This is a genomic window from Candidatus Dormiibacterota bacterium, assembly GCA_035544955.1.
In the GTDB taxonomy this organism is placed as follows: domain Bacteria; phylum Chloroflexota; class Dormibacteria; order CF-121; family CF-121; genus CF-13.
Map to the genome: position 1 here is coordinate 1 of DASZZN010000030.1, position 57,671 is coordinate 57,671.

58 protein-coding genes (1 of these 58 running past the window's edge) are annotated in these 57,671 nt (G+C 62.6%); 44 read left to right on the plus strand and 14 right to left on the minus strand.

The features are described from left to right. The first annotated feature begins 140 nt into the window (after positions 1 to 140). The 27 genes from VHK65_10650 (at position 141) to VHK65_10780 (ending at position 29,157) form a co-directional block, all read left to right on the plus strand. The gene (locus VHK65_10650) at positions 141 to 1,184 is read left to right on the plus strand and encodes an aminoglycoside phosphotransferase family protein (GenBank protein HVS06608.1); all 1,044 of its coding nucleotides are present in this window, start codon (positions 141 to 143) and stop codon (positions 1,182 to 1,184) included. After that, positions 1,181 to 2,635: an oligosaccharide flippase family protein gene (locus VHK65_10655; GenBank protein ID HVS06609.1), complete on the plus strand. Its 1,455-nt coding sequence runs from the start codon at positions 1,181 to 1,183 to the stop codon at positions 2,633 to 2,635. Before VHK65_10650 ends, VHK65_10655 begins: the two co-directional genes overlap by 4 nt. A gap of 260 nt (positions 2,636 to 2,895) precedes the next feature. Beyond that, a complete protein-coding gene (locus VHK65_10660; protein ID HVS06610.1) occupies positions 2,896 to 3,792 on the plus strand; it encodes a glycosyltransferase in 897 nt (298 codons plus the stop codon). Then, positions 3,783 to 4,370 (plus strand): SIS domain-containing protein, encoded by a 588-nt coding sequence (locus tag VHK65_10665; protein ID HVS06611.1) that lies wholly within the window; start codon positions 3,783 to 3,785, stop codon positions 4,368 to 4,370. The genes VHK65_10660 and VHK65_10665 overlap by 10 nt, the downstream gene beginning before the upstream one ends. Continuing rightward, positions 4,363 to 4,926, plus strand: a complete 564-nt coding sequence (locus VHK65_10670; protein HVS06612.1) for an HAD family hydrolase — start codon at positions 4,363 to 4,365, stop codon at positions 4,924 to 4,926. Before VHK65_10665 ends, VHK65_10670 begins: the two co-directional genes overlap by 8 nt. Next, positions 4,920 to 5,966, plus strand: a complete 1,047-nt coding sequence (locus tag VHK65_10675) for a GHMP kinase (GenBank protein HVS06613.1) — start codon at positions 4,920 to 4,922, stop codon at positions 5,964 to 5,966. The genes VHK65_10670 and VHK65_10675 overlap by 7 nt, the downstream gene beginning before the upstream one ends. Further along, complete coding sequence (locus VHK65_10680; GenBank protein ID HVS06614.1) at positions 5,959 to 7,221, plus strand: sugar transferase; 1,263 nt, start codon at positions 5,959 to 5,961, stop codon at positions 7,219 to 7,221. Before VHK65_10675 ends, VHK65_10680 begins: the two co-directional genes overlap by 8 nt. Continuing rightward, on the plus strand, positions 7,214 to 7,837 hold the full coding sequence (locus tag VHK65_10685; protein HVS06615.1) for a sugar transferase: 624 nt from the start codon (positions 7,214 to 7,216) through the stop codon (positions 7,835 to 7,837). Before VHK65_10680 ends, VHK65_10685 begins: the two co-directional genes overlap by 8 nt. Continuing rightward, entirely contained in the window at positions 7,837 to 8,778 is a 942-nt protein-coding gene (locus tag VHK65_10690) for an NAD-dependent epimerase/dehydratase family protein (GenBank protein HVS06616.1), read from the plus strand. The genes VHK65_10685 and VHK65_10690 overlap by 1 nt, the downstream gene beginning before the upstream one ends. Next, the gene (locus VHK65_10695) at positions 8,762 to 9,376 is read left to right on the plus strand and encodes a sugar transferase (protein ID HVS06617.1); all 615 of its coding nucleotides are present in this window, start codon (positions 8,762 to 8,764) and stop codon (positions 9,374 to 9,376) included. Before VHK65_10690 ends, VHK65_10695 begins: the two co-directional genes overlap by 17 nt. Positions 9,377 to 9,510: 134 nt before the next feature. After that, complete coding sequence (locus tag VHK65_10700) at positions 9,511 to 10,530, plus strand: glycosyltransferase (protein HVS06618.1); 1,020 nt, start codon at positions 9,511 to 9,513, stop codon at positions 10,528 to 10,530. Then, on the plus strand, positions 10,527 to 11,327 hold the full coding sequence (locus VHK65_10705; GenBank protein ID HVS06619.1) for a polysaccharide deacetylase family protein: 801 nt from the start codon (positions 10,527 to 10,529) through the stop codon (positions 11,325 to 11,327). The genes VHK65_10700 and VHK65_10705 overlap by 4 nt, the downstream gene beginning before the upstream one ends. Then, entirely contained in the window at positions 11,324 to 12,091 is a 768-nt protein-coding gene (locus VHK65_10710; protein ID HVS06620.1) for a glycosyltransferase family 2 protein, read from the plus strand. Before VHK65_10705 ends, VHK65_10710 begins: the two co-directional genes overlap by 4 nt. Positions 12,092 to 12,143: 52 nt before the next feature. Next, positions 12,144 to 13,199 (plus strand): glycosyltransferase, encoded by a 1,056-nt coding sequence (locus VHK65_10715; GenBank protein HVS06621.1) that lies wholly within the window; start codon positions 12,144 to 12,146, stop codon positions 13,197 to 13,199. After that, entirely contained in the window at positions 13,189 to 14,007 is an 819-nt protein-coding gene (locus VHK65_10720; protein HVS06622.1) for a metallophosphoesterase, read from the plus strand. The genes VHK65_10715 and VHK65_10720 overlap by 11 nt, the downstream gene beginning before the upstream one ends. Positions 14,008 to 14,053: 46 nt before the next feature. Continuing rightward, entirely contained in the window at positions 14,054 to 15,091 is a 1,038-nt protein-coding gene (locus tag VHK65_10725) for an HAD hydrolase family protein (GenBank protein ID HVS06623.1), read from the plus strand. 14 nt (positions 15,092 to 15,105) lie between these two features. Then, the gene (locus tag VHK65_10730; GenBank protein ID HVS06624.1) at positions 15,106 to 16,005 is read left to right on the plus strand and encodes a Wzz/FepE/Etk N-terminal domain-containing protein; all 900 of its coding nucleotides are present in this window, start codon (positions 15,106 to 15,108) and stop codon (positions 16,003 to 16,005) included. After that, positions 16,002 to 16,715, plus strand: a complete 714-nt coding sequence (locus tag VHK65_10735; GenBank protein ID HVS06625.1) for a CpsD/CapB family tyrosine-protein kinase — start codon at positions 16,002 to 16,004, stop codon at positions 16,713 to 16,715. The genes VHK65_10730 and VHK65_10735 overlap by 4 nt, the downstream gene beginning before the upstream one ends. 265 nt (positions 16,716 to 16,980) lie before the next feature. Beyond that, positions 16,981 to 18,108 carry an O-antigen ligase family protein gene (locus VHK65_10740; GenBank protein ID HVS06626.1) on the plus strand — a complete coding sequence of 376 codons (1,128 nt, stop codon included), beginning with the start codon at positions 16,981 to 16,983 and terminating at the stop codon, positions 18,106 to 18,108. Positions 18,109 to 18,179: 71 nt separating this feature from the next. Then, positions 18,180 to 19,835 carry an O-antigen ligase family protein gene (locus VHK65_10745; protein ID HVS06627.1) on the plus strand — a complete coding sequence of 552 codons (1,656 nt, stop codon included), beginning with the start codon at positions 18,180 to 18,182 and terminating at the stop codon, positions 19,833 to 19,835. A gap of 82 nt (positions 19,836 to 19,917) precedes the next feature. Beyond that, positions 19,918 to 21,324, plus strand: a complete 1,407-nt coding sequence (locus VHK65_10750; GenBank protein ID HVS06628.1) for an oligosaccharide flippase family protein — start codon at positions 19,918 to 19,920, stop codon at positions 21,322 to 21,324. Positions 21,325 to 21,339: 15 nt separating this feature from the next. After that, on the plus strand, positions 21,340 to 22,116 hold the full coding sequence (locus VHK65_10755; protein ID HVS06629.1) for a class I SAM-dependent methyltransferase: 777 nt from the start codon (positions 21,340 to 21,342) through the stop codon (positions 22,114 to 22,116). A 31-nt stretch (positions 22,117 to 22,147) separates the two neighbouring features. Next, the gene (locus tag VHK65_10760; GenBank protein HVS06630.1) at positions 22,148 to 23,425 is read left to right on the plus strand and encodes a glycosyltransferase family 4 protein; all 1,278 of its coding nucleotides are present in this window, start codon (positions 22,148 to 22,150) and stop codon (positions 23,423 to 23,425) included. A gap of 69 nt (positions 23,426 to 23,494) precedes the next feature. Next, positions 23,495 to 24,655: a glycosyltransferase family 1 protein gene (locus VHK65_10765; GenBank protein ID HVS06631.1), complete on the plus strand. Its 1,161-nt coding sequence runs from the start codon at positions 23,495 to 23,497 to the stop codon at positions 24,653 to 24,655. A 477-nt stretch (positions 24,656 to 25,132) separates the two neighbouring features. Continuing rightward, complete coding sequence (locus tag VHK65_10770) at positions 25,133 to 25,864, plus strand: class I SAM-dependent methyltransferase (protein ID HVS06632.1); 732 nt, start codon at positions 25,133 to 25,135, stop codon at positions 25,862 to 25,864. A 395-nt stretch (positions 25,865 to 26,259) separates the two neighbouring features. Further along, entirely contained in the window at positions 26,260 to 27,186 is a 927-nt protein-coding gene (locus tag VHK65_10775) for a glycosyltransferase family 4 protein (protein ID HVS06633.1), read from the plus strand. A 1,278-nt stretch (positions 27,187 to 28,464) separates the two neighbouring features. After that, positions 28,465 to 29,157, plus strand: a complete 693-nt coding sequence (locus VHK65_10780; GenBank protein HVS06634.1) for a methyltransferase domain-containing protein — start codon at positions 28,465 to 28,467, stop codon at positions 29,155 to 29,157. Positions 29,158 to 29,372: 215 nt separating this feature from the next. Here VHK65_10780 and VHK65_10785 read toward each other — a convergent pair whose 3' ends face one another. After that, entirely contained in the window at positions 29,373 to 32,147 is a 2,775-nt protein-coding gene (locus tag VHK65_10785) for a S53 family peptidase (protein HVS06635.1), read from the minus strand. A gap of 213 nt (positions 32,148 to 32,360) precedes the next feature. Between VHK65_10785 and galT the strand changes: the two genes are divergently transcribed. After that, positions 32,361 to 33,389 carry a galactose-1-phosphate uridylyltransferase gene (gene galT, locus VHK65_10790; GenBank protein HVS06636.1) on the plus strand — a complete coding sequence of 343 codons (1,029 nt, stop codon included), beginning with the start codon at positions 32,361 to 32,363 and terminating at the stop codon, positions 33,387 to 33,389. Between the two features lie 246 nt (positions 33,390 to 33,635). Here galT and VHK65_10795 read toward each other — a convergent pair whose 3' ends face one another. Beyond that, positions 33,636 to 34,010: an amino acid-binding protein gene (locus VHK65_10795; protein HVS06637.1), complete on the minus strand. Its 375-nt coding sequence runs from the start codon at positions 34,008 to 34,010 to the stop codon at positions 33,636 to 33,638. 208 nt (positions 34,011 to 34,218) lie between these two features. Here VHK65_10795 and rfbC point away from each other — a divergent pair, with 208 nt between their 5' ends. From rfbC to VHK65_10830, 7 genes are all read left to right on the plus strand, one after another. Continuing rightward, positions 34,219 to 34,827: a dTDP-4-dehydrorhamnose 3,5-epimerase gene (gene rfbC, locus VHK65_10800; GenBank protein ID HVS06638.1), complete on the plus strand. Its 609-nt coding sequence runs from the start codon at positions 34,219 to 34,221 to the stop codon at positions 34,825 to 34,827. Further along, on the plus strand, positions 34,824 to 35,846 hold the full coding sequence (gene rfbB / locus VHK65_10805; GenBank protein HVS06639.1) for a dTDP-glucose 4,6-dehydratase: 1,023 nt from the start codon (positions 34,824 to 34,826) through the stop codon (positions 35,844 to 35,846). The genes rfbC and rfbB overlap by 4 nt, the downstream gene beginning before the upstream one ends. A 2-nt stretch (positions 35,847 to 35,848) precedes the next feature. Further along, complete coding sequence (gene rfbD / locus VHK65_10810; GenBank protein ID HVS06640.1) at positions 35,849 to 36,679, plus strand: dTDP-4-dehydrorhamnose reductase; 831 nt, start codon at positions 35,849 to 35,851, stop codon at positions 36,677 to 36,679. A 235-nt stretch (positions 36,680 to 36,914) separates the two neighbouring features. Continuing rightward, complete coding sequence (locus VHK65_10815; GenBank protein HVS06641.1) at positions 36,915 to 37,244, plus strand: hypothetical protein; 330 nt, start codon at positions 36,915 to 36,917, stop codon at positions 37,242 to 37,244. A gap of 268 nt (positions 37,245 to 37,512) precedes the next feature. Then, positions 37,513 to 38,325: a hypothetical protein gene (locus tag VHK65_10820; GenBank protein HVS06642.1), complete on the plus strand. Its 813-nt coding sequence runs from the start codon at positions 37,513 to 37,515 to the stop codon at positions 38,323 to 38,325. Positions 38,326 to 38,456: 131 nt separating this feature from the next. Next, entirely contained in the window at positions 38,457 to 39,728 is a 1,272-nt protein-coding gene (locus tag VHK65_10825; protein HVS06643.1) for a PASTA domain-containing protein, read from the plus strand. A 317-nt stretch (positions 39,729 to 40,045) separates the two neighbouring features. Beyond that, positions 40,046 to 40,951: a hypothetical protein gene (locus tag VHK65_10830; protein HVS06644.1), complete on the plus strand. Its 906-nt coding sequence runs from the start codon at positions 40,046 to 40,048 to the stop codon at positions 40,949 to 40,951. Between the two features lie 63 nt (positions 40,952 to 41,014). Here VHK65_10830 and VHK65_10835 read toward each other — a convergent pair whose 3' ends face one another. The 7 genes from VHK65_10835 to VHK65_10865 all read right to left on the minus strand — a co-directional run bounded on the left by VHK65_10835 (position 41,015) and on the right by VHK65_10865 (position 45,060). Next, positions 41,015 to 42,253 carry a TMEM175 family protein gene (locus tag VHK65_10835; GenBank protein ID HVS06645.1) on the minus strand — a complete coding sequence of 413 codons (1,239 nt, stop codon included), beginning with the start codon at positions 42,251 to 42,253 and terminating at the stop codon, positions 41,015 to 41,017. A gap of 647 nt (positions 42,254 to 42,900) precedes the next feature. Then, on the minus strand, positions 42,901 to 43,356 hold the full coding sequence (locus VHK65_10840) for a hypothetical protein (protein ID HVS06646.1): 456 nt from the start codon (positions 43,354 to 43,356) through the stop codon (positions 42,901 to 42,903). Between the two features lie 12 nt (positions 43,357 to 43,368). After that, positions 43,369 to 43,749, minus strand: coding sequence for a hypothetical protein (locus VHK65_10845; protein ID HVS06647.1), 381 nt, complete (start codon positions 43,747 to 43,749; stop codon positions 43,369 to 43,371). 27 nt (positions 43,750 to 43,776) lie between these two features. Continuing rightward, positions 43,777 to 44,055, minus strand: a complete 279-nt coding sequence (locus VHK65_10850; GenBank protein ID HVS06648.1) for a hypothetical protein — start codon at positions 44,053 to 44,055, stop codon at positions 43,777 to 43,779. An 18-nt stretch (positions 44,056 to 44,073) separates the two neighbouring features. Further along, positions 44,074 to 44,277 carry a hypothetical protein gene (locus VHK65_10855; protein HVS06649.1) on the minus strand — a complete coding sequence of 68 codons (204 nt, stop codon included), beginning with the start codon at positions 44,275 to 44,277 and terminating at the stop codon, positions 44,074 to 44,076. A 3-nt stretch (positions 44,278 to 44,280) separates the two neighbouring features. After that, positions 44,281 to 44,457 (minus strand): hypothetical protein, encoded by a 177-nt coding sequence (locus VHK65_10860; protein HVS06650.1) that lies wholly within the window; start codon positions 44,455 to 44,457, stop codon positions 44,281 to 44,283. A gap of 288 nt (positions 44,458 to 44,745) precedes the next feature. Next, the gene (locus VHK65_10865; GenBank protein ID HVS06651.1) at positions 44,746 to 45,060 is read right to left on the minus strand and encodes a hypothetical protein; all 315 of its coding nucleotides are present in this window, start codon (positions 45,058 to 45,060) and stop codon (positions 44,746 to 44,748) included. 39 nt (positions 45,061 to 45,099) lie between these two features. On the opposite strand from VHK65_10865, the gene VHK65_10870 reads away from it, so the two are divergent. After that, complete coding sequence (locus VHK65_10870) at positions 45,100 to 46,269, plus strand: redoxin domain-containing protein (GenBank protein HVS06652.1); 1,170 nt, start codon at positions 45,100 to 45,102, stop codon at positions 46,267 to 46,269. Here the strand turns inward: VHK65_10870 and VHK65_10875 are convergent. Continuing rightward, positions 46,256 to 46,687 carry a hypothetical protein gene (locus VHK65_10875; GenBank protein ID HVS06653.1) on the minus strand — a complete coding sequence of 144 codons (432 nt, stop codon included), beginning with the start codon at positions 46,685 to 46,687 and terminating at the stop codon, positions 46,256 to 46,258. The two genes, VHK65_10870 and VHK65_10875, sit on opposite strands and share 14 nt — an antisense overlap. Positions 46,688 to 46,737: 50 nt before the next feature. Here VHK65_10875 and VHK65_10880 point away from each other — a divergent pair, with 50 nt between their 5' ends. The 4 genes from VHK65_10880 to VHK65_10895 all read left to right on the plus strand — a co-directional run bounded on the left by VHK65_10880 (position 46,738) and on the right by VHK65_10895 (position 52,136). After that, complete coding sequence (locus tag VHK65_10880) at positions 46,738 to 46,917, plus strand: twin-arginine translocase TatA/TatE family subunit (protein ID HVS06654.1); 180 nt, start codon at positions 46,738 to 46,740, stop codon at positions 46,915 to 46,917. A 128-nt stretch (positions 46,918 to 47,045) separates the two neighbouring features. Next, positions 47,046 to 51,002, plus strand: a complete 3,957-nt coding sequence (locus VHK65_10885; protein HVS06655.1) for a hypothetical protein — start codon at positions 47,046 to 47,048, stop codon at positions 51,000 to 51,002. A 4-nt stretch (positions 51,003 to 51,006) separates the two neighbouring features. Beyond that, positions 51,007 to 51,657 carry a hypothetical protein gene (locus tag VHK65_10890; GenBank protein HVS06656.1) on the plus strand — a complete coding sequence of 217 codons (651 nt, stop codon included), beginning with the start codon at positions 51,007 to 51,009 and terminating at the stop codon, positions 51,655 to 51,657. 17 nt (positions 51,658 to 51,674) lie between these two features. Next, positions 51,675 to 52,136 carry a GyrI-like domain-containing protein gene (locus VHK65_10895; GenBank protein ID HVS06657.1) on the plus strand — a complete coding sequence of 154 codons (462 nt, stop codon included), beginning with the start codon at positions 51,675 to 51,677 and terminating at the stop codon, positions 52,134 to 52,136. Between the two features lie 31 nt (positions 52,137 to 52,167). On the opposite strand, the gene VHK65_10900 is transcribed toward VHK65_10895, so the two are convergent. Then, on the minus strand, positions 52,168 to 52,503 hold the full coding sequence (locus tag VHK65_10900; GenBank protein HVS06658.1) for a hypothetical protein: 336 nt from the start codon (positions 52,501 to 52,503) through the stop codon (positions 52,168 to 52,170). Positions 52,504 to 52,792: 289 nt separating this feature from the next. After that, positions 52,793 to 53,140 carry a nitroreductase/quinone reductase family protein gene (locus VHK65_10905; GenBank protein HVS06659.1) on the minus strand — a complete coding sequence of 116 codons (348 nt, stop codon included), beginning with the start codon at positions 53,138 to 53,140 and terminating at the stop codon, positions 52,793 to 52,795. 35 nt (positions 53,141 to 53,175) lie between these two features. On the opposite strand from VHK65_10905, the gene VHK65_10910 reads away from it, so the two are divergent. The 3 genes from VHK65_10910 to VHK65_10920 are packed head-to-tail and all read left to right on the plus strand — an operon-like array spanning position 53,176 to position 54,901. Further along, entirely contained in the window at positions 53,176 to 54,141 is a 966-nt protein-coding gene (locus VHK65_10910; protein ID HVS06660.1) for a hypothetical protein, read from the plus strand. Continuing rightward, entirely contained in the window at positions 54,138 to 54,461 is a 324-nt protein-coding gene (locus VHK65_10915; protein HVS06661.1) for a hypothetical protein, read from the plus strand. The genes VHK65_10910 and VHK65_10915 overlap by 4 nt, the downstream gene beginning before the upstream one ends. Then, complete coding sequence (locus VHK65_10920; protein ID HVS06662.1) at positions 54,458 to 54,901, plus strand: VOC family protein; 444 nt, start codon at positions 54,458 to 54,460, stop codon at positions 54,899 to 54,901. Before VHK65_10915 ends, VHK65_10920 begins: the two co-directional genes overlap by 4 nt. Before the next feature lie 18 nt (positions 54,902 to 54,919). Here VHK65_10920 and VHK65_10925 read toward each other — a convergent pair whose 3' ends face one another. Then, the gene (locus tag VHK65_10925; GenBank protein HVS06663.1) at positions 54,920 to 56,005 is read right to left on the minus strand and encodes a thioredoxin family protein; all 1,086 of its coding nucleotides are present in this window, start codon (positions 56,003 to 56,005) and stop codon (positions 54,920 to 54,922) included. Between the two features lie 130 nt (positions 56,006 to 56,135). Here VHK65_10925 and VHK65_10930 point away from each other — a divergent pair, with 130 nt between their 5' ends. Further along, positions 56,136 to 56,489: a DUF1801 domain-containing protein gene (locus VHK65_10930; GenBank protein HVS06664.1), complete on the plus strand. Its 354-nt coding sequence runs from the start codon at positions 56,136 to 56,138 to the stop codon at positions 56,487 to 56,489. A 317-nt stretch (positions 56,490 to 56,806) separates the two neighbouring features. Here VHK65_10930 and VHK65_10935 read toward each other — a convergent pair whose 3' ends face one another. Then, a protein-coding gene (locus tag VHK65_10935; protein ID HVS06665.1) for a carboxylate-amine ligase crosses the window boundary here: on the minus strand, positions 56,807 to 57,671 show its 3' portion. Its footprint extends 260 nt past the window's final position; only the last 865 of its 1,125 coding nucleotides appear in the window; the start codon falls outside the window, past its right edge; its stop codon occupies positions 56,807 to 56,809.

The window sequence follows — 57,671 nt, forward strand, 5'->3', positions numbered from 1 at the left end:
TTCTATGGGAGCAACCAGGAACGTCAGCGGCAGCTGCCCCGCTGGGTGCGCTTCTACAATCGCTACCGACCCCACACCGCGCTCGGCGGCCAGGCTCCCACCTCAGTTCTTGTCAACAAGGCTGATGGGAACTACACCTAGTGCGCGTGCTCAACCTCGCGGCGATCATCGACGAGATCTGCAACAGCGAGGCTGCGATCGGTGGCCCGGTCCAACGGACTGCCTTCATCGGGCAGAGTCATGCCGACGTCTATCGCGTCACCGCAGGCGGGCGGACCTTCATCGCTCACGCCAGCCGGCAGGGGATCGAATACCTGATGCGCCTCCGGGCCAATCTCGACAGGGTCGCCGTCCTGGAGGACGACCGGATCCCGCGGGAGGTGGCCTGGCGGACGTCGAACGGTGCCTGGGCAGTGCTCATGTATCCGGAAATCGCCGGCGAGGAGCTGCACGCGTCAAATGCGACCGACGAGGCCCTGGAATCGCTGGGCGATCTACTGCGGCGGCTGCACTCGGTCGAGGACCCTGGACACCAGCCCAGCGACCTTGCCGGGCGAGTCAATGAGCCGTCGGCCTTTGCGGCCTTTGGTGAGATGCTGATCCACCGGCTGTCCGATTTGCCCATCCGAACTGACCGCGTGCGCCATCACCTGGATGTGATGTCGGCATACCTGCGAGAACACGCCTCGGAATTCCAGGTCCCGACGCGCCTCATCCACGGCGACCTCCACCGCTCCAACATTGTGTCGACGGGCACGTCCGTCGGGTTGCTCGACTGGGGTGACCTCACGGCGGGCGATTATGCGTTCGATCTCGCCGCGCTGAAATTCATCCTCGATGCGGTTGCGCCCCGGAAGAGCACTCAGTTCATCCGTGCCCGAGCCCGCGATTACGCCCAGCGGTTCCACGATGGCTCGCTCGAAATCCGGATGCGTTTCTTCCTGGCGCTGGCCGGCCTGGTGCGGGCCTTCAATTGTGCCGACGACAGCGCAGCCCTTCGGCCCAGCCGGGCGTGGCGGGTGCGTGCCTGCTACCTCCATTCGGAGACCCAATGGCGCTCGCCGCTGATGATCGACGGGCCCAGCGCAGGGGCACCAGTCGCTCGCACCGAGGACTTCGCCGTCGACATGCGACAGCCGATTCGCGGCCTCTTCTACCTGCTGGCGCCCAAGAGAGTCTCGTGAGAGCGCCCAGCCTGACACGGAGCAGCGCCCTGAATTTCGCCGACGGTGCCGTGACGCTCGCAGGCGCACTCGTTGTGTCCATCATCCTGGCCCGAAGGCTCGGCAGTGATGGTTTCGGTGTGTATGCCATGACGATGTCAGTCGTGATGTTTACGCTGCTCTTTGCTCGGCTGGGCATCTCGGCGACGGTCCGGCGATATGTCGCTGAGCTGGACGGCAAGAGTGATCTTGCAACGGCGGGGATCATCCTCGGACGCGCCCTGCGTTTGGGACTTCTCAGTGGAATTCTCGCGACCGCGGCGCTGGCCCTGATCTCCCCTCCGCTCGCCACCTTCTTCCATCGCCCGGAGTTGCGAGTTGATTTGCTCATTGGCGCGGCTATGTTGCTACCGATGGTGGCGGTCGGAATCCTGCGAGCGGTGATCACCGGCCTGCAGCGTTACGGAAACCTGGTCCGCTTGAACCTGGTGACGTCGCCGGTGTGGGTGGCCGGCTGTTCCATCGCCCTCTGGCGAGGTGCCGGAGTTCCGGGTGTTCTCGTCGTCAGCCTGGGCATCGAAATCATCAACCTGGCCGCGCTCACTGCCTGGAGCATGCGCTACGTCGGCATCCGGTGGCGCGCGTCCTTGCCGGCCGACCTCCGCTCGCGCGTACAGCGGTACAACCTCGCACTCGGTGTTCTGATCCTGCTGAACGCCGTGGTCTGGGAACGATCAGAAATCCTGTTCCTTGGGCGATTTCAGGGAGCGGCCCAGGTTTCCTTTTACGCGATCCCCTTCGCCCTCACGGAGCGAGTCGTCGACTTGCTCCCCGGAGCGATCCTCGGGGTTCTTCTTCCTGGCCTGAGTTATGCGCGCGGCGCAGCTGATTCGGGCCGGTTTACCGCGGTCCTGAGTGATGCCCTGCGAAACCTCGCGATGCTCACCCTGCCGATCTGCCTCTTCGGCATTCCACTGGCGCCGGTTGTGATCAAGCTGCTGTACGGGTCGCAGTTCGATGGCGCCGTCATCGTTCTCCAGATCCTGCTCGTTTCCGTCGTCTTTGGTGTCCTCGGTCAAGCATCGCGGTCCGCTCTACTCGGACTCGAACGCCAGGGCTGGCTGCTCAAGACCGGGTCCATTGCCGCCGTTGTCAGCATCGGCCTGGACCTCGTTCTGATTCCACGTGGGGGCGCGGTTGGCGCGGCGATCGCGAACACCATCGTCCAGGCCGCCTGGGCGCTGTCCATTTTTGCCCCACTGTGGAGTAGGGTGGCATCGGCGACCAAGCGGGCGGTTCTGAAGGCCGCTCTAGTAGCGATCGCGCTCGCCGGTCTGCTCGGACTGGTCATGTCGGTCGGGCTCACGGCGACTATCGCGGTTGGCGCGGGACTGCTGGTACTTGCGGCGTACGCATTCACCCTGGTGCGCCTTCGGCTCGTCCCCTTTCGGCCGGAGGTCGCCAGCACCTGAATCTCGCGTTCGTTGGTTTCCTGCCGCCGGACTCAGCGAATGCAGAGGAACGGACGTTCTTCGGATTGCTGTCAACCCGCTTTGACCGGGCGGTCTTCTTTCAGGGGATCGGGGTCAAAGGGTTAACTCTCCGACACCTTCGGTCGCTTCCGTCCAGGCTGTCGAAGAGAAATCTGCCGGCCCGCTCGAGTCGGGTTCGTCGCGGCATCCTGCCGATGCTTCCCATCCGTCGAGGGGCCGCAGCCAGGATCAGCGCGTGGATGATCAGGCGACGACTCATCGCCCTCACGAGAGGACGCTTCGACGAATGGGTGTTCTGGGTCCGTTTCCCCTCTCCTGAGTTGGTCCAGGCGATTCGCGGCCTCGCCGTTGGCCGCATCGTGTACGAGCCGGTCGATCACTACGCGGCTGAGCCGCTGTTCTCTCCGGCCGATCGCCGGCGACTGGAACGGGCCGAGCAGGAGCTAGTGCGACGGGCGATGGTCGTGACCACCAGCGCCGGATTGGCCAGACAGTTCACGATGGCGCCAGGCGGCGCTCACTGGCTGCCGATCGGAACGGACGCCAGCTTGAAAGCGAGACCCTCTCGAGCGCTGAATGACATCCCGCGCCCACGGCTTGGCGTCATCGGGTCTCTTGATTGGCTGGCTGACGAGGAGCTGCTCACGGAGGTGGCCACCAGGCGCCCAGCCTGGCAGCTGGTTCTGGCCGGCCCGCGCGATGGCAACTGGGGACGACGGCTGCAACAGCTGCCAAACGTGCACTGGCTCGGCATCCTGCGGCCCGACGAGGCCAGGGGCGTGATTGCGGGCTGCGACGTCGCCCTCAATCCGTGCGTCCTCAATGAGTGGACGGAGGCGGCGCTGCCCGTGAAGGTCTTCGACTACCTCGCGGAGGGAAGGCCGGTCGTGAGCACGCCAATGGCCGAACTCGACATCTTCAAAGACCTGATCGAGCTGGCGCCGGCCAGCCAGTTCATTCCAGCGATCGAAGAGGCGCTCGCAACGGACAGTCCCGAGGCCGCGGCGCGACGGAGACAAGCTTCTCAGCGATTCACCTCACAGGATCGGGCACGGCGCGCCTTTGAGCTCGTGACGCAGACGACCGCATTTCACACAACCACGCAGGAGAGGGGAGGGGTAAGCCTATGCAGCTGATCGAACGGTCGAGCATCACCGCGGCGCTGGAAGACCATATCACCGAAGTGCGCGCGGTTCTCGCCCGGATACCGATCGCGGAGATGGAACGGGTCGTTGCCATCATCCTGGACGCCTACCGGCGCAACAAGCACGTGTACATCGTGGGGAACGGTGGGAGCGCCGCGACCGCGACCCACTTTGCCTGCGACCTGTCGAAAGCGACGATTGTTGAGGGCCGCGCTCGACTGCGCGTCACGTCGCTCACCGACAATGTCGCGCTGCTCACAGCATGGGCAAACGACACGAGCTACGAGAACGTTTTCGCCGAGCAACTCTACAACCTTCTGAACACCGGTGACGTCGTCATCGCCATCAGTGCCAGCGGCAACTCACCCAACGTGCTGGCGGCGATCGATGCGGCGCGCGCCCGGGGCGCGACGACGGTCGGCCTGGTCGGCTTTGCCGGCGGATCTCTGAAAGACGCTGCCGACGCGGCCATCCACGTGGAAAGCAACAGCTACGGCGTGGTTGAAGACTGCCACCTGGTGCTCGAGCATGCGATCACTGAGTCGACCCGAGCGGCACTGATTGAGTAAGCAAAACGGTGCGATCACCGTTTTCCTGGACCGCGACGGCGTCATCAACCGCCGCCGGCCGGATCATGTCAAGTCCTGGGAGGAATTTGAGTTCCTTCCGCGATCCCTGGAGGCGCTGGCTCGGCTGCACCGCATGCAGGCGCGTGTCATCGTCATCACCAACCAGGCGGTCGTGGGTCGCGGCTTGATCGCCAACGAGGAGCTGATACGCATTCATAGCCGAATGAGCGAGGAAGTCGCGAACTCGGGCGGGCGCATCGAGCGAATCTACGCCTGCCCGCATACGCCCGAGACTGGTTGCGCTTGCCGCAAGCCCGGGACTGGGCTCTTGACGCGGGCCAGCGCTGAGCTCGGCATCGCGCTGCATCACTCGTTTATGGTTGGCGACTCCGAGTCGGACGTGCTCGCTGGCAGAGCCGTCGGATCTCAGCCAGTTCTGATTCGGGACGATGGCCTGGATGGAGCTCAACCCGGTTTACCGGTCGTTCGCGATCTGACCGAAGCGGTGCAAGTGATCGCTGAAGCGATGACCAAGGCTGACGTGCGGCCGTGCTGATCGCTCGGGCGCCGCTGCGCATCAGCCTGGCCGGCGGCGGTACCGACCTGGAAGCCTACTACGGGAAGTACGGTGGCGCCGTCGTCAGCGTGACCATCGACAAGTACTTCTACGTCTTCGTTTCCCCCAGCGATAGCAATCACATCCAGGTAGCTTCCTCGGACTACCAGACGTTCTACCGTCAGCGCCTGGACGAGTCCCCGCTCTGGGACGGCGACCTGCGCCTGCCGAAGGTGATCATCGATCACTTCGGGATCCAAACCGGCCTTTCGGTCTTTCTGGCTTCGCAGGTGCCGCCTGGGACGGGCCTTGGTTCATCCAGCACCGTGGCCGTGGCGCTCGTCAAAGCGATGTCGGTGCTGCGCGGTTTGCGAATGAGCCGGCAGCAGGTGGCAGAGCTCGCTTGTCAGATCGAAATCGAAAAGCTCGGCATGCCGATCGGAAAGCAGGACCAGTTTGCGGCCTCCTTCGGGGGCCTCAACTTCATCGAATTCGGGACGGAGGGCGTCACGGTCGAGGCGCTCGAGATGGCACAGGAAACCCTCGGGGCGCTCGAACGTCGGATGATGCTCTTCTTCACCGGCCGGTCCAGGAACTCGGCCCAAATCCTGGGCGAGCAGAAGCGCAGCAGCGAGCGGAACCGAGCGGTTGTGATCGAGGCGTTGCATCAAATCAAGACGGGCGCGCTCGACCTGCGAAAGCAGCTCGGGATGGGAAACATCTCTGCCGTTGGCGAGTGCCTGCACCGATCATGGCTTGCCAAGCGACAACTGGCCCGGGGGATCAGCGACCCATGGATCGACCGCTGGTATGAGGCCGCGCGCGCGGCGGGGGCCAGCGGCGGAAAGATCGCCGGTGCGGGCGGTGGCGGTTTCCTGCTGCTCTATTGCGAGCCGGACCGCCAGGACCATGTGACCGAGACGCTCGAGGCGAACGGGCTGACGCGGATGGATTTTCGGTTCGAGAGTGGGGGCGCGATGGTGATCATGAACAACCTGGTCGGGCTATATGACGGGAGCCGGACGCCGGTTCATGCCTAAATCCCGGGCCTGGCGTTTCCTCGTCAGCACGCTGGTGGTCGTGGACCTCGCATGCGTCCTGCTGGGCTTAAAACTGGCCGCCTGGCTGGCCTCGCAGCCGGCGTTCGGAGGCCGGGGAACGCCGGATTGGAGCTTCATCCTGCTGATATTGCCGATCTTCAGCCTCATCTTCGTGGCGCAGGGCCTCTACGATCCGCAAAACCTGTTGGGTGGAACCCGCGAATATGCGGCCGTCTTTCGTGCCTGCACTTACGGCCTGCTGGCGATCGTGCTGGTCAGCTTCGTGACTCGGTGGATCGTGTCTCGGGAATGGATCGTGCTCTCGTGGGCATTTTCAGCTGCGCTCTTAGGCAGCGGGCGGTTTCTGATCAGACGAGCCGCCTACCAGCTTCAGCGCAGGGGCCATTTCACGGCGAAGACGATCATCGTAGGTGCAAACGCGCACAGCCTGGCCGTGGCCACGCAGCTGAGCCAGAATGGGAGTGGCGTCCGAATCGTTGGCTTCCTGGATGATTACGTTCCGGCTGGCTCCGTCCTCGGCAACGGCCACCGGGTGCTCGGTGGGTCATCTGCCCTGATGCAGGTCGCGGCGCGTACGCATGCCGATGAGGCGATCGTGGTTCCCCAGGCCTTACCCTGGGAAACCCTCCAGACAGTGCTGACAGACGCCGCCGCGGCGCCCAACGGACTGCGGGTGCACCTGCCGGCTGGCTTTTACGACCTGCTGACGACGAGGGTCGGGCTGTCCGAGAGGAATCACGTGCCCCTGCTGACGGTCAAGAAGGCTCGCCTGACGCCGCTCGAGGCGATCTTCAAATCGAGTCTCGACTACGGTCTGTCAATCCTGATGCTCGTGCTCCTCTCGCCAGTAATGGCACTCGCAGCGGGCTGGCTACGACTCAACGGCCGGAGCGTTATCGATCGACGCCGTGTCGTCGGGCAATATGGGCGCCCGTTCGCGTTGTTCAGCTTCCACCCGGGTGGTCCCGCCAGTTCCATATTCATCCGAAAGCTGCCCGGGTTAGTCAACGTATTGCGCGGGGAACTCAGTATCGTCGGGCCCCGTCCGATGGAGGGCAAGGATGATCGCGCTCAAACGAGGCTTCTAAGTATCCGGCCAGGGCTGACCGGTTCGTGGCGCCAGGTCAGTGACGCAGACGCCCAGGCCGTCCTCGACCTCTACTACATCCGGAGCTACAGCATCTGGCTCGACCTTCAAGTGCTCTTTCAGCGGGTAAAGGCGCGTTTTGGCTGAGATCCTGAAGGCCACGAGTTATTCGTCTCTCAAGCGGGCGCTGGACCTTGTCGTCGCCGGTGTCTTGCTGGTGCTCGTGAGCCCGATTCTTGCCGGCAGCCTGCTTGCTGTTCAGATCGGCTCGGGCCGGCCTGTCATCTACCGACGACGGGTCATCGGTCAGAGCGGCCAGACGTTTGATGCCTTCAAAATTCGCACCATGATGCCGAATGCTGAGGAGGTGCTGGAACGGGATTCGAGCCTGCGGCTGGCGTTTGCGGCCACCAACAAGTTGGTGGTCGATCCCCGGGTAACGACGGTCGGGCGCTGGTTGCGACGGCTGAGCATTGATGAACTTCCCCAACTGGTGAATGTGCTGAGAGGCGAGATGAGCCTCGTCGGCCCGCGCATGATCACGCCAGGCGAGCTCCCGGAGTGGGGCGACACAGCCGCCCTCCTGCTGTCCGTGCGGCCGGGACTTACGGGCCTCTGGCAGGTGAGCGGCCGCCAGAAGCTGAGCAAGGCCGATCGCATTCGCCTGGATCGCGATTATGTCCAGCGGATGTCGTTGAGTCTGGACCTGGCCATCCTGGCGCGAACGGTGCCGGCCGTTTTGTCCAGCCGGGGCGCCTACTGATGCGAGCCCTCGTTACCGGAGGCGCCGGATTCGTCGGATCCCACGTGGTCGAGGCGCTGCTGAACGCCGGTCACGAGGTGATGGTCGTTGACAACCTGGCCACCGGAGCGCGTGGCAATCTGCCGCCCGAGGTTGAGTTCGTCCTGGTCGACATCACCAACCGAGCTGAGCTCCTACATGCCTTTGAGCAATTCCAGCCCGAGGTGGTCCTCCACCAGGCAGCGCAGACGCTGGTGGCGGCCTCAGCCTCGGATCCGATCCGAGACAGCCAGATCAATGTCGTCGGCACGCTCAACGTTCTCGACGCCGCGGGACTCACGGGTGTGCGCAAGATCGTTTTCGCGTCCTCAGGTGGGACCGTGTACGGGAATCCGGAACGTCAACCGGTTGCCGAAACGGAGCCGCTGCGCCCGATCAGCCCGTACGGCGTGTCCAAGGTGGCCGGCGAGCACTACATTCGCGTGATCTGCGAGCAGCGTGGCATGACCTATACGAACCTCCGCTATGGCAACGTCTTCGGCCCACGCGACATTCCGGCGAGCCAGCATGTCATCACGGCGTTCCTGTACGCCATCCAGCGGGGGTCTCGCCCGGTGATCGAGTGGGACGGCGAACAATCGAAGGACTACGTCTATGCGGCGGACGTTACCCGGGCCAATCTCTGCGCCCTCGAGCACGGAGACAATGAGAGCTTCAACATCGGAAGCGGCGCAGAGATTTCCGTCAACAACATCTTCACGATGGTCTGTGAACTGGCTGGAATCGAGGTCGAAGCGAACCGTGCTCCAAAGCGAGCCGGCGATGTGCGGCGATTCATCCTGGACTGCACCAAGGCGGAGCAGCTACTCGGCTGGCGGCCGACCACCTCATTTCGCGACGGCTTGCAAGCCACCGTCGATTACTACCTGGGAGCAAAGGCCCTCTATCCAGCAGCGACTTAAGCGGGCGCTCGATCTGGCGCTTGGTTCAGTTCTTCTCGTTGTCCTGAGCCCGCTGCTCCTGCTGGTGGCGGCGGGCGTTCGCCTCGACTCGCGGGGCCCGATTCTCTTCGTCCCAGCTCGCGTGGGGCGCTACGGCCGGATCTTCCGCATGTACAAGTTTCGGACCATGTGCGTCGATGCCGAGGCCCGTCTGCCGCAACTTGCTCACCTCAACGTTGGTGGCGACCATCTGATTCGTATCAACAATGATCCGCGAGTCACCCGCCTTGGGTCCTTCCTCAGGCGGACCAGCCTCGACGAACTTCCTCAACTCGTCAACGTGGTGAAGGGGGAGATGAGCCTCGTCGGGCCGCGCCCGCAGTCATCCGATGAAGTCGCGCTCTATTCGGACGGCCAGCGGCAAAGACTGACCGTGCCGCCAGGCATGACGGGTCTCTGGCAGGTCACCGCCCGAGACGACCCGAGGTTCGACGAATGGATCCGCCTTGACCTGGAGTACGTACGAGACTGGAGTCTTGGCCTTGACCTCAAGATCCTGCTGAAAACGCCGGCCGTCATGGTGCGCACGGTTGGCCGCAGCACTGGAGACCTCAACTGAGCAAGCCGCGAGTCGTTGCCTTTGTCGACCATGCGGCGGTCCTCGGTGGCGGCGAAATCGCCCTTCTGAACCTGATCGGGCGCCTGGACCGAGATCAGTGGCAGCCTCTCGTCATTCTGGGCGAGGAAGGTCCGCTGGTCGAGCGGCTCCGGGCTTTCGGGGTCGAGGTCGAGGTGTTCTCCCTCGCTCCCACGGTGGCGCGCGTGCGCCAGGACGCGCTCAGCGCCCGCTCGATGGTCCGCCCGACGCGAATCCTAACCTCGATCGGGTACGTCTTCCGGCTCGCCAGTCGACTCAGAAAGAGCCGGGCCGCGCTGCTTCATGCAAACTCGCTGCGGGCGTGCATCCTCGGTGGGCTGGCCGGCCGGTTGGCGGGGGTCCCGGTTGTCTGGCAAATCCACTCCGTTATCTCGGAGCCAATGATGACGCCGGCAGCGGTCCGCTTAATGCGCTGGCTCGCCCGCTGGCTACCACACCGCATCATCTGCAATTCGGTCGCGACCGCCGCTTGCTTTAGCGGGTTGGGCGATCGGGTCCGGATTATCGCCTGCGGGTTAGACACCGGCCTCTACGCGAGGAACGGCAGAGCGCCAGGAGCGTCCCGGGTTGGAATGATCGCCCGCTTTTCGCCTCTGAAGGGCCAGCACGTCTTCGTTGAGGCGGCCAAGCAGGTCAGTGTCGGCCATCCTGACGCGGAATTCGTTCTCGCCGGGGTGCCGCTCTTCGGGGAAGAAGCCTACGCCGACCGGGTTCGAGGTGACGCAGAGGCTTGCGTCAACCCGGATCGGTTCCAGTTCCTGGGCTTCGTCGATGATGTGCCCTCGCTCCTCCGTGAGTTGGACATCGTGGTGCAGCCGTCGGTGTATCCGGAGGGGTTCGGCCAGTCGGTGCTCGAGGCCATGATGGCGGGCAAACCGGTGATCGCGTCGGCAACCGGCGGCTTGTGCGAGCTCGTCCAGGACGGCGCCACGGGACGGCTGGTTCCACCGGACGATCCGGCAGCCCTCGGTCACGCCATCCACGATCTCTTGGCGGATCCGGCTGCCGCCAGCGCCATGGGTCAGCGCGCTCGCCGACGCGCCTTCGAGCTCTACGACATCCGTGGCACCGTACAGGCCACCGAGCGCGTGTATGCGGAGGTCGCCAGGGCATGAAGGGTCAACCTGCCGTCCTCCTCTATCACGCGATTGTGACCGCGCCAGTGGACGCCGACCCCGTCGAACGGGATCTTATGGTTGCCCCCGAAGAATTTGAGTGGCAGATGCGAGACCTCGCCGGCCGGGGATACCGCAGCCTGACCCTCGACCAGTATTGGGCTGTTCTGCACGGTGAGGCCGAGGCTGAACGTGCGCTTCTCCTCACCTTTGACGATGCCTACGCCGACGTCGACCACGTCGTCACGCCGATATTGCGCCGGCTTGGCTTCTCAGCCGTGATGTTCGCGCCGTACGACCATCTCGGTAGCCGGAACACGTGGGACGCGGATCACAAGAACCTCGCAAGACTGTCGATCGCATCCGGGGATCAGCTCCGGATCATGGCCAGTGGGCCGTGGGAAATCGCCAGCCATGGCCTGCGTCACGTCGATCTAACGTCTGAGGAACCAGACCAGTGCCTGGCGCAACTGGCCGCATCGCGAGAGCGCCTTTCGGAGGTAGTGGGGAAGCCCGTCCGCGATCTCGCCTATCCGTACGGAATGCAGAACGGCCACGTCAGAAGGGCCACACGGGCAGTTGGCTACCGGATGGCGTTCACGGATCGTCGCACTTCACTGGCAGATCGGTTCGCCCTCGACCGCCGGCCAATTCGAGGGACCGATTCGCGAGCGGTCTTTCGGCTGAAGACGTCCGGCAGCGCCGGATTGCTGTATGGGATCGCCGACCTGGCTCCCGGCTGGGCCCGATCCGCTGCCCGGCGCCTAACGGTCACAGCCACGGCAGGGAGATCGTGACGGCGGTATCCGTCGTGGTCATCACCAAAAACGAGGAACGCAACATCGAGCGTTGCCTCGAGAGCGCACGCTGGGCGGCCGAAACCGTGGTAGTCGATGCCTACAGCTCGGACCGGACCGCAGAGCTGGCCAGGCGATTGGGCGCTCGGGTCTTCGAGCGCGACTGGCCCGGTTATGGCGCTCAAAAGAACTTTGGTATCGCCCAGGCAAACGAGCCGTGGATCCTCAGCCTTGATGCGGACGAAGAAGTCACGCCGGCGCTCGCTCGAGAGATTGAGGAGAAGCTCTCCCCGGAGCCGATGGAATCTGCCTTTCGAGTTCTTCGGCCGACCTTCTTCATGGGGCGCCCTCTCGTGCATTACGGTCGAGCGCCGCGCGACCCGGGTCTCGTGCGGTTATTTCGGAAAGACCGCGGTCAATTTGATAGCCGCATCGTGCACGAAGGCGTTCAGGTCAATGGCCAGGTGGGAACACTTGCAGCTCCAATCCTGCATTACTGCTATCCGGACCTCCGCACCTACTGGCGCAAGATCCACTACTATGCCCACCTCGAGGCGAAGGACCGCCTGACGCAGGGCCAGGTCAGAGGTAACCGCGTGGCGCGAGCCGCCGGGAAGTTGCTGTGGATGCTGTTCTGGCGCCGGGGGCTGCTTGATGGACCAAGCGCCTGGATCTGGATTGCCGGCCAGGCGTACCAGGAATGGCTCGTGACGGCTGAGACCGCTCGGCTGCGCCACAAGGAGTCTCTGCACGCCGCTACCTGAGCGGGTCGCGCTGGTTCACGACCGGCTCGATCAGAACGGGGGCGCTGAGCGCATGCTCTGGACCCTCCACGAAATGTTCCCCACGGCGCCGATCTACACGGCGATGTGGAATCGCCGATTGGTTCCCCGGTTCGACTCGTGCGACGTTCGCACCTCCTGGATGCAGCGCCTGCCACGGATCGAGCGGGCGCCACGTGCCTACGCCGCGCTGTACCCACTAGCCTTCGCCTCGATGAAGGTGACCGGCTTTGACCTGGTGATCAGCCTGACGACCTCCTTCGCGAAAGGCGTTCGAACTGACGGCGCCCTGCACGTCTGCTATTGCAACAGCCCGTCAAACTTCGTATGGCGTTCAGACGCGTACTTCCGGCGCGGGCTGACACGATCTCTCTCCGCTCCCCTCCGTACCTGGCTACGAGCATGGGACCGCGGTGCCGCCCGGCAACCTGGTCTGTGGGTCACCAATGGCCAGCCCGTTTCCGATCGAATCCGGCTCACCTATGGAAAAGACGCCGCCATCGTGCCTCCGGGTATTGATGCGAAGTGGTTTGTTGAGCACAAAAGCGATGACTTCTACCTCGCGGTTGGCAGACTGGTCCCGCATAAGCGCATCGAGCTGGCCATCCAGGCGTGCCGCCAACTATCAGTACCGCTCTGGGTGGCTGGTGACGGGCGCGCCGCTGATGACCTGCGTCGCCTCGCCGGACCGGACGTCCATTTCACCGGGCGAGTCTCGGATGAAGAGCTCCGCGACCTCTACTCCAGGGCTCGGGTCGTCCTCGTTCCGGCCGAAGAGGACTTCGGCCTCGTGCCGCTCGAGGCCCAGGCTGCGGGTACGCCCGTTATCGCGTACGACGCCGGAGGCGCCCGGGAGACCGTCATCGATGGGGAAACAGGGCTGCGCTTCGCTCGCCAAACCGTTGAGGCGCTCGCCGATGCGATTCGAGACAGCCAGAGCCGGAGCTGGGATAGGGAACGCATCCGAGCCAATGCCTCCCGCTTCAGCGACGGGCGCTTCCGCCAGGAGCTGAGCGACGTCATCGCCAGGCACTACCAGCCGATGGATCGCGCAACTGTCCCTACGGGACGAGAGAGACGTGCCGTCTAGGCGTCAGTTCCTCATCGGTTGCGTGGGCGTAGCCGCTGTCGCCACACCGGCGGCCTGGTATGGAGCCGTCTACGAGCCAGGGGACATCGAAGTGGTTCAGCGAACCGCGCAGATCCGCAAGCTGCCCTCGCGGCTCGACGGCCTTACCGCCGTGCAGATCTCCGACCTGCACCTTCACGCGGCGACTGACAAGCACCAGCACATGATCGACTTGATCCAGTCCATAAAACCGGATGTGGTGTTCTTCACCGGTGACCTCGTCGACGATCGATCGGCGATTGGCGACGGACTGGACATCTTCCGTCAGCTGCGGCCGCCTGGCGGGATCTGGGCGGTTCCTGGCAACTGGGACCATACCGCCGATGCCGTCGACGCCTTGCGGACGGAGTTGGCCGCCGCGAACGTGCGTTTCCTGGTCAACGAGAGCGCGGAGCTCGAGACTGGACTGTGGATCGTCGGCGTCGACGACCCGGCCACTTCGATGGATGATGTGTCGACGGCGTTGCAGGGCGTGCCCGCCGGTGCTCCACGAGTGTTACTCGCGCACGCTCCAGACATCGCCGACAGCATCGTCGATGCCCCGACTTCCGACCTCATCCTCGTCGGGCACACCCATGGTGGCCAGGTCAACCTTCCGCTCTTCAGCGGCGCCTGGTTACACCAGGGCGCAGGTGCCGAATACGTGCGCGGGCTTTACCAGGTCCACGGCTCGCCGATGTACGTCAACCGGGGCATCGGCACGACGGCTGTCCCAATACGGATCGGCTCCCGGCCGGAAATCACGCACTTCACCTTCCATGCGGCCTGAGGCAACGGTGATTAACGGACCGAACGAACTGAGTTGGAATGCGGCGATGCTTGATCTCAAGGCGGCCCGCACGGAGCTTAGTTACGCCCGAGCCGGCATCGTTCGACAGCGCTTCTACACGAAGTGGCTCGACGCCCGGAACCGATGCACCGCGTTGCTGCACACCTGGTGGGCCGAAAGCCTCGACCTCCAGCCCGTGCGTGAGCCGCGAATGATCTTTTCCCTCGACGTCGATGGCGTGCTGGAGGATGAACGGGCAGGCTTTTCCTGTACGGGAGCAGCCGGGGCGGCCGCGCTGAAGCTTCTGGAATTGGGGCGCATAGCGGTGTTACTTAACACCGCGCGCAGCCTGTCCGAGGTTCGTGAGCGAGTAGCGCATTTCAAACTGCTGGGGGGAATTAGCGGCTTTGGCGCGGCGGTCTGGGACGGCGTTTTCGCCCAGGACTCTTCACTGCTGAGCGCGCAGGGCGCCGCCCAGTTCGCCGAGCTACGGAGAATCCTGAGAGCCGATCCAGAAATCGTGCAGGATGGCCACTACGAACACTCGGTTCGAGTGAGCCGGATCGTTAACGGTGAACCGAATCCGATTGCCGGGCCCGCAGCAAGGAGCCTGCTCGATCGGCATGGGTTAAGCGATCTAGCATTCTGGGTCGCCCCCGACCATACCGACTTCGTCGATCGTTCGGTCGACAAGGGGAGGGGACTCGAGCGATTGCTCGACCAGTTACGTCTTGGGTCCACTCCCATTGCGGCGATGGGCGACGCAGCCTGCGACGTCCCGATGCTGCGTCTGGCAAGCTACACCTTTGTCCCGGCAGGGACGCTACCGTCGTACCTGCCGCCTCGCCGCCAGCGCATGTTGCGAAGCCGGCTGCTTGGCGAGCACGCACTCTGGGAGGCTGCCTGCCAGCTCGTGCCAGACAGCGTTCTTCATCGTCAGGTCATCACAGCGGTTTCCCAGATCAGCTACCCGGAATGGTTCCCCTCGACGGTTTCCCAGGGCCTTCGCTCGAGCGGCGGGATGCTCCCCCGGCTCAAGACGGCGCTGGTCGCTCGACTGACTAACAAGGAAGCGGAACACTAAGGAGGAGTTAGCCCATGGAACTACGTGAGTACTGGCGCATCTTCAAGCGGCGGGCCTGGATCCCGATGCTGCTGGTCGTGGTCACCGTCTTGACCGCCGGCGGGCTTGCCCTGCTCTCGAAACCCGAGTACAAAGCGACGGCCACGGTGACGGCTAAGTCCCAGGGGACGAGCAGCACTTCTCAAGTCTTGAGTTTTCCGGAGGTCGCAACCTCCAACACGGTCGCTCTGGCCGTCATCAAAAAGCTCAACCTCAACGAGACCGTCGACCACCTGACTCAGCGAGTCAAAGTCAGTTCTGGCCGCAGTGACCTCTACACCATCTCCATCACTGACCCAGACGGTCAACAAGCGGCCGGCATTGCAAACGCCGTTAGCCAGGAGGCGGCTGCGCAGTACCCCACGCTCAATGCCTCCGTTGGGAGCACCGTATTCGACCAGGACGTCCAGGCGGCTCGTATCGACTTCCAGAAGCGGTACGAAGACACGGTTAAAGCCCTGGTGACATTCCAGCGGCAGCACCCGAATGCCGCGCAGTCCGGGGACGTGAACCTTGTCGCGCAGGCCAGCAGCCTGGCGCTGCAGGAGCAGGCGGCAGCGACGGCCTACACCGACTTCGAGACGCAGACGACGAATAGCAGCGTGAGTCAGCTTTCGCAGGCGACGAGCTTTGGGGCGGCCGTAGTCGACCAGGCGGTCGCTAAGCCCGATACGAGCGCCCGTTACCTGAAGGTTGCTTATGCGGCGGCCCTGGCCCTCGTTATCGGCATCGGGCTGATCTTCCTGCTCGAGTACATGGACAACGCGGTTCGGGAGCCAGAGGCGGTCGAGGAGCTCATCGGATCCCCCGTTGTAGGGATCATCCCACGGGCAACCAGCCGCACGTTGCGGCCGGCAAGAGGAGGTGCAGCATGACCGAAAACGGCGAGCTCGTCCTGACCGAAGAAACGCTGAACACCCACTTTGCTGAGGCTTACCGCGCCTTGCGAGCCAACATCAGCTTCAGCAGCATCGATCGCCCTGTCAAGACGATTCTCGTAACGAGTGCATCTCCTCGGGAGGGAAAGACAACCACCGCAATCAACCTGGGGATCATCCTGGCCCAGGCGGGACCCCGGGTCTTGATTGTCGATGCTGACTTTCGCCGGCCATCGCTCCATCACATGTTTGGCTTCTCGCCCAATGGGAAGGGAGTGTTGCCCGGTCTATCGAATGTAATCGTCGGCAATTCCAAGCTGGCCGAGGTCCTTTTGCCGACGGGTTTTGATCGGGTGTCCTTCGTGCCATCGGGAATCGTCCCGCCCAACCCCAGCGAGTTACTGGGCTCACAGCGAATGCTGGCGGTGATGAGCGAGCTGGCCGAACACGCCGATTTTGTGGTGATGGATACCCCGCCGTGCCTTCTCTATGCCGACGCCGTCGTCCTCTCACCACTGGCCGATGGAGTTCTCTACGTCGTTCGCTCAGGACCGCAGGATAAAGCGGCACAGCGGCGGGTGCACAAGCAACTGCAGCAGGCAAAAGCCCGAATCCTCGGAGTGGTCTTCAACGATGCCGAAGTCGAGGAAACGGCTGGCAGCTACCACTATTACTATGCGGACGGCAATAAGCAGCGCCGAAAGTAGGGCGCTCCCTGCTGGGCTTCGGATTCGCCGCCGAAGTCAGCCCGTATGGCTGGGGGCGGTTGGGCTGGCAGCGGGTGGGCTGGTCCTTGGGACCATCCTTGCTGGTGCGCCTTCGGGTGCCATTCTTGGCACCGTTGCCGTATTGCTGGCAACCGGCGCCGCCATTTACCGCCCGGCTCTCGGCCTGGCGGTCCTAGCGTTCACCTATCCGTACGACCTGACGACGTACGCCGGGCCTGTCAAGCTCACCAGCTCTGCAGCGCTCTTGGGAGTTCTTGTCCTGGTCTTGGTCGGCCGCCAGCTCCTGAGCAATCCACCTTCTATCGTCCACACCCAGCTGGACATACCGGTCTTACTCTTTGCAGCCGCAAGCGTCGTATCGCTCGCAGGACTAACCGGAAATCTCAGCGTTCAGGTCGTTGCCCTACTGAAGGCATTCGGCGGATTCGCGATCTTCTTCATTGCCACTCAGACCGTACGCAGTCTGAGCGATGCCCTACTTGTGATTGGAAGCATCATTGCGACAGGGCTCGTTCAGGCGGTGCAGACATTGGTGCCGTTTGTGACTGAAGGTCAGGCCACCTCCGTGGACACACGCGCGACCGGAACCCTGATCGATGCCAATTTGTTCGCGGGCTACCTGGTGCTCGTGATCCCTCTTGTTCTGGCCCTAGGCTTGGCGTTTCACCACCGATGGGCGACACTGCCGACCATAGCGGCGACATTAGCGCTGACTGCGGCCCTGGCCGTTACGCTGTCTCGCAGCGGGTGGCTTGGACTGATCGTTGGCGCCCTGGTCCTGTGGCTTCTTCTTCGAGAACGGCGCTGGCGCATCGCCTCCGTCGCTGCTGCCGTAACCGCCGGCGTCCTCGCCGTCGGGTTGGCCGGGCCGATCGCTGCCCGGCTTGGGCCGTCTGATTCGGGACCGATGCAGATGCTCGCTGATCGTAGCCAGGTGTGGAGTGCGGCGATAAGGATCGCTATCGACCACCCAGTATTTGGCGTCGGCATCGACAACTTTCAGGACTTCTATCCGATTTACAGCGGTCGTGATGACGGGCTGAACCACGCACACAATCTCTTCCTCAACATGGCCGCCGAGCGAGGGATGCTCGGATTGCTCGCTTTTGGCGTCGTGCTTCTGTGGCTCCTTAAGTGTCTGGCCAGCGCCTTCACGGGCGCGAACACGCTCGCTATGCGTGCGATGGTCGCCGGCTTAGCGGCCAGTTTCGCGGCGTACATGGTCCACTCACTTTTCGACGTTTCCTACTACGACTACAAGGTGCTCTTGCTCTTCTGGCTGCTTGTTGGGCTTGTCGCAGCCATGTCGAGCAAGAGAGTCGCCGTAAATCGCTCTATCCGGATCGGGACTACCGGTTCCTTGGATTCTTAAGCTGGTTAACCTGCCGCGTCAACAGCTGCTTGAACTTTACGGTTGCGACGACGCCTTTAGGTTTGCTTGAAATGAGGCAACGGGCGGCCCACGCAGACGCTTCATTCAGGCTACCCGTAAAGCCGATTGGCTGGCACTTGGAAAGCCGTCAGCGACATGCCACCGGCATCACCGTCGTCGTTGCTGTCGGCGTTCTGCTGGGGACGGTGGCCATGGGTGGTGCCCAGGGATTGCTTATTTGGATCGGTCTAATGGCAGCTGGATTCATCTTTGCTTTTCCGCGTGCTGCCGTGCTGTTACTCCTGATCATGATGCCTCTTGATGTGCACGTGCCAAGCGGGTTTGTGCTCGACGCTGCACTCGATCCAGCGCGCCTCTTGGTGGTCGCGTCCGTTTTGATGCGGGCCAGGTGGCGCCGCGAGGTTCGAATCTCCAAGGGCGTAACCCTCCTTGCGGTCGCTTACGTACTTGCGGTGTGCGCATCACTCATTTACGCGCAAATCACACCGGCGCTTGGTGTCCCCTATGAGTCAGTGCGATACCTGTACAAGCTGGTCACTTATGTGGCCTTCGGGTATGTCGCGGTTATTGTCATAAGGGAATCGGGTCTTTTGAGACTGGCCTTTTGGGCGCTTTTGTTTGGCCTGATCGCAACCGACGTCTACGCCATCTACCAAATGGCCATCGGTGATTTCGGGATCATATTCCGGTTGGAGTATCCGCTCAGCATCAATCAACCCTGGATTGGGCGACCGACCGGGCTTCTGTCGCATCCAAACAATCTAGCGGGCTACATCAATCTGCTTCTGCCGATTGTCGCGGCAGTGGGAATATATGTAAGGGAATTCAGGGTGCGCGCAGCCGCCATAGGAGCCATTTGTTTGTCGGTTGCTGCTCTCTTCCTGACCCAGAGTCGGGGCGCGTGGGTTGCAGCTCTACTGATATTGAGCGTGCTTGTTTTTCGCGTGGCATCGAAGGGGCTGCGCGTCCCCCTCGGGATCTTGATGGCCCTGTCTGCCTTCGCGCTAGCCTTTGTTGTCCCAGCCACCTCGGCGAGAATTCAAGATGCCAGCGTGTCTCTGAACAGTCGGCTCGAAATTTGGAACGTTTTCAAGACGATGTTTTTATCGTCCCCTGTATTCGGTGTTGGCTTTGGTAGTTACGGCGTCCGTTTCTCCGCTGCGTCGTCACTCTTCTTCGACCCTAATGGTCCTCCAATACACGCCCACGACCTTTACTTACAAACGTTGGCCGAAACCGGCGTAATGGGCTGCCTTGCTTTGTTAGCTTTGCTAATTGCTGCGACGAGAGGGTCATGGGCACTGCAGCGCATAGCAAGAAATCGGGGGCTTCCTTTGGTCGCTGGGTTCTATCTCGGACTCAGCCTGTCTATTGTTGGGCTGCTGATTCACGGGCTAGTGGATGTGCTACCGGAATCGAGTCCACAGTTTGCCGCGCTGATGTGGATTCTGGTTCTACTTTCGGCCGGCACCCAAATCAGGCCAGAACGGGTAGCGATATCCTTCGCCGACGCGGACGTCCGAGAGCCTACCGAGGAAGGCAAGGCGGTCGGTGTCCTAACGCCCGGCTGGCTTCCAGGGTTCGACCGCAAGGGCAATCAAATGAAGTGCTCGTTGTGGCGTCGTGTCACATCGGCTCAGTTCCGCGACGAACGCCCCGGTTTCTGGGAGTCCTCGACTCGAGCGGCGTTGGTCGTCAGATGTTAGCCGAGGGATTCGCTTTCTGACCCCGCTAGAAATAAGCGGGCGAGATATTGGAGCACTTCAGCAGCTTGCCCTAGCTGGCATCGTGCGCCTCGCCGGTCGCGAAATCATCGTTAAGTTGTTGCAACTCGTAGGAAGCATCGTGTTGGCTAGGGTCCTTGCGCCTTCCACCTTTGGAATCTTCGCGATTGCCTACTTCGCAATCAATCTCTTTGCGGTATTCAGTGAGCTTGGACTAGGAGCTGCACTGATTCGCAAGCCAGGAGACTTGGGCCGGCACGAGCTCGAGGCCGTCTTTACCTGCCAGTTGGCTTTCATTTTGGGGCTAAGCTCCATTTTGTTCTTGGTGGCTCCGGTATTCGTGCTTGTTTACAAAGTCCCTAACGCCGTTTGGGTGGTTCGGGCCCTCTCCATAGCGCTGTTTCTAACCTCCCTGCGTACCGTTCCTGTCGTGATTGCGGAGCGACGGTTAGCTTACGGCCCGATCGCAGTGTCCGACTTGTCACGACATCTGACCTTCTGGGTGGTCGCTGTGCTCCTGGCCTTGGCTGGTTTCGGCGTGTGGAGCCTGGTCGCTGCCGTAATTGTCTCGTCGGGGGTAGGGACAGCCGTTCTGTACGCTAGGACGGGCTGGCGCCCAGCACTACGCTTCGAGTGGCGCCCAATACAGGAGAGCGTCCGCTTTGGCCTCACTTATCAGGGGCAATCAGCTACGCACTTTGCCAAGGACACTATCATCCCGGCGCTTGGAGGCTTACTTTACGGCAGCGTTGCCGTCGGTTACTTAACTTGGGCCGAGCAATATGCCTTCGTGCCCTTGTTATTGACCGGCCTCGTTGCTCGCGTGAGCTACCCTGCTCTAGCCCGCTTGCAAAATGATGCTCGGGCGTTTGCATCGATGCTGGAGTCCACACTTCGATGGACATGTCTTCTTTCCTTCCCCCTATTTGCCGTTATGGTGGGGCTTGCACCTCAGGTCATCGAGCTTGTCTACGGGTCCAAGTGGCTTCCAGCTCTACCATCCGCCTACTTGCTCTTTCTGAATATGGCGCTCGGAGTAGGAACTGGTGTACTAATGCCAGCGCTCTACTCTATGGGCAGAGCCTCCACGGGACTTCGAATATCTGTAGGCTGGATGGCCGCGACTTGGCTATTCGCATTGGTATTTGCTAGTCTCGGTGTAGGCTTCGCTGCACTGGCAGCGGCGTACGCTCTTGGGACGGTTTTGGCTTTGGCTGCAATCGTTCTCGCAGTACGCCGCCTCGGAGAGATTGACATTGTCGGAGCAACGCTACTGCCGGTCTCAGGTGCTGGGGTTATCGCAATCATGCTGCATCTTCTGGCTCCGTTGCTTGTGAACGACGTTGCATCTTTGGTTGTCCTCGGGGCCGTCGCAGCCATTCTTGGCTTTGGCATTAACCTGTGGGGGAAACGATTCGTTGCGTTTGCAGCCATTAAGTCTCTTCGAACGAGCAGCCTTGGCCGGCTATAGGGCTATGCCTTAGGAATGGCGCTATCCCTCATCATGCGGGCGACACGGGCTGCCTTTCAGTACGTGCCGATGCGCGGGACGACCCTGGTTCAGACAAAGGCCTTCGTTCGGAGCGTTCTTGAGCATATTGAAGCCTACCCAATATCAAGCGGGAACAAAGTCACTCACTTGCCCGAGCGCCTGCTTTCCGACATATTCCCTGGAATCGATGGGCAGACTGCACAGTTGGGTCATCGGTTTGAGCAGTGGGCGCTTCCCTACGGAGAGGCGTACGTACTGGCCGTTGTCGCTGCATATCTCCGGCCAAGGACCGTCTTTGAGTTTGGAACCTTCACCGGTGCCAGCACGTTATTGATGGCACAACATGCCGGCCCTGATGCCTGTTTGTTCACGCTCGATTTGCCGCCTGAGGATAGACGGTTCTGGTTACCAGGTACAGAGTCTCTGTCTAGGGAGGCGCAGAGGAAGCGGATAGGTGAGCGCTTCAGGGATACGCCGTACCAACGGCAGGTAACTCAACTCCATGGGGATAGCGCCACATTCGACTTCTCTCCATATCGTGGGCGAATCGATCTCGTTTTCGTGGACGCGGTGCACACATATGAATACGTAAAGAACGACACTCTAAAGGCGCTGGAGATGCTGTCGTCGCGAGGCACAATCATCTGGGACGACTGCTCGGCCGCTATTCCGGACGTACCGCGAGCCCTCGAAGTGTTCGGCGAGGCGATTCCAATCTATCGAGTCGCGGAAACGCGGCTTGCGGTTCACACGAGGCAGTCCCGTGATTGACCCGGTCCCCCATGCCAAAGCCTCCCGGAATGTGACCGCGTTCAAGTTGTTGTTCGTCACGAACGTATACCCTCCGATACGGCTTGGCGGCTATGAAGAGGTCTGCTTCGATTTCGCCCAGCTTCTTACACAGCGCGGACATAAGGTGACTGTTCTGTCGAGCACGTTCAGGGTACCGGAAGGAGGACTCGGCGGAGATACGGCCCTAAGGATGCTGCGAGTAAAGTCGAACTTCCGGTTGTCGAAGAAGAGGCGAAACGTCTTTGTCCTACTCGACAACCTCTTCACCGAATGGCACAACGCTCGAATTGTGCGAGAGGTTATCGCCCGTGAGGGCCCTACCTTCGTTGTTGTTTGGAACGGGGGATTCCTTGGGCGACATTGGCTAACGGTTGCCGAACGGTCCGCTTCAGTCGTTTACTACCTCCACGACACTTGGCTGGAACCAGCAATGAGGCCGATATTCCGTCCAGTTAGGCCCAAGGAGATGTCGCTTGCCAAATGGCTTTACGACACAGGACTTCGTCTTGTCTGCGCCCCCTGGAGTGGTTTCCTTGCGGACCGTACCATCTTCATCAGCCGAAGCCTTCAAGGCGAATACTCCCAGAGGGGGGTAAATGTTGGGAGAACCCCGGTACTTCATAACGGCATTTCGGATGAGCTATTCCCATTCAGAGCCCAGCACATTGTGGCGCGTACTGCCGGAGAGCCGTTTAGGATTATCTATGTAGGACGGATCGCTGCGTACAAAGGCGTGACGACCCTTGTGCGGGCATTGCAGAAGCTACGTGCCCTTCCTGGACTGGCCCAAGCTAGGCTTACCTTAGTAGGAGCCTTACAAGACGAAGCCTATGAGAGAGCGCTGCAGGAGCTTACCAGCCAACTTGGGCTCAACGGAGCTGTGGAATTGTCAGGCCAGTTGCCGAGGTCTGCGCTCTCGGAGGCCTATGCGCAGCACGATGTCTTCGCTTTCCCTTCGGAATGGAATGAGCCGTTTGCTCTAACTCTTTTGGAAGCTATGGCGACCGGAATACCCATTGTTGCAACTCTCCGCGGGGGCGCGGCGGAAATTTTGCGTGATGGCCACAATGCAGTTACATGCCGAGCCGGCGATGCCACGGATCTTTCGCAAAAACTCAGCTGGCTGTTGACTCATCCCACCGCAGCGGCAGCGATTGGGGAACGTGCCAGTCAACAGATTAGGCAGGACCACACGATTCAAGCTCAGGTTTCGTCATTCGAGTCATATCTGCAACGCCAGCGGGTTCGGCAAGCGGAGTTTGCTGCCATTTCCTTGGCGGCACACTGAACACTATCGGCGAGACGTCCTGACCGCCAATACTATTCGGGCCGTCCGGAAGGGCCCGGGTTAGCCGTCGTGCGACTGGCCATCGATGCACGACTTGCGGCGTGGAAGGAGCGTACCGGCACGGCACGGTACACCAGCAATTTACTGAGGGCGCTAGCTGAAGTAGATAAGGCGAACACATACTCACTGATCCTGACTCGCTCACGACACGGAATGCGCCAATTTAGTTTTCCTAATGCACCGAACTTCGAGTCGCGGTGGCTTCCTTGGGAGGATCGTCTCCATTCGGCACTGTGGCTCGCAGCGAGTTGGCCCTACATAGAATCACTTCTAGGCTCTGTAGACGTCCTTCACTTAACAAACGTGTCCTACGTCGCGAGCCGGCAAGCGGCACTTGTGATCACTGTGCATGACGTCACCTTCATAAGTAGCCCAGAGAACTATTCTCGCAAGGACCGTTGGTTCCATCGGACTGCCCTAAACAAAGCCCTTCAGCTGGATCCTCTGGTGATTGCCGATTCTGAATACACGGCGAACTCCCTGCACTGCGAAGTGGGGGTTGATACGAAGAGAATCCGAGCTATCCATTTGGCTCCGGATCCCATATTTGCGCCGGATGCGACGAGTGAGGACATGACGATCAGCCGCAAGTACAAGCTAGAGACGCCCTTCTTCCTATTTGTAAGCACCATCGAACCCCGCAAGAACTTATCGCGGCTGTTGACGGCGTTCCTAACTGCTCGCCGTCGAGGCCTTATTTGGCAACGCCTAATCGTTACGGGCCGTATTGGCTGGCTAGCCGACCCAACGCTGCGAGAGCTCAGGCGTGCTCAAACCACCGGAGAAGTGGAGCTTGTTGGGTTCGTCGACGACAGCGTACTGGCTTGTTTCATGCGTCAGGCCGACGCTCTCGTCTACCCATCGCTTGAGGAGGGGTTTGGCCTCCCGGTACTCGAGGCCATGACATCCGGTACACCGGTGGTCACCTCTAATGCGGGAGCATTGCCAGAGGTCGCGGGGGAAGCAGCTATGCTCGTGGACCCACTTGATCCTTATGACATTTGCCGAGCTTTAGTGCTCTTAGGGACCGATCCGAAAAGACGTGAAGACCTAAGAGGATTAGGGCTGCAGCGGGCCCGGTCCTTTACCTGGCGCAAGACTGCCGAACAGACTCTGGCCGTTTACGAGGAGGCGACAGTTGCGGGCCGTGGGCGACGCCATGGGCAGTAGGATCGCTCGGCTGGCAACAGTTAGCGCTCCGCCTAGGGTGTAGTTTCGACCAGCATTGTTGACAAGAACCTGGCCACCCAACAGGGGTGTGGGGTCTGCGGGGATTGTAGAAGCGAAGCCAGCGGGGGAGCAGGCGCTGCCGGATCGCATCGCCGGAATAGAAGCGGGCGTACGCCCATTCCTGAGCAGGGTTAACCGACCAGAGCGTTCTACAGCGCAGTCAAATGCATTCGCCATTGCAGTAGACATGGACGCGACCGCCCACCTTGTGCTTGCCTCAGGTGTTGCGACCACAGAACTCGCAGAACAGCCAGGGACGGCTGGCGTAGTCCCGGTCAGACGTAGTCCCCAGCAAGGGCGTGCTGGTAAAAGCCCATCGCTGGCGATTCCATTGACGCGTCATCACATCCATCTCAATCAGAGCGCGACGTCGAGATCAGCGCGGGCCCGTTGCAGACTTGATGGCCGGGGAAGGTAGTGGCAAAGCCAACTGGAACGGAGATTTGGGATCGCTGGGCGAAGACCGATCCGCTGTGGGCGATCCTGAGCTGGGACGGCAAGCAGGATGCCTGGAAGTGGGAAGACTTCATGGCGACTGGCCGAGATGATGTCGCGCGTTTCCTGAAGTTCATTCACGACTTAGGCTTGCCGCTGCGCCCTGAGCGCGCGCTGGACTTCGGATGTGGCGTCGGCCGCCTCAGTCGCGCACTCGCCGAAACCTTTGCTCACGTTGAAGGCGTGGATGCGAGCACGGATCTGATTCGGCTTGCCATCGCGCATAACGACCGTCCGGGCCGCATCGCCTTCCGAGTCAATGACCTGACCCTTCCCTTTCCCAACGAGTACTTCGATCTCGTGTTTTCGTGGCTCGTCCTTCAGCACATTCCGCCAGGCGAGCAGCTGCGGTATCTGGCCGAATTCGCACGGGTCGTCCGGCCGGGTGGGCTCTTGGCCTTTCAGTTCTACGGTTTCCCGGTTAGGTTCCGCGGTCGAGTCGGCGCTGCACTCCCACGCCCGCTTATGGCCCTCTATCGAACGCTCCGGTATCAAGCGCGGCGAACCGACGTCTACAGCTTGCACCCAGACCGGGTACGTACCCATCTCGCCAAGTTCGACGTTTCGATTGCGGGGGAACGGCGAGAACACGATCATCGTGGGGCTTATGCCAGCTACTACTTTGTCGCTCAGAAACTTCTCCATGACCCCTAACCCACCGTCACTCGCCGTACCATTTCCAGGTCGGCGCCCCGGAGCCGTAGGTTGGCGTAAAGGTTGAGTTCGCCGGGATGCGCACCGTCCCCGTCTGGCTGGCCGGGATCACCATTAGGGCGCCGTCACCGCATCCACCTAGTCAGCGCCCCGACGCCGTTTGTGATATGGGCCACCACCTCGACTCCGGCGTTGTTCGTGACCGGGACCGTCGTGGCCGGGAAACCGGGCGTCGGGACGGCGCCGACCGGGCTGAAGCCGTTAACGGCACGGGCATAGCTTCCCGCTGCGATCGAAACCTTGAGGCATAGCGATACGTGCGCGTAGCAGTTTTGGCTAGGGAAGGCGAGACCTACACGGGTCCCGGAACCTATCGTGACGTTGTCGTGGCCGCGATGGGAAAGAAACACGACATCAAGTTAGTTGGTTACCGCGAAGCCTTTGAGGGGTCCTGGGATGTGGTGCACCTTCTCGATATCCATTGGGGCGATCCGGCGCTCCTCTCTCGACTCAAGAAGCCACTTATCATCGACGTGCACGACTATTACTGGACTAGGTCTTTTCTATATCCGGCACCAGACTTGCCGCTCAGATGGCTGAATGGCATCCATTTGCGGGAACGTTATGGCCGGCTAATCCGCCGGGCTGACCTCCTGATCACGCACAGCGACTACGTTAGCGCGCGGCTCGATCACGCCCACGTTCTGAATGTGGGCATGGGCATAGACGTTACCCGGTTCAACACCAAGACAGATCACGCAAGCCGCCAGGCGATTGTCCTTTTTGCTGGAAGCAATTACTTTCGTAAAGGTCTTGTCACGCTATGGCGCGCCTTGCCGCTGGTACGCCGCCATTGCCCTGCGGTACATGTCCTCATTGCTGGCTACGAGCGTCCGCACACTCTGTTCCTAGCCCGCCGACTGTTGAGCAAATCCCCTGCAACAATCTTGGGTCCGATATCGGCGACTGACCTGGCGCTGCTCTATACGCGAGCGAAGGTGCTCGTTCTCCCTTCCGAGATTGAAGCGTGCGGTATTGCGCCGCTGGAGGCGTTAGCCGCCGGAACGCCCCCCGTGTGCTCAACAGCCGGCGGAATCCCGGAAATGATCGAGCATGACGTAACCGGCCTATTGTGCGCCCCTGGCGACTATCGAGCGCTGTCGCGGCACATAGTCAGCTGCCTGACCGACAGCGATTTGGCCAATCGACTGATCGAGAATGGACGGAAAGCACTGAGTGGCAGGCTGTCACTAGGAAACATGGTCGACAAGATAGAGGCCGCGTATGTCGCTGCGCAAAAGGTGGCACAATCCAGGGCTTGAGTGATTTGGGCGGTTTGTGGTGAGAGTTCTCTGTATTACGAACCACCCGATCGAAGACGCGAGTTGCAGATACCGCATCTTCGAATACCTGCCACATCTAAGGAGACTCGGGTTTGACGTCGAGGTGCATCCGTTTACCGACCCGGGTCTGTACGCCCGCATACACCAGACTGGCCATCCGTTCTCGAAGCTTGCCCGATTCGGGTGGTGTACTTTTCGTCGTCTCGCGCGCCTGCCGCATATTCGAAATGCAGACGTCACCCTACTGCATAGAGAGGCATTCCCGTTCGGCCCACCCTTGCTGGAGGCCTTTATTACTCGGTACTCGCGGGCATCCATATTTAGCTTTGACGACGCGCTTTATGCCCCTTATCCTTACGCGACCGGGGCGCGGCGCCGTCTTCTATATCGCCTTAAGTACGGCCGCAACCTAGCCCGAGTCCTTAGTTCTAGTTCGGCGGTTATAGCAGGCAATGAAATCTTGGCACAATACGCTAGGCGGCATAACCAGCGCGTCCACGTAATTCCGACAGCCATCGATACCGACCGCTACACTCTCCGGAGCTCTCGCGACGGCAATTCCGGCGTCACCATCGGCTGGATTGGCAGTCCCTCCACTAGTGTTTATCTCAAGGGGATCGAGGGAGCGCTAATCGACGTAGCGAGCCGAAGCAAGGCAAGAGTTCGATTCACGTTCATAGGTGATCCCTCCCTAAAGATGGATCTGCCGAACTTGGAGGTCAGGCCATGGAGGCTGAACACCGAATTGTCGGACCTTCAAAGTTTCGATATAGGATTGATGCCAATCGATGACAGCGAATGGAGCAGAGGAAAATGCGCATTTAAGGCTGTCCAGTACATGGCAGTAGGGACGCCCGTGATCGCGTCCCCGGTTGGAGCCGCTTGTGAAGTGGTTCGGGACGGTCAAACCGGATTTTTGGCATCGGATACCGCAGAGTGGAAAGAATCAATGCGGACCCTCATTGATGATGAAGGCTTGCGGCGCCATATGGGCCTCAACGGGAGGGCCGTCGTAGTCCACAACTTTTCTATAGAAAGCACCCTGCCTGACCTTATTGATGTCCTTTACCAGGCGCGTGACGCCTCGAGAACAGCCTCCTCCCGACCATAAGGCCTGCTATCGGTGCCACCTAATTCCAGAACTGAGATGTCGACATGACTCGCTGCTCAAGGTAGCGACTGGCATGGTCAGCCGGGAAACGCCTGGTTTCAAGACATCCTCGTGGTCCTCATTTTTCAAGGTCGTTGGATATCCACTTGGGAGAAGAACGCATGGCACCAAAACTGCAACGTAGGCTGACCGACGACCGGGTTTATGAGTCGCTTGCGAACCGAATGCGAAGGAAGCGTTTCGAGATGTTTCGGGCGCTCCTGAACTCCGTGCCTCGGCCATTGAGGATCCTCGATGTCGGTGGCACCGAAAGCTTCTGGCGAAACATGGACTTCCCAGCTGAACCGGGAATTACGATCACTCTCATCAATGTGCAGGAAACTCCTGTGGGAAGATCAAACTTTGAAAGCGTGAAAGGGGACGCGCGGGACCTCCCGTTTCGGGAGAAAGAGTTTGATGTCGTCTTTTCCAACGCCGTTATAGAGCATGTCGGCACATACGAAGATCAGTCCCGCATGGCAAGTGAGGTGCGGCGTGTAGGAAGGAGATACTTTGTTCAGACCCCTAACCGCTATTTCCCCTTAGAAGTCCACTTTCAGTTTCCATTCTTTCAATTCCTAGCCTTCGAGCAGAAGATCTGGCTACTTTCTCACTTTAGGCTGGGGCAGTACGAGCGGATTCAAGACCGAGACGATGCGCGGCGTCTAGTGAGCGAAACCCGTCTGCTCAACAAACAAGAGATGATAGCCCTTTTCCCTGAAGCAAGAATCGTAATGGAAAAATTCATGGGGCTAAACAAGTCGATAATGGCCCTCGCAGGTTGGAGTCATTCGGGCTAGACGACCGCCCTCGTGCTGCGGGGTTCCCCTAGCCAGTGGAAGAGACGGGCTGGGCCGCCGCCGTCTGTACCTGATGCCACCGGGCTTGTCGGTCCCGGCCAGCCCTTGTTGGACATCTTCCATTGATGGCTAGGTTGCCGTAGGGATGGTCATTGACAAGCGACTAAACGGCGTCTCTTGCGGCAACCACCGCTGCGGCCCCCCCAGCAGAATGGCTAAGTCACGCTGACTTTGACGTCCGCGAATTGACTAAACCAGAACTGATACTCCTTCACCATCTGATACTCGAGCACGAGGTTTCCGGTCGGGTTGCTGGGGCCGGTCACCGCGATGCTCAAGCTAACGCTAGCGCCTGGGCCTACATCGGCGGGAAGAGTGAACCGCTGATTCGTGTACCAAGTGCTGTCAGTGCCGCTGACCCCGTACCCGCCACCAGAATTGGCGAAATGGACGCCCAGGCGGACCAGGTTGGTACCGGTGGACGGCCAGGTCTCGGTGCCGGTGTTCGTCACGGTGACGCTGTAGGTCTGGGTCTGATTAGGCGCCCACCTGGTGGGCGTGTTGCTCACGCTATAGCCGACTGCCCAGGAAGGGGTCACCTTGACATCGGCAAACTGGCCGAACCAGAACTGGTACTCCTTCACCATCTGGTACTCGAGGGTCACGTTGCCCGTCATGCTGGGGGCCGTCACCGAGATAGTGAGCGTGACGTTCGCTCGCGGGGCCAAATCGGCGGGCAGAGTGAAGCGTTGATCGGTGGACCAGCCACCGGTGCCGGTCCCGGTGCCGCTCACGCCATAGCCCCCACCGGGGTTCGTAAAGTGCACGCCGAGATGCACGAGGTTCGTGCCGGTGGCGGGCCAGGTCTGGGTTCCGGTGTTGGTGACAGTGACGTTGTAGGTCTGCGTCTGGTAAGGTGCCCAACTGGCCGGCGTGTTGGCGACACTGTAGGTGGCGGACCAGGCGGCGGTGACGCTGACATCGGCGAACTGGTCGAACCAGAACTGATACTCCTTGACCATCTGGTATTCGAGCACCAGGTTGCCGGCGATGTTGGGAGCCGTCACAGAGATGGTTAAGGGCAGGCTCCCGCCGGCCGCCAGATTGGCCGGCAGCGCGAAACGCTGATCGGTGGACCAACCGTTGTTGGTGCCTGTCCCGTTGACCCCATAACCACCACCGCTGCTGGCGAAGTGCACCCCGAGGTGGACCAGATTGGTACCGGTGGCCGGCCAGGTCTGGGTGCCCGTGTTGGTGACCGTGATGCTATAGGTCTGCGTCTGGTACGCCGCCCAACCGGTTGGCGTGTTGGCGACGCCGTAGGTGGCGCTCCAAGCTGGACCTGCAAGATCCCGCGCCAGATTATTGGCATCGTATGTACCCCAGCCGGTTGCATAGTCCCAGGTGGCCGTCGCCGCGTAATAAAGGTTGTCGCCGGTCGTGACGTCGTGGTATGGCGCGTAGGGCTGGGCGTTCGAGCCTGTGCTGTACAGCGTCGGGTTGGCGTAGCCGAGGTTTGGTTTCGCGTTGGCTGCCGCGTACTGGTTATAGACAGCGGTGAAGGCGGCCCAGGATGGGGCAGCGGCGCTCGTGCCGCCGACAACCGTCCAGCCGGTGCCGCCGTAGGTAACGTAAACGGAGTAGCCGGTGTTGGAATCGGCGTCGGAGGATATGTCGGGCACCTGGCGCTTGCCGTTGCTGTAGCTATTGGAAACGCCTGGGCCGGTTTGCCAGCTCGGCCTGGCGAAGTAGGTCGACAAGCCGCCGCCGCTGCCAAGGGGCGGAGAGTAGTTCGGGTTCGACCAGGCTGATTCCGTCTTGTAGGTTCCGTCGGCGTTGAGCGTGAGGGTCGTGCCACCGGTCCCGGTCACGTACGGATCGTTCGCGGGGCTATCGACCGAGAGGAAACTGCCCCCGCAGTCATAGGCGCCATAGTCTCCGGAGGCGGCAAAGAAGCTTTGGCCCTGCGCCGCAGCTTGTTGAAAGATATTGTCGAGCGTGCTCATCTCGGAATGGGTCGTTTGCTGCTCGCAGATGCCCCAGCTGGTCGAGTTGGACTTCGTCGTGTTGCTGGTCACCATCGCGTTATAGGTGTCGTTGACCCCCGGGTCGCTGTTCGGGCCTTCCCAAACGGTGATCGGCGCCGCCGGCGCTAAGGCATGCATCACCTCGATGTCGAGCTCGACCTCGACCTCGCCGTTGCCGAGCGGGCCGGAGCCGCCATCGACCCTGACCACTGAAGGGGCAGGACTGCCGAGTCCGTAGTCGGTGTCGTAGGTCGTGATGTTGCTCTGCCGGAAGCCGTCGAGCTCGAAGAGACCCAGTGGTTGACCGCTGCCGTTGTAGCCGGCCGAGGCGAGTGGGGTGACGTCGTACGCCTTCTTCAGGTCGTTCGGCGTGTATCCGCCAGCCGGTCCGCCGCCAGGCGGCGCCCGCGGTGCCGGCCCCAGCCGTTGCAGCGGATAGTGGTTGTTGAGCCCGGCAATTCCAACGACGTAGGACGCCAAGGTCGTGGGCAGCACTGGTTGGGTGTCATTGCCGTAGAAGTCGCGGTTCTGCGCGCCGTCGTGCCAGTTCGAGATCGTCACGCCAAAGGCGGCCTGAACGGTGGCCAACGAACCCGTGGCATCAACCAGCGTTCGATTGCTGCTAGTTGCGGTCACGGCCAGTCCGTGTGAATGCAGGTAGTCGACGACTTGCTGGACCTGCGCCTGAGTCGGCCCATAGGCGGCGGCGAACTGGTCGGGGCTCAGATAGTGGCCGTAGTTGGGCGACTTCCGGTCGCTGACCCCGGCGATAAAGCTCTGGAGGGCGGCCTGGTTGCGAAGCGCCAGGCTGACCCCGATTGTCAGCTTCCGGGTTGGGTCGGCGGGGCCAAGGCGAACCGAGCGATCAAGCCCCGGAGCGCGATCGGGCTTTGAGATGGGGGAGGTCGTTGGGGTGGCGGCCTGGACGGGTGCCGCGGTGAAGCCCAGCAGCGAAACGGCCATCACTGCGCCAAAAAGCCGAGATCGAATCAAATCCCTCACCGTCTCCCAGCCCCCTCCCCCGAGGGGGAGAGCGGGCACCCTTCCCTGCCGGTAACTCTGAGTAGTTTCGGGTCCGCGCCGGCAGAAGTCAATTAGGCTGGTCGCATCATATATATGGTTCTGGTTGCGGAAGATCCCTAGAACCCGGAATGAGGCATCCTGTCTGGTGGCCCGATGCCGAAGCTAGTCCGCACCGAGATCCGCCATCAGGATGGTCGGACGGTGTACCTGTACGGTCAGCACTCGGCCGCACCTCCCGGCTACCGGTCTTCTGACCGTCCGAACGGCTCCTATGAACGACGCTGGAACCCGCTCCGGGCGGAGTGGGTATTGGTAGCCGACTCACGTCAGAGCCGGACGTTCCTGCCGGAGCCCTCGGCGTGTCCACTGTGCCCGTCTTCGGAAACGCGGTTCTCCGAGATTCCAGCCAGCGGTTTCGAGCTGGCCGTCTTCGAAAACCGGTTTCCCGCCATGCCGACAGGCGAGGGTGCCTGCGAGGTCGTCGTGTACACCGATCAGCACGACGCGTCGTTCAGTTCGCTCTCAGATCAGCAGCTGTTGGCGCTGGTGAATGTCTGGGCCGATCGGTACGAGCAGCTCGGCTCCAGGCGCGACGTCCGATACGTTTACATCTTCGAAAATCGTGGCGAAGCAGTCGGCGTAACGCTGCACCACCCCCATGGACAGATCTACGGCTACCCATTCATTCCTCCGGTGGCTGAGGCCGAGCTGCGTAGTGCCCGACTGCATTCTCGACGTCACGGTGAGTGCCTCCATTGCGCGCTTCTACGAGACGAGCGGAAGGCGAAGGAACGAATCCTCTTCGCAGGCGACGGTTTCGCCGCTTACGTCCCGAGCTACGCGCGCTGGCCGTACGAGGCGCATGTTGTCCCGATCAAACACGCGGGAGCGGTCGCTGACCTCTCGCAGCCGAGGCGGTTGGCCTTCGGCAAAGCCCTTCAACGGGTGACGCGAGGATACGATCGCCTCTTCGAGGTACCCATGCCATACATGATGGCGATGCACCAACGGCCGACGGATGGAGGGGCGCATCCAGAGGCGCACCTTCACGTGGAGTTCTATCCTCTCCTTCGAGCGCGAGACCGATTGAAATATTTCGCCGGCGGAGAAGCCGGCGCTGGAACCTTTGTGAGTGACGGCTTGCCGGAGGAGAAGGCAGCGGAGTTGCGAAGGGTGGTTTAACGGACGGGCGATTTCCGGCAGCCGGTGCCAGCCGTGGCGCCGGTTTTTTTGTGCCTACGGCGCTCTGGACCGAACCGACATCGAATTCGGGCTTTGCTGGGACCTCGCACGCGTCGGTTCGCGGACGCGTGCAAGGCGCGCTCTCACCAAGGGCTCGCCTGGCGGAGTCCTGCCCTTTCGTGCAAACAAGACGCTGCTCGGCGTTGCATGCCTCGGCCTGCCCTGGCGGCGCCGTAGGACCCACTTCTAGTTCTTCGAAGACTCCAGCGCGGCGCGCGCTCGGGTGATGTCGTCGACCCCGATGACCACGCGGGTATCGGTGGCGAGGTAGATGAAGCGCAGGTTCACGGACGCGTCGGCCAGGCGCTGCATGATCATCGATAGCTCGCCGGGCCGGTCGGTCATCGGCACCACCAGCACCTCGAGCTCGCCGTCCATGATGTAGCCGCCGGCGCGCAGGGCCGACCGGGCAGCGCTGGGATCGCGAGCCAGGATATGGACGACGCCCTCGATCTCGGCGATGCCCTCGATGTTGACGCCGGCGCTGCTCAGCGTCTGGGCGACCCTGGCAAGCTCGCCCGGGCGATCAGCGGTTAGCCGTAGCGTCAGGTCGCGGCCCATCGGGAGCCAATTGTAAAGCCCCCACCCTGCCCTCCCCCGAAGGGGGAGGGAAATTCAGGCTACGCGCGCGGGTTGCTCCCGTTTGGCGACCAACCCGGTGCGAGCCGCCTACTGTGAGCATGCCAAATCCAAATTGCGATAACCTAGGCGACCGTTTTGAGCTAACAACACCCAGAGGGGGGCGATTCCGTAAGCTCTCGAAGTCAGAATGAGTGTCCGTCCTACGGCGCTTCACGGTCTCGTGGAGATCGAATCAGAGGTCCATCGGGATGACCGTGGCTTCTTCCTGGAGAGCTACAACCGGCACCGGTACAAGGAGCTGGGCATCGACGAGGAGTTCGTCCAGGACAACCACTCCCACTCGAAGAAAGGGGTTCTTCGCGGGCTCCATTACCAGGACATGTCGGCTCCAATGGGCAAGCTGGTGCGCTGCACGAGGGGTGCCATCCTGGACGTCGCGGTTGACTTACGGGTCGGCTCCCCGACGTTTGCCGCGTGGTATGCGGTTGAGCTGAGCGACACGAACTGGCGCCAACTCTTTGTTCCCGTCGGGTTCGGCCACGGCTTCCTGGCCCTGTCTGACCTCGCCGACGTCGAGTACAAGTGCACCGGTTATTACGCCAGGGCCGCCGAAGGCGTGATCGCCTGGAACGATCCACAGATCGGGATCGAGTGGCCGGAGAAACGCCCACTGTTGTCCAGCCGTGATGCCAAGGGCATGACGCTCGAGGAGTACGTGCGCAATCCGGCCTTCACTTACGCCCCCACCCCGACCCTCCCCCGCAAGCGGGGGAGGGACAATTCAGGAGCGAAATGAAGCACCTGCTCGTCACGGGGGGAGCCGGCTTCATCGGTTCGGCCTTTGTTCGGCAGCGATTGCGCGCCGAGCCAGAACTTCGAATCACGGTGCTGGACAAGTTGACATATGCCGGCAGCCGAGAAAACCTCGCGGAGGTTGAGGCGAATCCCCGCTTCCAGTTTGTTCACGGCGACATATGCGACGGCATCGCGGTCGAGCCACTCGCCAAGGAGGCGGACGCGATCGTCAACTTCGCCGCCGAGTCGCATGTGGACCGTTCGCTTCTAGAGGCGGGCGAATTCGTGCAGACGGATGTCCGTGGCACGCTGGTCCTCCTCGAAGCCGCGCGCCGACATGGGCATCAGCGCTTCCTCCAGGTCAGCACCGACGAGGTGTACGGCCACGTCGGCGACGGGCGTAGCCGGGAGGGGGACGCTCTTGTCCCGCGAAGCCCGTATTCGGCAACGAAAGCGGGCGCCGAGATGCTGGTGCACGCGTACCATGCCAGCTTTGGCCTGCCCACGCTGATCACGCGAGGCTCGAATACGTACGGACCGTTTCAATTTCCCGAAAAGATCATTCCCCTCTTCATCACCAATGCGCTCGCGGACCTGCCACTCCCAATCTATGGAGACGGCTCCGCCGTCCGCGACTACCTCTACGTCGACGACCACGTGAGCGCCATCGCCGCCGTTCTGGCGAATGGGGAGCCGGGCAGCGCCTACAACGTCGGTGCCGGCGCCGAAATCTCCGGCGTGGCGGTGGCCGACGCCGTGCTCGAGTACTGTTCCAAGCCGGCGTCGTTGAAGCATTTCGTGAAGGACCGGCCGGGCCACGACTACCGCTACGCCCTCGATGTCACGCGGATCCGGCCACTCGGATGGCACGCCGCGGTCCCGTTTCGCGAAGGGTTGCGACGAACGGTGGACTGGTACCGGGACAACGAATCGTGGTGGAAACGCCGGAAGGCGAAGGAGTTCTGGGAGTTCTACCAGCGTAATTACCGGGGTCTGCCCAGTCGCGCCATCCCCCAGTAGGGATGCGGGTTCTCATCACCGGGGCCGGCGGGCAGCTCGGCCACGACCTCCAGGCAGTGCTCGACGACGAGGAAGTCGATGCTCGCGACCATCGGGCGCTGGACATCAGCAACGAGGCGGCCGTCCTGGCGGTGGTCAGGGAGATCCGTCCTCACTGGATCATCAACGCCGCGGCTTTCAACGACGTGGACGGCGCCGAGATCGCCGAGGATGAGGCCTTCGCCGTCAATGCCCGGGGCCCGGCTAACCTCGCCGGCGCAGCGGCGGCCGTCGACGCCAGTCTCATCCACATCAGCACGGACTACGTCTTCGACGGCACGAAGGGCCGGGCGTATACGGAAGACGACCAGCCGAATCCACTCAGCGTGTACGGCCGCTCGAAGTACCAGGGGGAGCGGTCGGTGCTGGAATCGACGGCATCGGTCTGCGTGCTGCGAACCGCCTGGTTATACGGAGTCCACGGCAAGAACTTCGTGAAGGCGATCCTGGAGCGCGCGAAAGAGGGGAGGCCGTTGGACGTGGTTGCGGACCAGGTGGGGAGTCCGACCACCACGCGTGACCTCGCCGAGGCGATCAACCGGCTGATCCGGACGCCCGCCCGCGGGCTGTTCCACGTCGCCAACGCCGGCGCTTGCAGTCGCTACGAGTTCGCGAAGGCGATCGTGCGCGGAGCCGTCGAGGTGCGTCCGATCACCAGTGCGCAGGCCGCCCGGCGGGCGCTCAGGCCAGCGAACTCTGCGCTGACGAGCCTGCGCTGGGAGGCGACGGGTTTGCCGCCATTGCGCACGTGGGAAGCCGCGCTAAGCGATTTCCTTGACAGCCACTTCGCCTGACGCGGCTGGTGCGGCTACGCCGCCTTCCGGCTGATCCGTCGGCGGCTCTTCGGCTGCACCCAGAGCACATCGGCGAGGCCGGCCAGACGGTCGGTGCGAGATGAACGAGCTCTCTCTCTCGACGTTCGAACTCGCGGATGATTTCAAGTAGCTGCTTGCCCACAGTCGCCATGGAAACGCGGTAAGGGCTGAAGCGATCGCGGGCGCCAGGTTTCAGGCTCGCCTGGAAGGTGAAGTGCCAGCGGCCACGGACGATACGCGGCATCGCGTGCTTGTGGACCTCGTTGGAGGGCACGAGGAAAACCGGATCCCGGAAGGTCATCGTCTTCCTGTCGAAGAAGCCGAAGAAGTAGTAGAAGCGGGCGTCCGTGATGAGGCGGCCGACCCGGACGGTGAAGGGAATCTGCAGGACCTGACTTTTCCGATGGGTCCAAAGGCGCCACGTCGTCTTGATCTGGAGGGCAACCGCCGCGAAATGCCGGCGGCGGTGGGTCTCCATGTCGCGATGTTCGTCGTCACTGGCCGGATAATCGCACTCGATCTCGCCGTTGGTCGTCAGCATTAAGATCTTGGCGGCTTCGGTCTGGCCGATCAACCCACGTTGGACCTCGCTTAGCGGCACACAGGTTCAACCGGGCATTGGGCCGAAAGTTTGCACACGACAAGGCCCGGGGGTCGCAAGGAAGGGGAAGGGAGTTCCGTATACGGGAGATAGATGGCACTTGACGGTCGCCAGATCTTCGTCTGGGAAGCCAGCGTCGATCGCATAACCGAGCTAATCAAGCGCAGCATATAGATGTATGGGATTGCCTAGGCGGCTGGCTCTAGCCGGCGTGCTGATCGCAGTTCAAGCCATGACGGGCAGCCTGTCGGCTGCGGCCGCCACCCCGGACACCTCGATCGAAATGACGGTCGTGACGAGCACAGGGGAGCCCGTGGTCGGCGTAATGCTGAGGGCGACCGACGAGACCGAAGCCCTGGTCCTGTCCGGCGTTCGATCGCGGGGTTGCGGCCCGGGTGAGACCACGCCGACCGATAGCGCCGGCCACTGCACCTTCTCGAACCTGACAATCGGCCACCTCTACAGCATCTGGCTGGAGGGATCTGCGACCGGCAGTGGCGACGTGCGGGCGCCAGCTTACTATCAGCCCATCGTCCTGAAAGTGATCGGGCCGAAGGTCGCCCCGCCAATGGCGCATGGCGGCGGCAGCGGTTCCATCGGTGGGCCTGTGCTCACCAGCTCCGGCGAGTATGTTCCGGGAGTCGGCGTGTGCGCCACCTATGACAGCCGCACTGGGAGCAGCGTGTGCGACATCGCCGACACCCTGGGACGCTACACCCTGTCGGGAGTCTGCTGCGACGTCAAGCTGACTGGCTTTCTGACGGTGACTGGCCCCTACGTCAATGGGAGTGTCAGAAACGTACCCAGCGGTAGCCCTGCAAAGATCGTGGTGGAAGTCGGACAGATTCCGATTTTGCCGACGCCGACGCCCTTTGTGCCGCCGCCAAGTTCTGCGCCGCCGCCAGCCTGGCAGCTGGTGACGCAGGGGTTGCCTCAGGTCGGTCACGATCTGCTGCTTGGGCTGCTCGTTGTGATCCTGCTGGCGGTGCTTGGCGGCGCGGTCATCTTCGCCCGACGCCGATAGCTTTTTCCCTCCCCCACCCCACGGGGGAGGGCAGGGTGGGGGCTTGACTCAACCGGGTTTCGAGGCCAGACTTGGCCGGAAGAAAACCGGGGGCCAGTTTGTGCGGCCGCCAAAAGGGGAGGGGAGTCGCGGTGATCGAGTGCGCGAAATGCGGGCACCGCAACGCGGACGGAACCGAGTTCTGCCAGAACTGCGGCACCTTCCTGGGATACGAGGGCAAGAAGCTGGAGTCCCTGCCGGGCAGCGTCCTGGTCACGGTCTCGCCGACCATCGTCACGGTCGCTCCGGGATCCCAGGCGGCGGCCGAGGTCCGGGTCCGCAACAAGAGCAACATCGTCGACCAGTACCAGATCCAGGTGACGGGCGAGCCGGCCGCCTGGACGGTTGCCGAGCCGAGCACGCTCTCGCTGTTTCCTGACAAAGAGGGAGTCGCCATCGTGCGGTTCCGGCCACCCCGATCCACGGACGTCTCCGCCGGACGCAAGCCGTTCGCCATCAAGGTGCAGTCGAAGGCGTCGCCGGAGATCTCGGGCCGGCAGGAAGGTGTGATCGATGTTGCGGCCATCCAGGAAGCGGGGCTCTCGATCACGCCGCACACCGCCCGCGGTGGCGAGTCGGCGAGCTATCGCCTTCTGCTTCAGAACAAGGGGAACGCGCCGCTCCAGGTGACGCTCGACGCCTCAGATCCGGACGAGTTGCTCACCTTCGAGTTCGACCGCCCGGCACTGACACTTGGCAGGGGAGAGGCGGTCAACGTCCAGCTCGTGGTCGGGCCGCGCGCAACCTTCTATGACGGACCCCCGCAGCCGCACGGCTTCAAGGTCCAGCTGAGTTCCGACGGTGTGGCGCCGGTATCCGCCGACGCCACCCTGCTGCAGGAGGCGATACCGCGGCCGGTTCGGAAGAAGTTCCCGCTGGTCCCCGTGCTGGTCGGCGTACTGGCGCTCGGCCTTCTCACCGGCATGGTCATTGAGCGGGATCCGTTGATGAAGCTCGTCGGGATCAAGAGCTCCGACACGGTTACGCCGAACACGGGAGGGAGCCTGAAGTTCTCGCCAACCGTCAGCCCGAGCGTGACGGTCGGTGCCCCGCCCATCGTGGTCGTGACAGGGCAAATCCCGAACGTCACCTGCACGAGCGCGATCGCCGCCCAGCAGGCGATCGAGCAAGCTGGGTTCAAGTTCGTGGGGAGCTTCGTGCCTAATACGAGCTACCCGAACGGCACGGTATTCAAGACATCGCCCCCGGCCGGGGTGGCGCCGCTAGGATCCGAGGTAACGGCGTTGGTGGCCACGGGTCCAGCCCCGAGTGGCCGCAGGGTTATCAATCCCTGCTTGCTCATCCTCCAGACGATCAACCCGGGCATCTTGCAGCTTCAGATCAGCCCGACCCCGACGCCCTAGCCAAACAGTTCCCTCCCTCGCGTGCGGGCGGGGCGCTATGCGGTTACCAAGCCGCCTCGACTGTTCGGGCAAACCCGGCTGCCCAAATTGCTGCCCTCTTAGCGACCCCTTTTGCTGGGACGTAGTGTCATCGTGATGAGTTAGCAAAGAACCCAAAGATGAAGCTACAAGATAGGGGGAAGCTCGAACGACGTCCTTCCCGGAAAACCCCCGGGCCTCAGAATAACGGTAGCCGCGCTTACGTTGAGTTGCTGCGGAATGGGAAAGCAACCAGGCAGGACATTCTGCACCTTCAGCGTGAGGCAGGCAATGAAGCCGTGACTGCAGTTATCGAAAAGGCTCCCCATGTCCCGAAGCGGGAGGAAATCGAACGTCTCGGCAAACGGAAGGCAGGCGAGCCAACATACAAGAAGCCTAAGAACGAGTCCTATCTCGAGGCCCAGGTCTACGTCACGCAGTGGTTTACCGAGGAGGCATGGGTTGAAGGTCTCCTCGCGCGCATGGCCGACGATGGATTCAAGCTCTTCCATGACTATTCGGACAAAGATTTCAACAAGGACGACGCGATCGTGCTCGAACTCTTCGAGGTCGCGCTGGTCGCGGTTCCGGCTGCCGGTGCGTTACTCACGGCGTTCAAAGAGTTGAGCCGTGCAGAGAAAGTGACGAAATTGGCGGAAAAGGTGAAACGGCTGACGGAGGTTGCCATTGACCCGGTCGAGAAGGTCAAGGCAACCGGTAAAGCTGTCGGTGAAGTCGGTGGCAGCCACGAATCAGAAGAAGAGAAGGCGAAGGTTGAGTTCGAGATCGAAACGATTAAAGCGCTCAGCGAGCTCAACATCAAGTTCGTCGATAATAGGCTCGCTTCAATGAATCAATTGACGGCCGGGCTCGAGGCCTTGAGGGATTCCTCTCCTTCGATCAATCTTCTGGATGAGGTGACGGGCATTCTCGGGCCAAAACCGAAGGATGCGGCACTGGAAAAGGCGATGGAACAGGCCAGAGACAAGTTTGAACTGAGTCTCTACCGCCAGTTCTACGTGGTGTCCGGGCGCGCCTACAAGCTTCACTGGAACCATCCTTACCAAGGACCGGTAGAAACGATTAAAGGCGTGCCCGAGAAGGTCATGAAGCGAATAAGCGAACTTACTTCAATTCCCGGTCGCGAATGGTTCTGGCGCGGTCTGCGAGTCGAGTGGGATTACCACGTCAGCAGCGGAACCTAATGGGTCGCGTTCCGCGCCGCTAGAAACGGCGAGGGCGCCATTAAACGCAATCCACGTTCCGTATCAACTCGGTTCGGCGGCAAGCACAAAACGATTGGTGCCGTCGGCGAGTTCGAGGTCATAGCGGTCTACCGCCCCAACGTAGTCGGGCGGCTGGATCAGTTTCTCATCAGTCGCCTCGATGCTCTTCCCGTCCACCTGCACGTTTCGAAACCCGCCGTGCGCGATGACCCGGACGGCGACACCGCTTGGACGTCGCACCGAGACTTCGCTCGCGCCGCCTCGGATTCGGATTGGCACTGTACCCGACGGGCGCGGCAGGGCCAGATCAACCTTGATGGCGCCGCCCTCCAACGTAACCATGGTCAGCTGGAGGGCCCTGAGATCGGCGTCCAGCCTGAAGGTGCCGCCTTGAACCTCGAATTGCCACGCGATCGACGGGTTGAGCGCGATATGTGCGGACCGGAGCCGCCATGTGACTGGACCGAAGCCGCGGGATTCGAGATCTACGTCGTTCCCGATTACACGGACGTTGGGCTTCGTGCCGGTGAAGCCTGCCAGGAAGAGCTCGGGCATCGCAGTCCCGGCCTTGAGTGTCACCCACGTGGCGCCGCGAGGGAACCGCAGGCGGCCTCCCGCCGAACCTTTGAGCGGCGCCGAGCTGACAGTCCGCGGAACTGCCGCGGTGTAGATGCTGACAAGCGCCAGCAGCGTTACGCCGGTGACATATGCAGCCACAAGGTTGAGGGGTGCGAGCACCATCACCAGGGCCACTACGACGATGGGCAAGAGAAGCCCCTGGCTGAAGAACCCGGTCCCCATTCCAGGCGGCAGCGGTTGGACCTGTTGGGCACGGCTCGCGTACATGTACAGCGCCGAGAAAGCGATCGCGATCAGGGCCAGATTGAACGCGTATACCTCGGCTCCGATCACGGTGTTGTGGTACCGGCCCACAACGCCTGACGAAAAGGGCAGCAGGCAGACCAGGAAAAGGACGACCAGGTTCAGCCAGAGCAGCCACACATCGGCGCTGACCACCTGTCTGAAGAGCTGGTGGTGCCGAATCCAATAGAAACCGACGAGGAAGAAGCTAAGCGCGAACGTCAGGAGGGGCGGGGCGGTCTGGAGAAGAGCGGCGGGCAGTCGTGACAGGGCATCGTTCTGCGTGATCGTCGGCACCGGCACGGTGAACACAAGCAGCGTAATGGCGACAGCGAAGACCCCATCGCTGAAAGCCATGAGCCGGCTGATGTCATAGTCGTGTTCGCTGCGGCCATCGATCGACTGCTCGTCGTCCTCCACTGATGTCCTTCGCTCGCACCACTGATGCCGGGATTCTGACCCGGCAATCGTCGTTGCGCTAGCGTCGCGGTCCTATCGACCCCCGCTAGGTTGCCGACATCATAGAGTGTGCTGGCGCGCGCGATACAGGGGGGTTGGAGTCCTCGGCCTCGACGGTGCCTGACCACTCGAGGATTTCACGGGCGTCGACTGACTGACCGTCGGTTGCCCAAAAGGGCAGACTTGGTCAACTTTGTTGACTCCGTGTGGCGGCGTGGCTAACGTCCTGACTCAAGAGTCTTCTGCTTCTCCCTTGGAAAGGAGACCGTCTTGGGCTGGTCGGAACGCTGGTTCGAGAGCATGTCGCGAACCCTGGCGACACCCCGTTCGCGTCGAAGCGTGTTGGCCGGGCTCGCCGTCAGCTCGGTCGCCTCTCTGGTGCCGGTCTCCGCCGAGGCAACGGGCGACCCGGGGGACAAGGGGAATCATGGTCAGTGCAAGAAGGAAGACGAGGACGCCTGCTGCGTCGACACCAAACGGGATCCGGCCAACTGTGGGCACTGCGGCCATGCCTGCTCAGCCGGCCAGATCTGCAGCAGTGGGAAATGCGCCTGTGTAGCCGGCCAGGCGCTCTGCGGGACCCAGTGCATCAGCGTCATGAGCGACAATCAAAACTGCGGCGGCTGCGGCCACGTTTGTCCCGCTGGCACCGGGTGTCTCCAGGGGAATTGTGTGGTCAGCTGCCCGGTCGGAGAGACCAACTGCAACGGGCTGTGTTCTAACAACCAGAACGACCCGCTGAACTGCGGTGCCTGTGGCAGGGCCTGCTCGGCCGGCTTCATGTGCTCAGCGGGGACCTGCGTCCTCAGCTGTCCCGCCGGTGAAACGACCTGCGGCAACTCGTGTGTCGATCTCACTCGGGACAGCAGCAATTGCGGGGCCTGCGGGACCGCTTGCCCCACGGGGTATGCCTGCGTCAGCGGCGCCTGCCAGATCGCCTGCGTTGCCGGCGAAACCGCCTGTACCAGCGCGAGTGGAACCCACAAGTGCACTGACCTGTCCAGCGACAACGCGAACTGCGGGGCGTGCAACCACGCCTGCGGCGCCGGCACGGCCTGCGTCAATGGCGCGTGTTCCTACACGTGCCCACCCGGGTCGACGCTCTGCGGCACGCTCTGCGTCGAGACGGCGACAGACAATGCCAACTGCGGCAGCTGCGGCCAGGCATGTCCGACGGGGACGGCCTGCGCGGGCGGCCAGTGTGTGGCGGGTTGCCCATCCGGGTCGCCGCTCTGCGGCGGAACCTGCGCCGATACTCTGACGGATAACGCCAACTGCGGCGGCTGCGGAAAGACCTGCCCGGCTGGCACTGCCTGCTCCGGCGGAGCCTGCGTGACCACCTGCGGGGCCGGCGAGACCAACTGCAGCGGCCACTGCGTCGATACCACGAGCGACCCGAACAACTGCGGAAGCTGTGGCCATGCGTGTGCGACCAACCAGTTCTGCCGCGGCGGCACGTGTCTATCGGGAACCTGTCCCGAGGGTCAGACGACCTGCAACGGGACGTGCGTCAACACCCAAATCGACGCCGCCAACTGTGGTAGCTGCGGCCATGCTTGCCCCAGTGGCCAGACCTGCGTGAACGGGGCCTGCGCCTGCCCGAGCGGCCAGCTGATGTGCGCCGGAACCTGCGTCAACAGCCAGACGGATAACGCCAACTGCGGCGCCTGCGGCCACGCCTGCACGGGTGGCCAGCAGTGCGTCGCTGGGACCTGCCAGCTCACTTGCTCGCCGGCCTGCGCCAGTGGCCAGACCTGTTGCAACGGGACGTGCGTCGACGTTCAAACCAGCCACGACAACTGCAGTGCTTGTGGCAAAGCCTGCGGACCCAATGAGATCTGCCAGGGCGGTGCCTGCAGTTGCGTCAATAACGCGGCCTGCCAGATTTGTTTCGCCGGCTCCTGCTCCCCGACCGGCACATCGGTCTGCTGCCCGGTAGGCGGGACGTGCGTCCCCGGGATCGCGGGGTTCCCGGACTCCTGCACCTGCTATCCGGCCAATGCCGTCTGCCCGGTTAACGGAAAGCCGACGTGCGTCGACACGACCAGCGATGTCAACAACTGCGGTAGCTGCGGCCACGCCTGTTCGAGCGGCCAGGTCTGCCAGGGTAGCGCGTGCATCGGCTGCCCGACCGGCCAGACGGCCTGCAATGGGACCTGCCTCAACGCGCAAACCGACGTGAACAACTGCGGCGCCTGCGGTCACGCCTGTGCGAGCGGCCAGGACTGCGTCGCCGGGACCTGCCAGTTCACCTGTTCGCCGGCGTGCGCCAGTGGCCAGAGCTGCTGCAACGGGACGTGCCGCGACCTTCAATCCAACCACGACAATTGCGGCAGCTGCGGCCACGCCTGCGGCCAGTACGAGGTCTGCCAGAACGGGACGTGTGCCTGCGGCAATACCCAGACCTGCGACTTCTGCGCCGAATTCACTTGTGGCTTTGGCTGTCAGCCCGTTCAAGGGCTGCAACAGATGTGTTGCCCCGTCGGAGCGACCTGCAGCATCAGGACAGACCAGGGTTCGGGCAAGATCTGCTTCCAGGGATGCATTTGCCCGAGCACCGCGCCGACGGTCTGCAGTACCGGCAACGGCTTCCCGACGTGCGTCAATCTCCAGACGAACAACAACAACTGCGGGAGTTGCGGCACAGTCTGCGGGACTGGCCAGTCGTGCACCCAGGGTGTGTGTTGCCCGAACGGCTTTGCGGCTTGCGGCACCACCTGCGTCAACTTCCAGTCGGATCCGAGTAACTGCGGCGGATGCGGGATCATCTGCGTGTCGCCGCAGCAATGCGTCGGAGGGACGTGCCTGTGACGGTCGCCCTTGTCGTTGGACTGATTCTGGCCTGGGCGACCGTCGCCTTCATCGGCTGGCTGCTTTACCTTACGGTGCGGCAGCAGGGCCGTGTCCTGATCGCCCACGAGGAGATCCGGACCCGCCTGGCCAACGCCGAAGCGGCGGTGCAACGGCTTGCCGACCGGCCGGTTCCCGTCCCTGTGCCTGCCATCGCGCCTCAGCCGGCTGCTGCCGCGCCGCCTCCGACCCTCGTCCTGGGTACTCCTGCGCCCGACTTCCGGCTGCCCGATCTGAAAGGCCGCTTCCGCACGCTCGCCGACTATCACGGCATGCCCTCGGTGCTCGTCTTCTTCAATCCCGACTGCGGCTTCTGCACGCAGCTGGCGCCCAAGCTTGGCGAGCTTTCGGAGTCTGCGCCTCAGCTGGTCGTGATGAGCCGCGGCGACAAGCAGGTCAACAAACAGCTGGCGCGTACGCACCACTGGAAGGGCGACGTCCTGCTCGAGCCGAACTGGGACGTTGCCTCGAGCTACCGAACCAATGCGACGCCAACCGGCTATCTCATCGATGCCGAGGGGCGCATTGCCAGCACGCTGGCCGTTGGCGTCGATGGCGTCATGACGCTGACGAGGATGCTGAACGGCGGCGGCAATGGCAAGACTCATGAGCCCGCCGCCGACTTAACCGCGGAAGGGCTCAGCCAGAAGCAGGATGCCGCGGTCGAGAAGGCAAAGGCGGCGGGCCTGTCGATTACCGACAGCAAGTTGCAGCGAGACGGCCTGCCGGCAGGGACAGAGGCGCCGAACTTCACGCTTCCCGATCTTGCCGGCCGCAAGCGGACGCTCGCCGACTTCCGCGGCAAGCGCACGTTACTCGTGTTCTCCGACCCGGACTGTGGTCCCTGTCAGACGCTCGCGCCCTCGCTTGCGCAGCTCCATGAGGCGCACCAAGGCAATAACCTCGTCGTGCTGATGGTGAGCAAAGGCGACCTCGAGGCAAACCGGCAAAAAGCGAGGGAGCACGGCTTCAACTTCCCAGTCGTGCTGCAGCGCAACTGGGAGGTTTCGAAGGACTACGCCATGTTCGCGACGCCGGTCGGCTACCTGATCGACGAGCGCGGCGTGATCGCCCGGGACGTGGCGGTCGGTGGCGATGCCATTTTGCGCCTGGTCAGCGCGGGGTAGCGGGAGCCGAGGCGAGGAGGCGAACCCGCAGGTTCAGGCTTTTCAGATGGGTCCCGTCGCCAAGGATTTCGATGCTGTACCGAGCCGCACGCGGCAGCGGCAAGTGTGGGATGGCGAAGGTGACCAGCAGAGGGATGTCCCAACCCAGGGGCAAATCCTCCGGGGTGCCTGGCTGGAAATGCCCGTGCAGCCGAAGCAGCTCACCGCCGTCCTCGTCCAGGACGCGAACTTCGACCGCATGCTGGCGGTCGGCTTCCGTACGGTGAAACAGCAGGCGGATCGCGACCGCCCCATGAAGGGCGGCCGGCAGCTGAGGCGCCGTCACCGTATCGAATCCGCCGCCAAGGACAAACGCCAGGCCATCACGGATTTGGACGGCTTCCGCCATCATCGCCCAATCGAGCTGCATCGCAGCCATAGTTATATACGACCGAAGATCAAGGCGCCGGAGCGCTAAGGAGGGAAGAGATGTTCGGACTCGGCCACGCGTGGATCATCCTGGTACTTCTACTCGCGATCGTCTTGATTGTCATCGGACCCGGCAAGCTGTCGCAGCTGGGAGGAGCGCTCGGCCAGTCGCTCAAGGAATTTCGCAAGTCGCAAAGCGAGTCGCCGCCGGCTGGGGAGCCACCCAAGCCCACCGAGTAGAGTCGAGGAAGACGACTGAAGGTGCTCCCTGCTGGGGGGTTGGGGCCTTTGGGACAGGTGAATCTGCCCGAAAGACTGGCCGGACGCTGCCTGCGCTAGGAAGCCCGGGGCCAACAGACTGCTAGCAGGTGGCTGAAGCCACGAAGGACGTCAAGCCTAGCGAAACGACACGCCCGGAGGCGGCCGTTTCACGTGCCCAGAATGGCGACGCTCCGGAACTTGATGTCTCGCGATCCTGGACGAACGATGGCCTGACGGCCGTTCTCGATCAACCGGCACCGAGCGCGGTTCCGAGTTCTCGTTCGGGTCCCGTTCCTGGGCTAACGGCGGCCATGATCATGCGCCTGCAGGCCACCTCGGGGAATGCCGCCGTCGCCGAATGGCTCCAGAACCAGCGTGCGGCCCAGCCCGCCTCGGCCCTGGCGTCGGTCGCGAGTGCGGCCACCATCGCCCCGCCGTTGAAGCCGGAGGCGCTCGCGCCGGGGCCCGACGTCGAGAAACCCGTAGCAGGTCCGCGGCCGGCACCGATGCCCGCTCAAGCGCCGGCGCGGCCCGTGGTCACGCCTGCCGCGCCGCCTCCCGCTGGGCCCGTCCCAATTCCGTACCCGGCGACGCTCGAGGCCGCGCCGGCGCTCGAGGCTCCGACAACCGAAGGCGAAACCGAGACCGCGGCGGCCCCGCCGCCCGCCGGCGCGAGTGACGACGAGCTCGAACACCTCGACAGCACCATCGACCAGGGTCAAAGCCCGCAAGCTGGCGCTCCCGCGGAGGGGGAGGGAATTAGTGCCGTTCCAGAGGCGGCGGCTGCCCCACCAGCGGAGGCGACTGACGTCGCAGAAGGAGAGGAAAAGGCGCCGGCAGCGGGGGCGGCTGAGACCGCCGACGAGATGCCGCCAGCACTCCATGCCGAGGCAGCTCCTGGGCCCGAGCCTGCAGCCGCAGCGCTAGAGCCGCCCGAGATCCCCATTCCAGCCGAGCAGCAAGCCGCCGAGGCGTCAGGCCCAAGTGCAGCCGAAGCCTCCACCGAGGCTCCGGATCAAGGGTCGGCTCCCGCCGTCGAGGCGCAGGCGGCAACGGCGCAAGAAGATGAGGCCCTACCCGCCGGCGAAGGCGATGTCAAGCAGGGTGCGAACGCCGACGTCGAGGCGATTGGTGCTCAAGGCGGCAATGATGACGCAGCCGCCGCCGAGGCGGGAGGAGGTGGTGGCGGTGGAGGCGGATCGCCAATCCCCGCACGACCGGAACCGGAAGTCCCGAACTTGTCGCAGCAGGATCCGGTCCATGCGATGAGTGCCGCGGCAGCATTGCCGCCGGCGCAGATGGTCGCCGCCATGTCAGGCGTGGCGGCCGCCGGTTCCCACGCCGTGGCCGAGGAGCGCGCCGCGCTCGCGAAGCAACCGCCCCGAAGGACTCCATCACTCGCCGTCGAGCCCACACGGGTGCCGCCCAACGGTCATGCCGTCCTATCTCCATCGCCCTCTGGGGGAGGGTCGGGGAGGGGGCTGGAAGACGCCGGTCCCGATGGCCAGCAGCTCCAACAACACAAGGCACAGCTCGATACCACGGTCGGGCAGACGCAGGTCGCCGGGGCTCGTGAAGCCGCCGCCCCAATGGGCGAGGACGCGATTGCACCGAGTGAGGCGCCGGGGAATGTCGCAGCCGAGGTGCCTGCGGCCGAGGCTCCCACCCTGCCCTCCCCCGCGAGCGGGGAAGGGAAATCGGCCGAGGAGGAGGCAGCCTCAATCGTCGCGCAACAGGAAAAGGGACCCGAGATTCGCGCCGCGGCGGCCGAAGGCACCGCGGCCATGGCGCAGCACCGCCAGGAGCACACCGCGCGCGTCGAGGAAGAGCGGGTGTCCTCCGAGAAGCAGATGGATGCGGTCGAGCGTCAACATTCAACGCAGCTCTCCGACGAGCGCGCCCGCGCGCAGTCGGCAGTGACTGAACAGCGGTCGCAATGGACCGGCCAACAGCGCGAGGTCGCCGAACAGTCCCGTACCGAGGCGGAAGGCGTGACGCAGCAGGCGGCAGAGACGGTGGTCCAGGAGCGGACCCAAGCGCAGGAGCAAGCCGCGGAGGCGCAGCGTAAGGGCGAAGCCGAGGCGGCCGCGGCACGCAAGCAGGCCGACGAGCAGGCGGCCAAAGAGAAACAGAAGTCGCAGTCGGGTGGGATCTTTGGCGCGATCGGGTCGGCGGTCAGCGCCGTCGGCTCAGCGATCGCCAAGGGCGTCACGGCGATCTACGAGGGCGCGAAGGCGCTCGCGAAGGCCGCGATCGACAAAGCCATGCAGGTCGCGACCGCCGTTTTCGAGAAGGCGCGCGCGGCGATCGCCGGCGTCGTCAACCTTGCCGTTTCGGGCCTCAGCGCGATCGGGAACCGCCTGACCTCGGCGTTCAGCGCCATTCGCGATCGCTTCGTCGGCGCGATCAAGGCCGTCGTGACGGCGGCGCGCGAGGCGGCCAACCGGATCGCGCATGCGCTGGTCGTGAGCGTCAAGGCGACGCTGAATCTCTATGCCCGCGCGCTGCACGCGGCGGCGGGCCTCCTCGAGAAGGCCTTCCATGCCGTGGTCGATAAGGTCAAAGCCGTGGTCGAGGGGGCCATCAACTTCGCGAAGAGCGCGCTGGCGGCGTTCGGCACCTTTGTCGTGCTGATCAAGGACATCGCGGCCGGCCCGGGGCAATGGATTCGCAACCTCGGCGCCGCTCTCATGGACGGCATCCGCAACCACCTGTGGGTCGCGATCAAGACCGCGGTGTCGCAGTGGTTCAACGACAAGGTCGAGTCGGTGCTCGGCATGGGCCGCGCGGTCTGGAATCTCCTCACGCGCGGCGGAATCTCCATGGCCAAGGTCGGGCAGATGGCCTGGGAGGCCATTAAAGCCGCCATCCCGGGCGTGCTCATCGCGCTGTTGATCGAGAAGCTTGTGTCGATGATCATCCCGGCGGCCGGTGCGATCCTCGCGATCATCGAGGGGCTGCAGGCCGCGTGGGGCACGATCCAACGGATCCTCGCCGCCATCGAGAAGTTCGTCGCCTTCCTGTTGCTGGTCAAACTGGGCAATGCCGGGGCGGCGTTCGCTACGGCCGTCGCCGCCGGGGCGGTGGCCGCCATCGACTTCGTCTCCAACTGGCTTCTGAAGCGGCTGCGCAAACCGGCGAGCGCGGTCGGCGGTCGCATCCGCGCGATCGCGCAAAAGATCGGCGAGAAGTTGAAGCTGATCGGGCAGGCCATCAAGAAGGGCGTCAAGACGGCCGCCGGCGCGGTGATGCGTGCCGTCAAGGCGGTCGGTCGAGGGCTGAAGAAGGGCGGAACGGTGCTTCTGAGCCGGATGGGTCGAGTGGGGAAGGCGCTCGGCAGCGGCTACGCCAAGATCAAGGCGCGGATTGCGAAGGCGACGGAAAAGCTTCGCGAAAAGTGGCGCAAGTGGCGCGAGAAGGCCAAGCGCACCAGGCTGGAGCGCGCGACTTTGGCCGTCGAACGGCAGCTGATGCACGGAATCCCAGGGCCGTTGATGTCCTTGCGCATGGCGGCCATCAAACTCTGGTATCGCCTGTCGGAAATCCACGTCACGGATGCAGGCGACCACGCGCTCATCACGCTACGCGTGAACCCGACCAGGACCATCAGGGCGGGCATCAAGGTGCGGCCCGCCCACAGCGGCTACGCGAAGGTCATCTCCGTGTCGAGCAGCGGGACGCTCTCGAGCAGCAGCCGTCGCGTCATCGCCAAGGCGGTGGAGCTGTTCAAGATGGCCGTCGCGTTCTACATGAAGCAGGGCGTGACCGACGGGCCGGAGCTTGGCCGCAAGGCGGGTGCCCTCGCGGAGAACCTGCTGATCGAGTGGTCATTGGCGACCGGCGGCGTCAAGGATATTAACGTGGGTGCCGAGTTCCCATCCTTTGGTGGCGTTCCGCTGGGGCCGCCGCATGGAAAGATCTCCTCGGACGTGCGCTACTCGCGAGGTCGCGTCATCCTAGACTTCAAGCTCACCGAGTACAAACGGCAATCGCAGCACACCGCCTTCATCAAGTTCGCGATCCAGAACGGCTATACCGTGGTCTACGTGTACGGGAAGATATAGAGGCATGGGACTTAACGGGCACCAGGTCTATATCTGGGAAGGCAGTGCCGGTCGCGTGACCGAGCTCATCAAGCGCTACGTGAAGGAGGTCGGCTGCTCGGCGGCCGTCGGCTTCGAGTCCGACAAGCCGAGCCCAGCCATGGCCAACCGAACGCAGCGCGAATTCACCCTGTCGGATCCCAGGAACGACATCATCTCTATATGGGAGGACGGCGCCTGGGGTGACAAGCGGCTCGCCCGCTACCTCTCGAAGGAGCTCGAAACGCGATCGATCTGGCTGGCGCTCTCGTCCGTGACCGATCAGTGGGCCTATGTCATCTACGCAAATGGCTCGGTCGCGGATTCCAAGATCGAGACAACCGATGAGTATTACGAGCAGGCCAGTGAGTTCGCCAAGCGCCACAAGCTTCCGTTCGCGCTCATCTATCTGCCGGAGCCAGCGGGAAGCATGGCGAGCGACGTGGCCGAGTTCAAGAAGCAATTTGGCACGGACTGGCTCCACTCCGAGCCGGAGGTCGACGAAACAGAGATCGAGCACGAGATCATGGACGACCCGGACCCTGCAGACGCAGCCGAGATTCAGGCTGAGGAGGCCCGAGTGAAGCAGCAGGCGGAAGTCGCGAAGTTTCCCAAGCTGACCATCCCCTGCAAGTAGCTGCGATGGCGTATCACGTGACAATCGAGAAGACGGCCGAGAGTCCGACCGCGGTTGTCAAAGCGAACACGACGTGGCGTGAGTTTCCGATGCTGTGGCGCACGCTGCTCGACGATGTGTGGGACTTCCTCCGCGCCACACCTGGGCTGCGTGCCGACGGCCACAATGTCATGCTCTATCAGCGCGGCCTGCGTGACGGCGAGGTCGCGGTCGAGGTTGGCGTCCAGGTGACCCGATCCTTCGAGGCCGCTGGCCGCGTCGTCCCATCGACGTTGCCGGCCGGCGAGGCGGCGGCGACCGTCCACAGTGGAACAGCCGCAGAGATCGGCGCGGTGCACGATGCCGTTGTGGCGTGGTGCGCGGCGCAGCGCCGCCAGTTGACCGGTGTCAGGTGGGAGATCTACGGAGACCCCGACCCTCAGACCGGCCATTTCGACGTCGCGGTGTACTGGCAGCTTGCCCAGGTCGAGCGGGCCTGAAGGTTCGCGATAGGGGAGGGAAGTTCAGGATTTAATGGAGTCGCTCAACGGCCGGCCCGCTCACGCCGGCCTTGCCCAGCACGCGGCTTATTGCCGCAATGAGCCAGACCCGGTCTGACTCAGCGATCGCCGGAGCGTCTTCGTTCACGGCCATGTCGATCGACTTCGCACGCAGCTCTTTGAGCCGGGCACCGGCTGCCTCCGGCAGGTAATCGCCGAACATCGAGAGCGCGAGAGTGGCGCCGTGAACCGCGCGGGCAAGCTCGACCGGGGACCGAAAGGGCTCCGCGGCGATGAGCGCGCCGAGCGACCGAGCCAGCAACCGCTGCTCGGCGAGCGCGCCCTCGTCCAGGATTTCGATCGCCATTACGGCTCCAACCTACGCCGCGGAGGTATCGGTAGGTGTTACGGTCGGCCGCTACGCGTACCGCAACGGTACAAACGTTTGATGTAGTAGGGGCGGGCCCGGTGCCACTCCGAATGCTCATGAAAGAATTCACCGCTAACCAAATTGCCGCTGCGCTGGGAGGCCATCCCGGCAGCGCCGAGCAGGAGCTTCGCTTGCTCCGTCTCTTTCAGTCGGACGCTGGTGCCCAGCCCGCAGTCGAGGTCGTGGTCCAACCCGAACTGATGCGTGCGCCTCTGGCTAAAGCGGCTTAACCCTGGTCAGGCGTGAGTCTGATAATCGGGATCTCCCGGTCCGTCCGCTCCTGATACTCGCCGTATTGTGGCGACATCGCCGCAACCGCCCGGAAAGAGGCGAGGCGTGCTGCGCCTGTAAGCACCTCGCCGCGGACTTTGAGGTTCCGGCGGCCGACCTTCAACCAGATGTCGTCCGGATTCTTGAGCATGTTGACGAACCACGCCGGATTCGTATCCGCGCCGGCCTTCGAGGCAACGACGAGCCAGGCATTCTCGCCGTCGGCGAATCCATTGATCTGCGCGGTGCGTTGCCGTCCCGATTTCGCTCCCTTCGTTGCCAGCGTCACGACCGAAAACCCCATCTCCAAACGATAGCGGGTTGCTAGACTCAGGCGCCGTGGCCGTGCTGGACTGGATGCTGGATTCGGACCCTTCCATCCGATGGCAGGCGTTGCGCGATCTTGTCGATGCGCCGACTGAAGTCGTCGCGGCGGAGCGGTCACGGGTGGCCACCGAGGGGTGGGGCGCCCGGCTGCTGGCCTTGCAGGGCGAAGACGGCCAGTGGGAGGGAGGCGCGCTTTTCCCCGCGCGCAGGAGTGAATCCGCAGGCGCCCAGAACGAGGGTCAGCCCTGGACGGCCACGGCGTACAGCCTCGTGATGCTGCGGGACCTTGGGGTCGACCCACGTTGCGACCGCGTGCGCCGAGCTGTGGCGCAAGTTAGAGAGCACTGCCGTTGGGAGCACGCCGGTCAGCCGTTCTTTGCCGGCGAGGTCGAGCCGTGCATCAACGGTATGGTCGTCGCGCTGGGTGCCTACTTCGACCAGGATGTCGATGGTGTCGTCGCACGGCTCGTCGGTGAGCAGCTAGAGGACGGCGGGTGGAACTGCGAGGTGGAGAACGGTTCGGTTCGCTCTTCCTTCAATACCACGATCAGGGTCCTGGAAGGGCTGTTGGCACACGAGCGCGAAACCGGTGGCTCGGCGCAATCCATCACGGCTCGACGCCGGGGTGAGGCATATCTCCTCGAGCGAAAGCTGTTCCGGCGCAAGAGCACCGGCGAAGTCGTCAACCAGTCCTGGCTGCAATTCTCGTTTCCAACCCGCTGGCACTACGACGTGCTGCGTGGCCTGGAGTACTTCCGAGAAGCCGGCGATCCGCCGGACCCGCGGGTCGACGAAGCGATTCAATTGCTCCGCTCCAAGCTGCAGCCCGATGGGACGTGGCTGCGGGAGAACACACATCGTGGCAAAGTCCATTTCACGCTTGAAGACGGCGATGGTCGACCCAGCCGGTGGAACACGCTGCGGGCTCTCCGTGTTCTCCGCTGGTACGAGCAATCAGCTAACGAAACGCGGCGATGAAGGAGTTCGAGCCGCTGATCGGCGAATGGCACGGCGAAGGAGAGGTTCCGATGGAGCCTCCGATGAAGATCTCCGTGGAGGAAACGACCGAGCGCCTCGGCAAATTCATCGTCATCAGCTCGGTGGGGGAGCCCGCCGAGATGCCGGCCACCGTCTCGATCGTCGGCGGCGCGCCGGATGGCGAGCCCCAGCCGATGTACTACTTCGACTCTCGTGGGGTCAAGCGGCTCTTCATGATGGCCCTCGAAGGCTCGACTTGGACGATCTGGCGGGCCCCAGGCGAGGATTGGAACGGCCCGAGGAGATACCAACGAAAATGAACCCCCGAATCGACATCATTACGCTTGCTGTCGCCGATCTTGAGCGGGCGCTTCACTTCTACCGAGACGGCCTGGGATTGGAGTCGCGCGGTGTGATCGCGACCGAATTCGTCGGCGACGATGTCAACGCGGCAGGGGCAATCGCGATGTTCAAGCTCCGGGACGGGCTGATCCTGTCGCTTTACCCCCGCACCGAGCTGGCAAAGGACGCCAAGGTCCCGCTCGCTCCACAGAAGACCGGTGAGTTCAGCATCGGACAGACGGTCGCAAGCAAGACCGAGGTCGACGCCCTGCTCGCCAAAGCCCAAGCGGCCGGAGCCACCATCACCGACCGACCGCACGACCGTCCCTGGGGAATCTATTCCGGTTACTTTCGCGATCCCGACGGACACCTTTGGGAAATCATCTGGAACCCAAAACCCGGTAGCCCTGGTGAGTGATCGCCATGCGCAGCATGTCTAGCCGAAGGTGAAGCAGTAGGCCTCGACGCCCGCATCGAGGAACTCGATCTCGAAAGTCCGGCCCTCAATATCGCCCGGCTGGCGGATGAGCTGGTAGAGCCGCTGATCATCCGCAGTGCCCTGGCCCTGACTGTCGACGTCGGTTCCATGGGTGGCGCCTGCGGCCTTGCCATCGATAAAGACGCGAAACCGCACCGCAGCGGCACCTTTGGGCGGTCCCATGACGAGGTTGACGTCACGGGCATGAAAGCGAAAGGCGATACGCGCGTTCGCCTCGTTGAGAACCGCTGCCCGTCCCGTGATCGTCCAAAGTCCAGATAGGGCCCAATCGTTCAGGTTCAGACGGCTGGGAACGGTATAGGTGCGAGGCTTGTTCGGGACCGCACCACCGGGCGACGCAAAACCTTCCGCCTGCTCGTAGCCGGTGTAGGTCTCTCCCGACTCGAGGGTGCTCCCTTCGGCGCCAACCTCGGTTCCCTCCGGTTGGACCGTTACCAGGTCATCGCGGAATCCGCTGAATCCCGCGTCCGCAAGCAACTGCTCAAGGATCATCTCCGACATCTCGTAGGCGCCCTCGCCGAAGTGATGGGCTCGGATCCGTCCCTGGGCATCCGCAAGATAGAGCGCCGGCCAGTAGTTGTTGTCGAACGCCCGCCAGACCCCGTAGTTGCTGTCGACCGCGATTGGGTAGTCGACCCCCAGTGCTTTTGCTTGCTTGCGGACGTTGTCAATGTCTCCCTCAAACGGAAATTCCGGCGTATGGACGCCGATCACCACCAGGCCTTTGTCGCCGTATTTCTCAGCCCAGGCACGAACGTAGGGAAACGTCCGCAACCAGTTGACGCAGGTAAAGGTCCAGAAGTCGACAAGAACGACTTTCCCCCGCAGGTCAGCCGGCGACAACGGCTCGGAATTGAGCCACCCCGTTGCGCCGGCAAACGAAGCCAGCTCACCTTCAATCGGTAGCTTCGCGGCCCTGGCCTTGAGCTGCTGCATCAGCTGGTCGTCGACTTTGACCGCCTCGCGTGGCGGTTCTACCCCGGCCGGGTGCGTCCCGGCAAAAAAGATCTGCTTTGCTTTCATGCCCGTCTACTCCATCCTGCGCCCTATTTCGCGGATGTCAACTCTTGATCTATTTGTGCACGGCGGATCACGGATCGCGCGACCCGCGCGGCAACGACATCGGCCTGGCTGAACGCGCAGAATTGAACTCATGTCGCGACAAGAGGTTGACGAGTATTTGGCGAATCTGGATGAGCCCAAACGGACTGCCTTGCAGCAGCTGCGGGAGACCATTCACAGCATCGTTCCCGAAGCGGAGGAGGGCATCTCCTATGGGATGCCGGCGTACCGGCTCCGGGGCAAGGTCATAGCTGGGTTCGCCGCGTTCAAGAACCACCTCAGCTACCTGCCGCACAGTGGTTCGGTATTTGCGGAGATACCTGATGACGTTGCCGGGTACGTGACGTCCAAAGGTGCATTGCAGTTTCCGATCGAGCGGCCACTTCCCAAGGCTCTCGTCAAGAAGCTAATCGCCATCCGTCTCAGGCAGGTCGGTCAGCGCTAATCGGATCGAGCGGTTACGGCAGCCACAAGCGGTTCAGAAAGGCGGTCGCTGATTTCGTCGGAGACCTCAAGGTGGGAAAGTTCCGAAAAGGGTCTTGGGGTGAAGGGCATTCGGGGTGCCGAGCCCTCCATCGCGGCCGGCGTCGGGTGCGGAGCGGTGCTGGGCGCCGGCGCGCTGCTGCTCCGCCCGCGCGCAATGGACTAAACGGGACCATCGGCTGGAAGTTCATTGGCGCGAACGATCGAATCGTCGCCATGCTGCTGGTTGGGATGTGATCGCAACCGTCGCCTGGCCAGCGCGAGGGGATGGCTAAGGGACTACGCAAGCTCCTTGACGCGGGTGCCCGCCGTCGTCTCCCTTGCCAGGAAATCGACAACGGCCTTGAGGTCGCCGGTCGTTTTGAAATGGCGCAGCTGGCGGTCGGCGCTCGTGCCCTCTTCGAGCACGGTTGTCACATAGGCGACGGCCGTTCGCGATCCTAGATCGTCAACCACGTCGTCCACAAAGTCCAGCAGCTCAAGGGCAAGATCGCGCATTGGTACCTCGCACTGCCTCCCGAAGTCGATCAGCTTGCCGTCAATCCCGTGGCGGATGGCGCGCCACTTGTTCTCAGTGATAAGGCTGGGCACGTACTTCCGGAAGCCGAGGTTCTGGCGACGCAGCTTGATGAGCTTGGCGCAAATCGCCTGAAAGAGCGCGGCAAGCATCAGAGTCTCTTCCACTCTCGTGGCGGCGTCGCACACCCTGAACTCGAGGGTCGGATAAATGACGTGCGGCCGCACATCCCACCAAATCTTCCGGCCATTGTCGATGCTGCCGGTCTTCACGAGGAGCTCGACGTAGTTCTCGAATTCGTCCCAGGAGGCAAAGTCCGGTGGGATGCCGGTCCGCGGGAAGCTCGACCAGATGACGTGGCGATAGGACTTGAGACCAGTGTTCCTCGACAGCCAGAAGGGACTGGATGTCGAGAGCGCCAGCATGTGGGGCAGGAAATAGCGAGCCTCGTTCATGATCGCGATCCGCACGTCGCGGTCTGGAATGCCGATGTGGACGTGGACCGCAAAGATAAGCAGGTCCCGGATGACGTCCTGCATCTCCTCCTCCAGGACTTTGTACCGTTCCCGTTGGGTAACCTGTTGCTCCTGCCAACGCGAAAAAGGATGCGTGCCGGCGGAAACAATG

Coding starts and splice junctions, on each gene's coding strand:
- VHK65_10680 (HVS06614.1), top strand. CDS start 5,959: ATGCCTAAATCCCGGGCCTGGCGTTTCCTCGTCAGCACGCTGGTGGTC.
- VHK65_10660 (HVS06610.1), top strand. CDS start 2,896: ATGATCAGGCGACGACTCATCGCCCTCACGAGAGGACGCTTCGACGAA.
- VHK65_10915 (HVS06661.1), top strand. CDS start 54,138: ATGAAGGAGTTCGAGCCGCTGATCGGCGAATGGCACGGCGAAGGAGAG.
- rfbB (HVS06639.1), top strand. CDS start 34,824: ATGAAGCACCTGCTCGTCACGGGGGGAGCCGGCTTCATCGGTTCGGCC.
- VHK65_10920 (HVS06662.1), top strand. CDS start 54,458: ATGAACCCCCGAATCGACATCATTACGCTTGCTGTCGCCGATCTTGAG.
- VHK65_10880 (HVS06654.1), top strand. CDS start 46,738: ATGTTCGGACTCGGCCACGCGTGGATCATCCTGGTACTTCTACTCGCG.
- VHK65_10930 (HVS06664.1), top strand. CDS start 56,136: ATGTCGCGACAAGAGGTTGACGAGTATTTGGCGAATCTGGATGAGCCC.
- VHK65_10690 (HVS06616.1), top strand. CDS start 7,837: ATGCGAGCCCTCGTTACCGGAGGCGCCGGATTCGTCGGATCCCACGTG.
- VHK65_10795 (HVS06637.1), bottom strand. CDS start 34,010: ATGGGCCGCGACCTGACGCTACGGCTAACCGCTGATCGCCCGGGCGAG.
- galT (HVS06636.1), top strand. CDS start 32,361: ATGCCGAAGCTAGTCCGCACCGAGATCCGCCATCAGGATGGTCGGACG.
- VHK65_10725 (HVS06623.1), top strand. CDS start 14,054: ATGCTTGATCTCAAGGCGGCCCGCACGGAGCTTAGTTACGCCCGAGCC.
- VHK65_10715 (HVS06621.1), top strand. CDS start 12,144: ATGCTCTGGACCCTCCACGAAATGTTCCCCACGGCGCCGATCTACACG.
- VHK65_10735 (HVS06625.1), top strand. CDS start 16,002: ATGACCGAAAACGGCGAGCTCGTCCTGACCGAAGAAACGCTGAACACC.
- VHK65_10755 (HVS06629.1), top strand. CDS start 21,340: ATGGCGCTATCCCTCATCATGCGGGCGACACGGGCTGCCTTTCAGTAC.
- VHK65_10745 (HVS06627.1), top strand. CDS start 18,180: ATGAGGCAACGGGCGGCCCACGCAGACGCTTCATTCAGGCTACCCGTA.
- rfbC (HVS06638.1), top strand. CDS start 34,219: ATGAGTGTCCGTCCTACGGCGCTTCACGGTCTCGTGGAGATCGAATCA.
- VHK65_10785 (HVS06635.1), bottom strand. CDS start 32,147: ATGGCCGTTTCGCTGCTGGGCTTCACCGCGGCACCCGTCCAGGCCGCC.
- VHK65_10705 (HVS06619.1), top strand. CDS start 10,527: ATGAAGGGTCAACCTGCCGTCCTCCTCTATCACGCGATTGTGACCGCG.
- rfbD (HVS06640.1), top strand. CDS start 35,849: ATGCGGGTTCTCATCACCGGGGCCGGCGGGCAGCTCGGCCACGACCTC.
- VHK65_10905 (HVS06659.1), bottom strand. CDS start 53,140: ATGGGGTTTTCGGTCGTGACGCTGGCAACGAAGGGAGCGAAATCGGGA.
- VHK65_10900 (HVS06658.1), bottom strand. CDS start 52,503: ATGGCGATCGAAATCCTGGACGAGGGCGCGCTCGCCGAGCAGCGGTTG.
- VHK65_10730 (HVS06624.1), top strand. CDS start 15,106: ATGGAACTACGTGAGTACTGGCGCATCTTCAAGCGGCGGGCCTGGATC.
- VHK65_10925 (HVS06663.1), bottom strand. CDS start 56,005: ATGAAAGCAAAGCAGATCTTTTTTGCCGGGACGCACCCGGCCGGGGTA.
- VHK65_10775 (HVS06633.1), top strand. CDS start 26,260: ATGGGAAAGAAACACGACATCAAGTTAGTTGGTTACCGCGAAGCCTTT.
- VHK65_10865 (HVS06651.1), bottom strand. CDS start 45,060: ATGATCCCGCATCCGCCGCAGTTACTCGGATCCGACTGGAAGTTGACG.
- VHK65_10665 (HVS06611.1), top strand. CDS start 3,783: ATGCAGCTGATCGAACGGTCGAGCATCACCGCGGCGCTGGAAGACCAT.
- VHK65_10890 (HVS06656.1), top strand. CDS start 51,007: ATGGGACTTAACGGGCACCAGGTCTATATCTGGGAAGGCAGTGCCGGT.
- VHK65_10875 (HVS06653.1), bottom strand. CDS start 46,687: ATGGCTGCGATGCAGCTCGATTGGGCGATGATGGCGGAAGCCGTCCAA.